Raw genomic sequence first — 53,963 nt, 5'->3', positions numbered from 1 at the left:
CAATCGAACCCGTCGAGGAAGCGGCCGAGCGCCTCGGCCGAGACATGCGTGTAGACCGCCATGGTTCAGGCCGCGACGTCGAGGCCGCGAGGCAGCTTGAACGACACCGTCTCGCGCTTGGTCTCGACCTCGCGTTCGGTGACGGTGAAGCGCTCGGCGAGCCGGTCGACGAGTTCGCGGACCAGCACTTCGGGCGCGGAGGCACCGGCCGTCAGCCCGAGAATGCGAACCTCCTTGAGGAAGTCCCAGTCGAGCTCGGCCGCGCGCTGAATCAGGTGCGCGCGTGTCCCCTCGCGTTCGGCGACTTCGACGAGGCGCACCGAATTGGAAGAATTGGGCGCGCCGATCACCAGCATCGCGTCGCACGTCTGCGCGATCGCCTTGACCGCAGCCTGGCGGTTGGAGGTTGCGTAGCAAATGTCCTCGCCCGGCGGCCCCTGGATCGATGGGAAGCGCGCCTTGAGCACCGCGACGACCGCGGCGGTATCGTCCATCGACAGCGTGGTCTGCGTCAGGAAGGCGAGGGTCGCCGGATCTGCGGGGCTGTAGGCTTCCGCATCGGCGACGGTCTCGACCAGCGTCATCGCGCCCTCGGGCACCTGCCCGAAGGTGCCGATCACCTCGGGGTGGCCGGCATGGCCGATAAATACGATATGCCGCCCGAGCGCGACCATCCGCTCTGCCTGGCGGTGGACCTTGGAGACGAGCGGACAGGTCGCGTCGAGGAAGGCGAGCCCGCGCTCGGTCGCCTTGTCGGGAACCGCCTTGGGGACGCCGTGCGCGGAGAAGACGACGGGCACGCCATCGGGCACCTGATCGAGTTCCTCGACGAACACCGCACCCTTGTCGCGCAGCATGTCGACCACGAAGCGGTTGTGGACGATCTCGTGCCGGACATAGACCGGCGCGCCGAACTTCTGCAGTGCCAGCTCGACGATCTGGATCGCGCGATCGACCCCTGCGCAAAATCCGCGGGGGGCGGCGATGACCAGCTCGAGTGGCGGCTTTTCGACGGGGATACTCATGCTGGCCCAAGCCTACGCGATTGCTTGCGTGCGCGAAAGCCGCTTCCTATGAAGCGGGACGTCCGCGCGCTCTCCTATCGGTTGCGGATTCCTTTTGCATGATAAGGTGCGTGCCCCCGTGACCATCCGGAAATCAGCCATTGCCGCCCTCGCGACCAGCGCGTGCGGTGCGCTTCTGCTCGGCGGGTGCGCCCATACCGGAGAACTCGATGCGTCCGGCGGCATCACCGCGGTGCGCAACGCCTGCCCGAGCGTCGGGGTGCCCGCCGCGACCGGCGACGTCACGCTGTTCGATCCACCCGCAAGCCGCGATGCGACCGCGCTCGACATGACCGCGGTGCTGACCAACGTCCGCTCGACCTGCGACGATTCGGGCAGCGACGTGCTGACCAAGCTGACCTTCTCGGTCGAGGGGCGCCGCGTGCGCACCGATGGGCCACGCGACGTGACGCTGCCGTATTTCGTGACGGTGGTGCAGGGCGGCACCGCGGTCGTCGCGAAGCGTGTCGGGCGCGTGACGCTGCATTTCGATGCGGGGCAGGCGCGCGCGGCGGTGCAGGGCATGGGCGAGGCGACCGTGTCGCGCGCCGCCGCGACTCTGCCCGACGACGTCCGCAAGAAGCTGACCGAGAAGCGCAAGGCGGGCGACGAAGACGCCGCGACCGACCCGCTGACCCGGCCGGAAATCCGCCAGGCGGTGCTCCGCGCGAGCTTCGAGGCGCTGGTCGGCTTCCAGCTGACCGACGAACAGCTCAAATATAACGCGACGCGCTGAGCCTTCTCGTTGACTTGCCTGTTGCGGCGCGGCAAACCGGCCGCGTCGTTGACGGGCAACCGTCAAGGGTACGCGCGGGAGAGCGTCCGGGAGAGCCCGGACCGCCGAAGGAGCAACCGCCCCGGAATCTCTCAGGCAACCGGACCGCGCGGATCGAATCGACACTCTGGAAAGCGCGCTGCCCTGTGGGCGAGCGCCACCGAAGGGGTAAGCGGACCATATGGTTCCGTGAAAGCTCTCAGGTTCCGTGACAGAGGGGGCGGCACATCACGGCGTTCCGGCGCCATGGCGCGCCGTTGACCTCTTGCGGAAGACCAACATGAGCGACCTCGACCCCTACGAGACCGAAGCCGACGAGATTGCGATCGAGCAATTGCCGCTCGATGCGTGGCATCGTGCGCGGGGTGGCCGGATGGTGCCGTTCGCGGGCTGTGAAATGCCCGTCCAATATGAAGGCATCATGGCCGAGCATCTGTGGGTGCGCGAATCGGCCGGGCTGTTCGACGTCAGCCACATGGGCCAGCTGCTGTTCCGATCTGAAGAGGGCGCGGACGTCGTGGCGGCGCTCGAAGCGGTGCTGCCGGCGGATGTCGCCGGGCTGGGGCAGGGCAAGCAGCGCTATTCGTTGTGCTGTCGGAGGATGGCGGCATCCTCGATGACCTGATGGTCACGCATCTGCCGGACGCCAACCCGTTCGACATCCAGGGCTATTACATGGTCGTCAACGGCGCGACCAAGATTGACGATATCGCGCATCTGCTCGAGTATCTGCCCGACGGGATCGCGCTCAACCATATGGAAGACCAGGCGCTGCTCGCGTTGCAGGGGCCGAAGGCGGTCGATGCACTCGCGCGGCTGGTGCCGGGCGTCGAAGCGCTGGTGTTCATGACCGCGGGCGCGTTCGAGTGGAACGGCGTGCCGCTGTGGATCAGCCGCTCGGGCTATACCGGCGAAGACGGGTTCGAGATTTCGGTGCCTGCGGAGAATGTCGAAGCGCTCGCCGATGCGCTGACCGCCGAATCCGAGGTCAAGCCGATCGGCCTTGGCGCGCGTGATTCGCTGCGGCTCGAGGCCGGGCTGCCGCTCTACGGCCATGATCTCGACCCCGAGACGACCCCGGTCCAGGCGGACCTCGGTTTCGCGCTGTCGAAGCGTCGCCGCGAAGCGGGCGACTTCATGGGCGCGCCGCGCATTCTCGCCGAGCGCGAGTCGGGCGCAATCATCAAGCGTGTCGGCCTGCTGGTCGAAGGGCGCCAGCCGGTGCGCGAAGGCGCTGCGGTGCTCGACGATCAGGGCTCGGAAGTCGGCCGCGTCACCTCGGGCGGGTTCGCGCCGAGCGTCGGTGCGCCGATCGCGATGGCCTATGTGCCCACCGCAGTGGCGGTTGCGGGCACCACGATTCAACTCGCGCAGCGCGGCAAGGTCCACCAGGCGACCGTGACCGCGATGCCGTTCATTCCCCACCGCTATGTCCGGCAACCGAAGACTCTGGGAGGCAAGTGATGAGCCGTTATTTTACCGAAGATCATGAATGGGTTGATGTCGATGGCGACGTCGGCATCGTCGGCATTACCGAATATGCGCAGAGCCAGCTTGGCGACATCGTGTTCGTCGACGTGCCCGAAGAAGGCAAGGAATTCGCCAAGGGCGACGAAGCCGCGGTGGTCGAATCGGTCAAGGCCGCGTCCGACGTCTATTCGCCGGTTTCGGGCACGGTGATCGAGGGCAATGCCGCGCTCGGCGACACGCCCGGGCTCGTCAACGAGGATCCCGAAGCCGAGGGCTGGTTCTTCAAGCTGACGCTGAGCGACACCGACGAGCTCAACGCGCTGATGGATGAGATTGCCTATAAGGCGTTCGTCGAGAAGCTGTGATCTGAACTAGCCCCTCCCCTTCAGGGGAGGGGTTGGGGTGGGGCCTCTCCGCGGGCGCTCCACTCGTGGCACGGCCCCACCCCCGGCCCCTCCCCGGAAGGGGAGGGGAGGAGTATAATAGATGCGCTATCTCCCCCTGACCCAGCCTGACCGCGATGCGATGCTCGGCGTGATCGGCGTGGCGACGATCGACGATCTGTTCGTCGACGTGCCCGAAGCCGCGCGGCTCGACGGCCCGATCCACGGCCTGCCGATGCATGCCAGCGAGATGGCGGTCGAACGCCACATGACCGCGCTCGCGCGCAAGAACCTGACCGCGGGGGAAGCGCCGTTCTTCCTCGGCTGCGGCGCGTACAATCATCACGTCCCCGCCTCGGTCGATCATCTGATCCAGCGCGGCGAGTTCCTCACCGCCTATACGCCGTACCAGCCCGAGATCGCGCAGGGCACGCTGCAGATGTTGTTCGAGTTCCAGACGCAGGTCGCACGGCTGCTCGGCACCGATGTCGCGAACGCCTCGATGTACGACGGCTCGACCGCGTGCTGGGAAGCGATCGGCATGGCGCGGCGGATCACCAAGCGCGGCAAGGCGATCCTGTCGTCGGGGCTGCACCCGCATTATGTCTCGGTTGCCAAGACGATGGCCAAGTTCACGGGCGACCTGCTCGAAACCGCTGCGCCGACGCTCAGCGCGGACACGGATCTCGAGTCGCTGATCGCGGCGATCGACAAGGATACGTCGTGCGTCGTCGTGCAATATCCTGACATTCTCGGGCGTATCGCGGACCTGACGCCGCTCGCCGATGCGTGCCATGCCAACAAGGCGCTGCTGATTGCGGTCGTGACCGAGCCGGTCGCACTGGGCGCGATCAAGGCACCGGGCGAGATGGACGCGGATATCGTCGTCGGCGAAGGGCAGTCGCTCGGCGTCGGGTTGCAGTTCGGCGGGCCCTACGTCGGGCTGTTCGGCTGCAAAGACAAATATGTTCGCCAGATGCCGGGTCGCCTGTGCGGCGAGACGCTGGACGCGGATGGCCGGCGCGGGTTCGTGCTGACGCTCTCCACCCGCGAGCAGCATATCCGGCGCGAGAAGGCGACGTCGAACATCTGCACCAACTCCGGGCTGTGTGCGCTCGCCTTCTCGATCCACATGACGTTGCTGGGTGAGAAGGGGCTGCGCACCCTGGCGCAGATCAACCATCGCGGCGCGGTCGCGGCGGCGGAGCGGTTGAGCAAGGTGCCGGGTGTCGAGCTCGTCACGCCCGCCTTCTTCAACGAATTCACGCTCAAGCTACCGGTCGAGGCGCGCCCGGTCGTGCGGACGCTGGCGGATCGCGGGATCCTGGCGGGTGTGTCGCTCGGGCGGTTGTATCCGGGTGAGGGCGATCTCGCCAACGGCCTCGTCGTCGCAGTCACCGAGACGACGTCGGCAGAAGATGTGGAAACGCTGGCGGCAGCGCTCGAGGAGATCCTGGCATGAGCATCAACGCAAGCGGATGGCGCCCCGAAGCGCCCGTTTCCGGGGGCAAGGCGTCCCGGACGGTGACCGGCAACAAGGCGCTGATGCTGGAAGAGAAGCTGATCTTCGAGATTGGTGATGCAGAGACGACCGGGGTGGATTTTGCTGACGCGGATGGGGCCGTAACGGGCGCAGGTCTCGGTGAGACGCCCCCCACCCCCAGCCCCTCCCCTGAAGGGGAGGGGAGCCAAGAACGCCTTGCCGGTCTGTTCCGCGATACGGCCATCGGTCTCCCCGGCCTCTCCGAGCCAGAGACCGTCCGCCACTACACCCGCCTGTCGCGCCAGAATTACGGGATCGATCTCGGCTTCTTCCCGCTTGGTTCGTGCACGATGAAGCACAATCCGCGCCTCAACGAGAAGATGGCGCGGCTCCCCGGTTTCGCGGACATCCATCCGCTCCAGCCGATCGACAGCGTGCAGGGTGCGCTCGGCGTCATCCATGAACTCGCGACCTGGCTGATCACGCTCACCGGCATGCACGGCGTCGCGATGAGCCCCAAGGCGGGCGCGCATGGCGAGCTGTGCGGCGTGCTGGCGATTCGCGCTGCGTTGGAAGCCAAGGGCGAGGGGCATCGCAAGATCATTCTCGTCCCCGAAAGCGCGCACGGCACCAACCCGGCGACCGCAGCCTTCGCGGGCTATCAGGTCGAAGATATCCCCGCGACTGCCGAAGGCCGCGTCGATACCGCGGCGCTGATCGCACGGCTCGGGCCGGACGTGGCGGGGGTGATGATCACCAACCCGAACACCTGCGGCCTGTTCGAGCGTGACATGCGGACGATCTCGGATGCGGTCCATGCGGCGGGCGGGTTCGTCTATTGCGATGGCGCAAACTTCAACGCGATCGTCGGTCGCGTGCGCCCGGGGGATCTTGGCATCGATGCGATGCACATCAACCTGCACAAGACCTTCTCGACCCCGCATGGCGGCGGCGGACCCGGCTCGGGTCCGGTCGTTTTGTCCGAAGCGCTGGCACCGTTCGGCCCGCTGCCGTTCGTTGCAAAGCAGGCGGATGGCCATTTTGCGCTGATCGAGGAAGAGACTGCGGGCGACGATCACCCGCACGCGTTCGGCCGGATGGTCGCGTTTCATGGCCAGATGGGCATGTTCACGCGCGCACTGACGTACATCCTCAGCCACGGCGCGGATGGCCTGCGGCAGGTTGCCGAGGATGCGGTGCTCAACGCCAATTACATCCTGCGTTCGCTCGACAAGACGCTCGATGCGCCGTTCGGGGCGTCGGGGCCATGCATGCATGAAGCACTGTTCTCGGACAACGGCCTCGCCGCCGGTTTCTCGACGATCGATATCGCCAAGGGGCTGATCGACGAGGGGTTCCACCCGATGACGATGTACTTCCCGCTGGTCGTCCACGGCGCGATGCTGATCGAGCCGACCGAGACCGAATCGAAGGCCGCGATCGACCAGTTCGTCATGGCGCTTCGCTCGGTCGCGGAGCGTGCCAAGGCGGGCGACGTCAGCCTTAAGAGCGCGCCGCATTTCGCGCCGCGCAGCCGTCTCGACGAGACGCTCGCCGCGCGCAAGCCGGTGCTCGTCTGGAAGGAGCCGGTCCTGGCGCAGGCCGCCGAGTGACCAAGGCGTGACCACCCCGTGGATCCCGGGCGAGGCAGAGGGGGACACCCGCCGCCACGCGCCGGCCACGCTGCGCAATCGCATGGCGATCGCGGACGTGCTGCGCGAGGTGCTCCCGTTCGCGGGGACAGTGCTCGAAGTGGCAAGCGGATCGGGCGAGCATGTCGCCTATTTCGCGGAAGAATTTCCCGCGATCGAGTGGCAGCCGAGCGACCCCGATCCCGCCGCGCGCGTGTCGATCGCGGCGTGGTGCGACGGGATCGTCAACGTCGCGCCGCCGCTCGATCTCGATGCGAGCGCGGCCCACTGGGCGGTGGACCGGGCGGACGCAGTGCTGTGCATCAACATGGTCCACATCAGCGCGTGGAGCGCGACGCTGGGGCTGCTCGCGGGTGCGGCGCGGGTGCTGGCAGCGGACGCGCCGCTGATCCTGTACGGACCGTTCTTGCAGGCCGACTTCCCGACTGCGCCGAGCAATATTGCGTTCGACGAATCCTTGCGGGCGCGCGACCCGCGCTGGGGATTGCGGCAGGTCGAATCGGTCGAGCAGGTTGCCGTGGGGCATGGTTTCGCGCTGGATCGACTGGTCGAGATGCCTGCGAATAACCTTCTGCTGGTTTTCGGGGCGGGGTAAGTCCGCCGGGCGAGCTACGGGAAGACACCTCGGCTTTTGCCCACTATTGCACCTCTTCCAGCGCCCGGTTGATATGCCGGACCCGTTCGCGCCACAGGATGTATAGCCCGCTTGCGACGATCACCGGCGCGCCGACCCACAACGCCGCGCTCGGCAGCGTGCCGAAGATCAGCCAGCCGAACAGCGTCGCCCACAGCAGCGATGAATAGTCCATCGGCACCACCACCGACACCGGCCCGAGCCCGAGCGCCCCGGTCATCGCAAGCTGCGCCAGTCCGCCGATCAGCCCGACCACCGCAAGCAAGACCCAGACTTCGAGCGGATGGCTCCGCGCCACCACGGCATACACCACGCCGAGCGGCAGCAGTGATAGCGTCGAGAACCAGAACACCGTCGTCAGCGCGGACTCGGTCCGGGTGATCTGCCGGAGCAGGATCGTCACCGACGCGGTTCCGAACGCGCCGAGCAGTCCGGTCGCCGCCCCCCACAGCGGGAAATGCCCGCCGCCCGGCTGCGCAACAATCAGCACGCCTGCGAACCCGGCGATCACCGCGCCCCAGCGGTGCCACCCGGTCGGCTCGCGCAGGATCACGCTCCCGAGGATCGTCGCGAAGATCGGTACGGTAAAACCAAGCGTCGTCGCCTCGGCGAGCGGCAGTGTGACGATCGTCGTGAAGGTAAACGCCATCGCGGTCAGCCCGAGGATCGCGCGCGAAATATGCGTGCCGATCTTCTTCGTTCCGACCGACCGCCAGCCCAGGCCGGACAGTATGATGCCGCTGATCAGGACGGACGCGCCGAGTTGCCGGAAGAACAGGATCTCCCCGAGCGCCGCGCCATGCTGTTCGGACAGTTTGATCACGACGTTCATCATGGCGAACAGGACGACGGACAGAAGCCGCAGACCGATCGCGGCGAGGATGCGGTCGGGCGCGGCTGACGTCATAGAGGTGCAGCCTTATGGGCTCGCCGGGGGGCGCGCCAGTAGGAGACGCCTAAACGCAAGTTAGACTGGTTATGCTGGCCTAAGGCGCTTCCCCGGGGGAGGCCGGGACCCAGTAGCGCAGCGGGCAATTGCGAGGCACCGCACTTCGGTACCTCGGCCCTCTCGACTGGGCCTCGGCCAGCGCCGGGGAAGATAGAAGGGAGGGATTTTGTGCCCTGCGATACGTCCTACGCCAGCGCGTCCCACGCCGCGACGAACGCCGCGCGCTCCGCCGCGCTCAGGTGCAGCCCGATCTTCGAGCGCCGCAACAGCACGTCGTCCGCCGTCCGTGCCCATTCCCGCGTCCGCAGCCAGCGCGCCTCGACTTCGGTGAGGCCTCCGCCAAGCTCTGCCCCGAGATCATCCGCGCTTTTGACGTCGCGCAGCATCTCCGCGAGCATCGAACCATAAGCATGCGCCATCCGCTCCGAGCGCGCCGCGCCGAGGAACGGCCAGGTCGCGCGGACCTGATCGAGGAACTGCCGGAATCCGGTGATCGCCCCGCCCGGAAACACGCGCGCGCGAGTCACCGGATGCGCGGAGAACCCCATTGGTCCCGCGAGCTTGCCGAGCGCCTCCTCCGCCAGATGCCGTGCGGTGGTGATCTTGCCGCCGAAGATCGACAGCAGCGCAGGGCCGTTGGTGTCGAGCTCGAGCACGTAATCGCGCGTCACCGCCTTCGCCTCGCTCGCGCCGTCGTCGTAGAGCGGGCGAACCCCGGACCAGGTCGAGGTGACGTCGCCGGGCGCGATCTGCTGGGCGAAATGCCGGTTCGCCGCCGCGCAGAGATAGGCGATTTCGTCCTCGTCGATCACCGCGTCCTCGGGCGCGTCGACCGGGACGTCGGTCGTGCCGATTTCGGTAAAGCCGCCCTGATAGGGGATGGCGAAGACGATACGGCGGTCGGGCTGCTGGAGGATATAGGCGTGGTCGCCTTCATACAGCCGGGGCACGACGATATGGCTGCCCTTGACCAGTCGCACGCCCGACGCGGCGTTGACGCCCAGCCGCCCGAGCAGTTGCGCCACCCACGGGCCCGCCGCGTTGACCATCGCGCGTGCGCGGACGCTGCTGCCGTCGGACAGATGCGCCTGCCACACCTCACCCTCGCGTCGCGCCGACTCGAGTGCGACCCCGACGCGCACGTCCGCGCCATTTGCGGCGGCATCCATCGCGTTGAGGACGGTGAGGCGTGAATCGTCGACGAACGCGTCCGAATAGACGAAGCCCTTCGACGCTACCTTGAGCGGCGCCGTGAACGCGGCGTCGTTCTTGCGCAGGCCGCGCGATCGCGCGAGCGTCATCTTGCCGCCCAGGAAGTCGTAGAGATACAGCCCGAGCCGCACCATCCACCACGGCCGCACGGCATTCTCGTGCGGGAGCACGAACCGCAGCGGGTGGATGATATGGGGTGCCGCTTTTACCAGCCGCTCGCGTTCACGCAGCGCCTCGGCGACGAGCTTGAACTCGTAATATTCGAGATAGCGCAATCCGCCGTGGATCAACTTGGTCGAAGCCGACGAGGTGTGCGCCGCGAGGTCGTCGCGTTCCACCAGCAGAACCGTGAGGCCGAGCAGGCTTGCTTCGCGCGCGATCGCGCAGCCGTTGATACCGCCGCCGACGATGAGGAGATCATATGTCACCGCTGTCCTGTATCGCACCCGCGCGCCCGAAGCGACCGGCGTTTCTGCACCCCGAGGCCGGCTTGCGCGACTCGTGGCGGAACCCGGATTTCCATTATTGCCCCCATGTGCAAGCCGTCAAAATTGCCATGCACCGCTCAAATCATTCATCTTACAGCAAGAAAGCGTTGCAGAAATGCGACACTTCGGAAGGGCGGACCTTTTTTCGCACCGCAATGCAACATCCGACGACGATCCTTGTTCAGTCGCCGTTGGAGCACCGCTAGAGAGCCGGCGCGCCTTAACAGCCACAACTATAGGTCATCATTTATGCGTACTCTGAAAATCGCCGCCGCTGCCCTGGCGTTCGTCGCCGCTCCCGCATTCGCGCAGGACATGGCACCGGCAGCACCCGCCCCCGTCGACGCAGCAGCGCCGGTCGATGCAGCCGCGCCCGCCGACACCGGCCCGCGCGCACCCGACGGCAGCCGTGCATTCGGCATCGAGCCTTACGTCGGCGTCATGGGCGGCTGGGAGCAGTTCGACAACGAACCGAACCACGGTATCCCGCAGCCGATCAACTCGAACGGCACGCTGCGCAACAACTACCGCCTGTCGGGCGCGCTGGTGCAGGGCGTCGTCGGCTTCAACGTTCCGCTCGGCCCGGTCTTCGTTGGTGCAGAAGGTAACGTCGCAAAGGGCGTTTCCGGCAACATCAACTGGGAATATGGCGCAGCAGGCCGTTTCGGCATCCGCGCTGGTGACAGCGGCATGTTCTACGGCAAGGTCGGCTACCAGTGGATCGACTTCGATCACTATTCGACCTTCGTCAGCGGCAACCGCAACGACAAGAAGCATGACGGCATCACCTACGGGATCGGCACCGAGTTCGGGCCCAAGGACATCGGCCTTCAGGGCATCACCGGCAACGCCGGCTTCCGCATCCGTGCAGAAGTCAACACGTTCGGCGATTTCCACAGCGTCCGTCCGATGCTCGGCGTGATCACGCACTTCTAAGACTCCGGTCGAAGAAAGCACGAAGGGGGCGGGGAGTGGCGACACTCCCCGCCCTTTTTGCAGGCGATCGCAACCGGCGGCACCGTTTCTGCAAGATGCTGCACAACGCGGGAAATGCGCGACTCGGTTGACCCGATCCGCGTCTCGCTGTATGCGCACCTCCGCTCGACCGAAGGTTTTCCTGCGGGACAGTGCTTGAACATTGCTGGATGCATTCCAGGACCCGGGGGGCGAATGTCCCTGACGGTCCTTTTTGTATTCCCGAAATTTGTTCTCGGGGGGCGTGATGGCTCCAGCAAAGTAACCATCGATCCAAGGTGAAGAGATTCAATGCCGACAATCAACCAGCTGGTCCGCAAGGGCCGCGATCCGCAGAAGGCCAAGTCCAAGGTCCCTGCGATGGAAGCAAACCCGCAGAAGCGTGGCGTTTGCACCCGCGTCTACACGACGACCCCGAAGAAGCCGAACTCGGCTCTGCGCAAGGTGGCCAAGGTTCGCCTGACCAACCAGCGCGAAGTCATCAGCTACATCCCGGGTGAGGGCCACAACCTGCAGGAGCACTCGGTCGTGCTGATCCGCGGCGGTCGCGTTCGCGATCTTCCCGGCGTGCGGTACCATGTCCTGCGCGGTGTCCTCGATACACAGGGTGTCAAGGATCGTCGCCAGTCCCGTTCGAAGTACGGCGCCAAGCGTCCGAAGTAAGCCGGTCGGCTCTCATAGCCGACCATCTTATGGCTGAAGTTAGAAAAGGTTTTTGATATGGCACGTCGTCGTCGGCCCGAAAAGCGGGTCATTCTTCCGGATCCCCAGTATGGGGACGAGGTTCTCTCCAAGTTCATGAACAGCGTGATGCTCGACGGCAAGAAGTCGGTCGCAGAGCTGATCGTCTATGGTGCGCTCGCAACCGTCGAGACGCGCGCCAAGAAGGACCCGATCGCGGTTTTTCATGACGCGCTGACCAACGTGAAGCCCGGCATCGAAGTTCGCAGCCGCCGCGTCGGTGGTGCGACCTATCAGGTCCCGGTCGAGGTTCGCCCCGAGCGCGCCCAGGCCCTGGCGATCCGCTGGCTGATCACTGCCGCCCGTGCGCGCAGCGAGAACACCATGTCGGCACGCCTGTCGGGCGAGCTGATGGATGCGGCGAACAATCGCGGCAACGCGGTCAAGAAGCGTGAAGACACGCATCGTATGGCCGAAGCCAACCGCGCCTTCTCGCATTATCGCTGGTAATCGTTCAGACGGCGGCTTTTCGCCGACAGAACTAACACCTATATATTGGGGAGCCGGTTTCGCTGGCTCCCCATATCCTTAAGGAAGCACTGACATGGCCCGCAGCCATCCGCTCGACCGCTATCGCAACATCGGCATCATGGCGCACATCGACGCCGGCAAGACGACGACGACCGAGCGCATCCTCTATTACACCGGCAAGTCCTACAAGATCGGCGAAGTGCATGAAGGCACCGCGACGATGGATTGGATGGAGCAGGAGCAGGAGCGCGGGATCACGATCACGTCCGCCGCTACGACGTGCAAATGGCGCGCCGAAGAAGGCAAGGGCGAAGAGCACCTGATCAACATCATCGATACCCCCGGCCACGTCGACTTCACGATTGAAGTCGAGCGTTCGCTGCGCGTGCTCGACGGTGCGGTCGCCTGTTTCGATGGCGTTGCCGGCGTTGAGCCGCAGTCCGAGACGGTGTGGCGTCAGGCTGAGAAGTACAAGGTTCCGCGGATGTGCTTCGTGAACAAGCTCGACCGGACCGGTGCTGATTTCTATTTCTGCGTTCAGTCGATCATCGATCGCCTGGGTGCACGTCCCGCCGTGCTGTATCTCCCGATCGGCATGGAAGGCGGCTTCAAGGGTCTCGTCGATCTCGTCGAGAACCGCGCGATCATCTGGCTCGAAGAGAGCCTCGGCGCGAAGTTCGAATATGCCGAGATCCCCGAGGATCTCGTCGAGAAGGCAGCGAAGTATCGCAGCGACCTGATCGAGATGGCAGTCGAGCAGGACGACGCGCTCATGGAAGCGTATCTCGAGGGCAACGAGCCGAGCACGGCTGACCTGAAGAAGCTGATCCGCAAGGGCACGCTCAACTTCTCGTTCGTGCCGGTGGTTTGCGGTTCGGCGTTTAAGAACAAGGGCGTCCAGCCCCTGCTCGACGCCGTCGTCGACTATCTCCCTTCGCCGCTCGACGTTCCGGCCATCCAGGGCCTCAAGCTCGACGGTACGACGGTCGACGAGCGTCCTTCGTCGGACGAGGCACCGTTCTCGGCGCTGGCGTTCAAGATCATGAACGATCCGTTCGTGGGAACGCTGACCTTCGCACGTATCTACTCGGGCAAGCTCGAGACCGCGTCGCAGGTCACGAACTCGGTCAAGGACAAGAAGGAAAAGGTCGGTCGCATGCTGCTGATGCATGCGAACGAGCGTGAGGACATCCAGATCGCATATGCGGGCGACATCGTCGCTCTCGCAGGCCTCAAGGACACGACGACGGGCGACACGCTCTGCGCGATGAACGCTCCGATCATCCTCGAGCGGATGGAATTCCCCGAGCCCGTGATCGAGCTCTCGGTCGAGCCCAAGACCAAGGCCGACCAGGAGAAGATGGGCGTCGCGCTCAATCGTCTCGCACGCGAGGATCCATCGTTCCGCGTTTCGTCGGACTCCGAGTCGGGTCAGACCATCATCAAGGGCATGGGCGAGCTCCATCTCGAGATCCTGGTCGATCGCATGAAGCGTGAGTTCAAGGTCGAGGCGAACGTCGGCGCGCCGCAGGTTGCTTACCGTGAATATCTCGGCAAGCCGGTCGATGTGGATTACACCCACAAGAAGCAGTCGGGTGGTACCGGCCAGTTCGGTCGCGTGAAGGTCAAGGTCACGCCGGGCGAGCGCGGTTCGGGCATCATCTTCAAGGACGAGATCAAGGGCGGTAATATTCCGAAGGAATATATCCCGGCGATCGAAAAGGGCTTCCGTGAGACGGCTGCTACTGGTTCGCTGGTCGGCTTCCCGATCATCGACTTCGAGATCCTCGTCTATGACGGTGCCTACCATGACGTCGACTCGTCGGCGCTGGCGTTCGAAATCTGTGCTCGCGGTGCAATGCGTGAAGTCGCGCAGAAGGCCGGGATCAAGCTGCTCGAGCCGATCATGAAGGTCGAGGTCGTGACGCCCGAGGATTATCTCGGTGACGTAATCGGCGACATGAACAGCCGCCGTGGCCAGATCCAGGGCACCGATACGCGCGGCAACGCGCAGTCGGTGGACGCGATGGTCCCGCTGGCGAACATGTTCGGCTATGTGAACGCGCTGCGCTCGTTCACGCAGGGTCGTGCGAACTACTCGATGCAGTTCTCGCATTACGAGGAAGTTCCGGCGAACGTTGCCGACGAAGTGAAGGCGAAGCTGGCCTAAGGCGACAAACCTGGCGCCCTCGATGGGCGTCAGGGCTGGCGTTACCCAAAAACTCTCGCTATGGGGCGCGCTTCGCGTAGCGCTCCGGGCGAACCGAAAACGATCAATAAGGTAGGAAATCATGGCGAAAGCAAAGTTCGAGCGGAACAAGCCGCATCTCAACATCGGCACGATCGGCCATGTCGATCATGGCAAGACGTCGCTCACGGCTGCGATCACCAAGGTGCTCGCCGAGACCGGTGGCGCCACGTTCACCAGCTATGCCAACATCGACAAGGCTCCCGAGGAGCGCGAGCGCGGCATCACGATCTCGACCGCACACGTCGAGTATGAGACGACCGCACGTCACTACGCGCACGTCGATTGCCCGGGTCACGCCGATTATGTGAAGAACATGATCACCGGTGCGGCACAGATGGACGGCGCAATCCTCGTCGTTTCGGCAACCGACGGCCCGATGCCGCAGACCCGCGAGCACATCCTGCTCGCACGCCAGGTCGGCGTGCCGACGATGGTCGTCTTCATGAACAAGGTCGATCTGGTCGACGACGAGGAAATCCTCGAGCTGGTCGAGATGGAAATCCGCGAGCTGCTCTCGAAGTATGACTTCGATGGCGACAATATCCCGGTCATCCGTGGTTCGGCTGTTGCAGCCCTCAACGACACCACGCCTGAGATCGGCCATGACGCCGTCCTCAAGCTGATGGAAGCGGTCGACACGTTCCTGCCGCAGCCCGAGCGTCCGCTCGACAAGCCGTTCATGATGCCGATCGAGGACGTGTTCTCGATCTCGGGTCGTGGCACGGTCGTCACCGGCCGCGTCGAGACCGGTGTCGTCAAGGTTGGCGAGGAAGTCGAGATCGTCGGTATTCACCCGGCAGTCCGCAAGACCACCGTCACGGGCGTCGAAATGTTCCGCAAGCTGCTCGACTCGGGCCAGGCTGGCGACAACATCGGCGCGCTGATCCGCGGCGTTGGCCGTGAAGAAGTCGAGCGTGGCCAGGTTCTCTGCAAGCCCGGCTCGATCAAGCCTCACACCGACTTCTCGTCGGAAGTGTACGTGCTGTCGAAGGACGAGGGTGGCCGTCACACGCCGTTCTTCGCCAACTATCGTCCGCAGTTCTACTTCCGGACCACGGACGTCACCGGCACGGTCGAGCTGCCTGAGGGCACCGAGATGGTCATGCCCGGCGACAACGTTGCCCTCGGCGTCAAGCTGATCGCACCGATCGCCATGGACCTTGGCCAGCGCTTCACGATCCGTGAAGGCGGCCGTACGGTCGGCTCGGGCATCGTCAGCGCGATCGCCAAGTAAGACCTAACCGTCTTTTAAAAAAAGCTGCCGCCCGCGCCTCAAATCGAGGCGCGGGCGGTTGCCTTTTTGTGGAGGGCCGTGTAGTGGCCCGCCTCCGGTTTTTAAAAAGAACTAACTAGCGCCCGGTAACGGGCCCGCTCTTTCGCATTGGTAGGGACTATGGACAGCAATATCCGCATCCGTCTGAAGGCGTTCGATCACCGTGTGCTCGATCAGGCGACCGGCGACATCGCCGACACTGCGCGCCGCACTGGCGCTCTCATCCGTGGCCCCATTCCTTTGCCGACGCGCATCGAGAAGTTCACGGTCAACCGCGGTCCGCACATCGACAAGAAGTCGCGTGAGCAGTTCGAAGTCCGCACCTACAAGCGCATGCTCGACATCGTTCAGCCGACCCCGCAGACGGTCGATGCGCTGATGAAGCTCGACCTCGCCGCAGGCGTTGACGTCGAGATCAAGCTCGCCTAATAGCGGCGCTTCGCAAGAGATTCGGTCCGCTAAAACGGACCTGATAGGGATACCGCCAGCTTCGGCTGGGTCTGCGTCCCCCGACACGTTTCCCGCCATGGCGGGGGCACCAGCCCGGGTCGGGGCAGCAGTATAAAAGAATTTGGGCTGAACCGGTTCCGATCGAGGCGATATGCCTTGGTCGGGGCCAGCACGCATGTTTCGGAATGGTCCGGGATGTGCCTCTGCACTGATTGGAGCATTGGTCATGCGCACTGGCGTGATCGCGAAAAAGTTGGGGATGACCCGCTTGTTCCAGGACGATGGGCGCCACGTGCCCGTCACCGTCCTGGCACTGGAAAATCTGCAGGTGGTGGCCGTTCGCGAGGCCGACCGTGATGGATATGTCGCTGTGCAGCTTGGTGCCGGCGTTGCGAAGGCGAAGAATGTCGCCAAGCCGCAGCGTGGCCACTTCGGCAAGGCCGAAGTCGAGCCCAAGGCGAAGCTCGCCGAATTCCGCGTCGCCGAGGATGCTGTCCTCGAAGTCGGCGCGACCATCTCGGCAGATCACTATGTTTCCGGCCAGATCGTTGATATCCAGGGCGTGACCCAGGGTAAGGGCTTTCAGGGCGGCATGAAGCGTTGGGGCTTCGGCGGTCTTCGGGCAACTCACGGCGTTTCGGTTTCGCACCGTTCGCTCGGTTCGACCGGTCAGCGCCAGGATCCGGGCAAGGTCTTCAAGAACAAGAAGATGGCCGGGCAGATGGGCAACAAGAACCGCACCCAGCAGAGCCTCGAAATCGTATCGACCGACGTCGAGCGCGGCCTCATCTTCGTCAAGGGTTCGGTCCCGGGCTCGAAGGGTGGCTGGTTGCTCGTCAAGGATTCGGTCAAGGTCACGCGTCACGCCGACGCGCCGTACCCCGCCGGTCTCCGCCAGGTCGCCAATAACAACGACACCGCTCCCGCCGAGACGCCTTCCGACGTCGCGACCGTGGATGCGACCGACGGCCAGGAGGGCTGATCATGAAGGTTACCTCTCAGTCTTTCGACGGCGCAGCCGGCACGGAAGTCGAGCTCAACGACGAGGTCTTCGGCCTCGATCCGCGCGCCGACATCCTGCACCGCGTCGTCACCTGGCAGCTCGAGAAGCGTCGTGCGACCGCAAGCGGCACGCGCGAGCGTTCCGACGTTGCTCGCACCGGCAAGAAGTTCGGTCGCCAGAAGGGCGGCGGTACGGCGCGTCACGGCGATCGCCGCGCGCCGATCTTCGTCGGTGGTGGTAAGGCGCACGGTCAGCGGACCCGCGACTTCAACCCGGGCCTGAACAAGAAGGTTCGTGCGCTCGGTCTGAAGATGGCGCTTTCGAGCCATGCGCAGGCTGGCACGCTGGTCGTCATGGACAGCCTCGCTGTCGAGGCGAACAAGACCAAGACGCTCATCGGCAGCTGGTCGAACATCGGTGCCGGCAAGACCGCACTCGTGATCGACGGCGACATGGTCGACACGAGCTTCGCACTGGCCGCGGGCAACCTGCACACGATCAACGTGATGCCGGCCGCCGGCGCCAATGTGTACGACATCCTGAAGCACGACACGCTGGTCCTGACCCGCGCTGCCGTCGAGAAGCTGGAGGCGCGCTTCAATGGCTAAGCAGAAAGCAGCGATCGACGCGCGTCATTATGACGTGATCGTCGCACCGCACATCACCGAGAAGGCCACGTTGCTCAGCGAGCATAACGCGGTCGTGTTCAAGGTCACCAACGAAGCCACGAAGCCGCAGATCAAGGCTGCGATCGAGGCATTGTTCGACGTGACCGTTCTGGGGGTCAACACGATCGTCCAGAAGGGCAAGACCAAGAAGTGGAAGGGTGCTCCTTACAAGCGCTCCGACATCAAGAAGGCGATCGTGACGTTGAAGGACGGTCAGTCCATCGACGTGACGACGGGGATCTGATCCGATGGCACTGAAGCATTATAATCCGACCAGCCCCGGCCAACGCGGGCTCATCCTCGTCGACCGTTCGGCGTTGCACAAGGGCGGCCCCGTCAAGGCGCTGACCGAAGGCAAGCGCAAGACCGGTGGGCGCAACAACAAGGGCCATGTGACCTCGCGTGGCATCGCCGGCGGTCACAAGCAGCGCTACCGCATCATCGACTTCAAGCGCCGTAACTGGGGCGTCGATGGCGTGGTCGAGCGGATCGAGTATGATCCCAACCGGACTGCGTTCATCGCGCTGATCAATTATGGTCAGACCGCCGATGGCAAGGAAAACGTTGCGTACATCATCGCGCCGCAGCGCCTTGCGGTTGGTGACAAGGTCATCGCCGACAAGAAGACCGACGTTAAGCCGGGCAACGCGATGGAACTGGGCCAGATGCCGGTTGGCACGATCGTCCACAACGTCGAGATGAAGCCGGGCAAGGGCGGTCAGCTCGCACGGTCGGCAGGCACGTACGTGCAGGTCGTCGGTCGCGACAAGGGCATGGTCATGGTCCGCCTCAACTCGGGCGAGCAGCGCTACCTCCACGCCAATTGCATGGCGACGGTCGGTGCGGTGTCGAACCCGGACAACGGCAACACCAATCTGGCGAAGGCCGGTCGTAACCGCTGGTTGGGCATCCGCCCGCTGACGCGTGGTGTCGCCAAGAACCCGGTCGACCATCCGCACGGCGGTGGTGAAGGCCGCACCTCGGGTGGCCGTCATCCGGTCACCCCTTGGGGCAAGCCGACGAAGGGTGCGCGCACCCGTCATAACAAGTCGACGGATAAGATGATCATCCGTTCGCGTCATTCGACGAAGAGGAAGGGCTAAGATGGCTCGCTCAGTCTGGAAGGGTCCCTTCGTGGATCTCCATCTGCTGAAGAAGGCAGAAACCGCGCAGGAAACCAACGCGCGTGGTGCGATCAAGACCTGGTCGCGCCGCTCGACGATCCTGCCGCAGTTCGTCGGCCTCACGTTCAGCGTCTATAACGGCCGCAAGTTCGTGCCGGTTTCGGTCAACGAGGACATGGTGGGCATGAAGCTCGGCGAGTTCGCGCCCACCCGCTATTTCCCCGGCCATGCCGCGGACAAGAAGGGCAAGCGCTGATGTCTAAGGCAAAAGCTCCCCGCCGCGTGGCGGACAACGAGGCGCTGTCGGTCGGCACGCAGATTCGTGGTTCGGCGCAGAAGCTCGGTCTGGTTGCAGCGCTCATCCGCGGCAAGAAGGTCGGCGATGCGATGAACATCCTGCAGTTCTCGACCAAGGGTATGGCCGTCGACGCGCGCAAGGTGCTCGCTTCGGCCATCGCCAACGCCGAGAACAACCATAACCTCGACGTCGACGCACTCGTCGTCGCAGAGGCTTCGGTCGGCAAGTCGATCGTGATGAAGCGTTTCGCGACCCGCGGTCGCGGCAAGTCGACGCGCATCCTCAAGCCGTTCAGCCGTCTGCGCATCGTCGTGCGCGAGCAGGAAGAAGCATAATGGGTCAGAAATCGAACCCGATCGGTCTGCGCCTGCAGATCAACCGCACCTGGGACAGCCGTTGGTACGCCGAAGGCGCCGACTACGGTCGTCTTCTCCTCGAAGACCTCAAGATGCGCACTTACATCATGAAGACGCTGCCCCAGGCCGCGATCTCCAAGGTGGTGATCGACCGTCCGGCCAAGCTGTGCCGCGTTTCGATCTTTGCCGCACGCCCCGGCGTGATCATCGGCAAGAAGGGTGCGGACATCGAGAAGCTGCGTCGTACCCTCGGTGCGATGACCTCTTCGGATGTCAGCCTGAACATCGTCGAGATCCGCAAGCCGGAAGTCGACAGCAAGCTCGTCGCCCAGGGCATTGCCGATCAGCTCGAGCGTCGTATCGCTTTCCGTCGCGCTATGAAGCGTGCGGTTCAGTCGGCGATGCGGCTCGGTGCCGAAGGCATCCGGATCAACTGCGGGGGCCGTCTTGGCGGCGCCGAGATCGCACGGTCGGAATGGTATCGCGAAGGTCGCGTTCCGCTCCACACGCTGCGCGCAAACGTTGATTACGCCGAAGCGCAGGCACACACCGCATATGGCGTGTGCGGCGTGAAGGTCTGGATCTTCAAGGGCGAAATCCTGGGTCATGACCCGATGGCGACCGACCGGCTGATGATGGAAGCGCAGACTTCCGGCGTCCGGCCTGATCCGCGCCGCTAAGGAATAGATCATGCTGCAACCGAAAAAGACCAAGTTCCGCAAGGCCTTCAAGGGCCGCATCCATGGTGACGCCAAGGGTGGCACCACGCTCAACTTCGGGTCGTATGGCCTGAAGGCGATGGAGCCGGATCGTCTCACCGCACGCCAGATCGAGGCGGCTCGCCGTGCGATCACGCGTCACATCAAGCGCCAGGGCCGTTTGTGGATCCGCGTTTTCCCTGACGTTCCCGTCTCGGGCAAGCCTGCCGAAGTCCGCATGGGTAAGGGCAAGGGTTCGCCGGAATATTGGGCAGCCCGCGTCAAGCCAGGCCGCATCCTGTTCGAACTGGATGGCGTTCCGGGTGACATTGCCGCTATGGCGTTCAGCCGCGCAGCGATGAAGCTGCCGATCAAGGTGAAGGTCGTTGCCCGTCTCGGCGACACCTCGCATCTGGGAGTTGCATAAGATGGCCCGCATCGACGACCTCAAGGCGAAGTCCGAGGACCAGCTGGGTGAAGAACTCGGCAACCTGAAGCGCGAGGCGTTCAACCTCCGCTTCCAGGCCGCGACCAATCAGCTCGAAAAGCCGAGCCGGGTTCGTGAAGTCCGTCGCGACATTGCTCGCATCAAGACCCTGCAGACCGCGCGTTCGCGCGACACTGCGGCAAAGTAAGGATTTAGACATGCCAAAGCGCGTGCTGACGGGGCTGATCGTCTCCGACAAGGGCGACAAGACGGTGGTCGTGAACGTGGAGCGCAAGGTCAAGCATGCGCTCTACGGCAAGATCATTCGTCGGACCAAAAAGTACCACGCCCATGACGAGGGCAACGAGTTCAAGCTTGGCGAGATCGTGCGGATCGAAGAGACCGCGCCGATTTCCAAGTTGAAGACGTGGAAGGTGATCGAGCGGGTCAACGCCCATGCGACGCCGCAACGAGTTGACGTCGACGCGTAAGCGTCAACGTTTATTGAGGCGGGGACCGGTCGGTATCGGCCCCAGATGAGAAGGAAGCGGATCCAATGATCCAGATGCAATCCAATCTCGAGGTCGCTGACAACAGCGGCGCGAAGCGGGTTATGTGCATCAAGGTGCTTGGGGGTTCCAAGCGTCGTGTTGCAGGCGTTGGCGACATCATCGTCGTCAGCGTGAAGGAGGCCGCACCGCGCGGCCGCGTGAAGAAGGGCGACGTGCACCGTGCCGTCATCGTGCGTACGGCGAAGGACATTCGCCGCGCCGATGGCACCGTGATCCGCTTCGATTCGAATGCGGCTGTGCTGGTCAACAAGAACGAGGAGCCGATCGGCACCCGTATCTTCGGCCCAGTCGTGCGTGAGCTTCGCGGCAAGAAGCACATGAAGATCATCAGCCTTGCGCCGGAGGTGCTGTAATGGCCACTGCACGTATCAAGAAAGGCGACCGCGTCATCGTCCTGTCCGGCAAGGACAAGGGCAAGACCGGTGACGTCACGATGGCAATGCCGAAGGACGGCAAGGTCGTCGTGTCCGGCGTGAACATCGCCGTTCGCCACACCAAGCCGAGCCAGGGTGACCCGCAGGGCGGCCTGATGCGAAGCGAAGCGCCGATGCACGTTTCGAAGGTCGCGCACGTGACCGCCGACGGCAAGCCGACGCGCGTTCGTTTCGAGACCCAGGACGGCAAGAAGGTTCGTGTTGCGGTCAAGACCGGAGACAAGATCGATGGCTGATGCAGCTACCAAGCCCCGCATGAAGGGCATTTACGACGACAAGGTCATCGCAGCGATGACCGAGAAGTTCGGCTACAAGAACGCGATGGAAGTCCCGCGCATCGAGAAGATCACGCTCAACATGGGCGTTGGCGAGGCGACGCAGGACAAGAAGAAGGTCGACCAGGCTTTCGGCGAAATGGAATTGATCGCAGGGCAGCGTCCCGTCGTGACCAAGGCCAAGAAGTCGATCGCGCAGTTCAAGCTGCGTGAGGGCATGCCGATCGGCGTCAAGGTCACGCTTCGCCGTGAGCGGATGTACGAATTCCTCGACCGCTTCATCACGATCGCGCTCCCGCGCGTTCGCGATTTTCGCGGGCTCAACCCCAAGTCGTTCGACGGACGCGGCAACTATGCCTGCGGCCTGAAGGAGCAGCTGGTTTTCCCGGAAATCAGCTACGACAAGATCGACAAGGTCCGCGGTCTCGACGTGATCGTCACGACCAGCGCGAAGACCGACGACGAGGCGCGCGAGTTGCTCCGTCTGTTCGGCTTCCCGTTCCCGCCAGAAGTGACTGGCTCAGAGTCTGCTGACGACCAGAAGAAGGCGGCATAAGATGGCCAAGGTAAGTTCGGTGAACAAGAACGAGCGTCGCAAGATGCTCGTCAAGAAGTACGCGCCCAAGTACGCCGCGCTGAAGGCAATCGCTGCCGACAGCACGCTGAGCGACGGCGAGCGGATCGAAGCCCGCCTGAAGATGGCCGAGATTCCCCGCAACGGGAACCCGACGCGCATCCGCAACCGCTGCGAGCTGACGGGTCGTCCGCGCGCATATTATCGTAAGTTCCGCCTCTGCCGTATTCAGCTGCGCGATCTGGCCAACAAGGGCCTGATCCCGGGCGTTACGAAGTCGAGCTGGTAAGGATCACGAGATGGCATTGACCGATCCCCTGGGTGATATGCTCACCCGCATCCGTAACGGCCAGCGCGCGCGCAAGGACTCCGTCCTGACGCCGGGCTCCAAGCTGCGGACCCGCGTTCTCGACGTGCTCCAGCGCGAAGGCTACATCCGTGGCTATAGCGAAGAGCAGATGGGCCCCGCGGCCGGCATCCGCATCGAGCTGAAGTATTTCGAGGGCCAGCCCGCGATCAAGCACGTTGCCCGTGTGTCCAAGCCCGGTCGTCGCGTCTATTCGGGTTCGACCGAATTGCCGCGCATCATGAACGGCCTCGGCATCACGATCGTTTCCACCCCCAAGGGTGTTCTGTCCGACGCGGAAGCGCGTGAGCAGAACGTCGGCGGCGAAGTCCTCGCGGAGGTGTTCTGATGAGCCGCATCGGTAAAAAGCCGATCACCGTTCCCGCCGGCGTCTCTGCGACGATCGACGGCGGGCAGATCAGCGTGAAGGGCCCCAAGGGCACCCTGGCGATGCCGCTGCGCGACGAGATCAGCTACACGCTCGAGGACGGCGGCATTTCCGTCGTCCCGGCGAACGAGACCAAGCGCGCTCGTGCCTTCTGGGGCATGCAGCGTACCATGGTTCAGAACCTGATCACCGGCGTGTCGGACGGCTTCACCAAGAAGCTGCTGATCAACGGCGTTGGTTATCGTGCCGCGGCCCAGGGTCGCAATCTGAACCTGAAGCTCGGCTACAGCCACGACGTCAACATCAACGTGCCGGAGGGGATCGAGGTCAAGACCCCCGACAACACGACGATCGAGATCTCGGGCACGGACAAGCAGAAGGTCGGCCAGCTGGCCGCGGAAATTCGCCAGTGGCGTAAGCCCGAGCCGTACAAGGGCAAGGGCATCAAGTACGACGGCGAGTTCATCTTCCGCAAGGAAGGGAAAAAGAAGTAATGTCGACCAAGGGTATGTCTCTCTTCGAGAAGCGGCGCCGCCGCAATCGCACCGCGCTCCGTGCGCGTGGAACGGGCCGTCCGCGGCTGTCGATCCACCGTTCGGGTCGTCACATCTATGCGCAGATCATCGACGACGCCAAGGGCGTGACCGTTGCCGCTGCCTCGACGCTGGAAAAGGACGTGCGCGACACGACCGGGGCCAATGTCGATGCAGCGATCGGTGTCGCACGCGTGTCGCCGAGGCAGCCAAGGCAGCCGGCGTGACGCAGGTCGTCTTCGACCGTGGCGGCTTCCTGTTCCACGGCCGCGTCAAGGCGCTGGCGCAAGCCGCGCGCGAAGCCGGATTGGAGTTCTAAGACATGGCGGATGAGATCAACACCGGCGAGATCGCCGCACCGGCAACGACGCCGAACGATGCACCGCAGGGCCGCGGGCCCCGTGGTGGTCGTGGTCGCACCGGTCCTGGCGGCGGTGGCCCCAACCGGGGTGGCCGTGACAGTCGCGGCGGTCGCGACAATCGCGGCGGTCGTCCGGGTTCGGACGATGGTGGCGAAGAGCTGATCGAGAAGCTGGTTCACATCAACCGCGTCTCGAAGACGGTCAAGGGCGGTAAGCGCTTCGGCTTCGCAGCGCTGGTCGTCGTAGGCGACGGCAAGGGGCGTGTCGGCTTCGGTCATGGCAAGGCACGCGAAGTGCCGGAAGCCATCTCCAAGGCGACGGCTGCCGCCAAGAAGGCGATGGTTCGCGTTCCGCTCAAGGAAGGTCGTACGCTGCATCATGACGGTCGCGGTCACTTCGGTGCCGGCCTCGTCACGCTGCGCTCGGCGCCTCCCGGCACCGGCATCATCGCGGGCGGCCCGATGCGCGCCGTGTTCGAGGCGCTCGGCGTCGCGGACGTGGTGACCAAGTCGGTCGGCACGTCGAACCCCTACAACATGATCCGCGCGACCTTCGAGTCGCTGACCGCACAGGTCAGCCCGAAGGCGGTTGCGCAGCGTCGCGGCAAGAAGATTGCGGACCTGCTCGGCCGTGGTGGCGCGGACAAGGACGTCGCAGAGGCCCAGGCCGAAGCGATCGCGGAGTAATATCGATGGCGACCATCAAGATCACGCAGACCGGTTCGCCGATCCGCCGCGAAGCCGACCAGCGCGCAACGCTGATCGGCCTCGGCCTCAACAAGATGCACAAGACGCGCGAGCTCGAGGATACCCCGGAAGTCCGGGGGATGATCCGCAAGGTCGCGCATATGGTGAAGATCGAGGCGTAAGGCTTGCAGCGTCTGTGAAAGCAGGCGCTGTGGCATCCGTCACGACAACAGGTATCTCTGGGCAGCCGCTTTTGCAGCTTGCCTAGTGACAAATGCGGGGAAGGGGGCTAACGGCCCCCTTCTTCTTTTTATCAGCGCGACAAAAGCGAAAGCGAGTGCAACTCATGAAACTCAATGAAATCCGCGACAATCAGGGCGCGCGTAAATCCAAGATGCGTGTCGGCCGTGGTATCGGTTCGGGCAAGGGCAAGACCGCAGGCCGCGGCCAGAAGGGCCAGAAGAGCCGTGAAGGCGTTTCGATCGCCGGCTTCGAAGGCGGCCAGATGCCGCTTCACATGCGTCTGCCTAAGCGCGGCTTCAACAACATCTTCGCCAAGGATTATGCCGAGGTAAACCTCGGTGCGATCCAGATGGCGGTCGACGCGGGCAAGATCGAGGCTGGCGCTTCGATCGACCACGAAGCGCTCAAGGCGGCTGGCCTCGCACGCGGTGGCAAGGACGGCGTCCGTTTGCTCGGCAAGGGCGAGCTGACCACGGTCCTCAAGTTCACGGTTGCCGGCGCGTCGAAGGGCGCGATCGAAGCGGTCGAGAAGGCTGGCGGTTCGGTCGACGTGATCTACGTCATGCCGGCAAACGAGAAGGCCGCTGCCAAGAAGGGCGTGAAGTACAAGGAGCGCCAGGCGCACAAGGCGTCGTTCAAGGCGTAACTCGCTCGCGTTTTCCATCAACGCTTCCCCGGCGAAGGCCGGGGCCCAAGCGTGGTGATGGAGGTAATGGAGGGTGCGCCCGAACTTCGATCGGTCCGCTACTGGGCCCCGGCCTTCGCCGGGGAAGCGGTAGCGGACTGCAACGGCTAGGCAAGCGCGCCTCCATGACTATATGAAGCGGCGGGGCGGTAAAACGTTTCCCGCCGTTTTTGTTTCCGCCGATATCGATTCCAGGACGATCAACCGCATGGCATCCGCAGCCGATAAAATGGCCTCAAGCATCAGCCTGTCGAAGTTCGCGCAGGCGACCGACCTCAAGAAGCGGCTGTGGTTCACCATCGGCGCGCTGATCGTGTTCCGCCTGCTCAGCTACGTCCCGCTGCCGGGGATCGACCCGACCGCGCTCGCTGCGCTGGCGAGCCGCACCAATGGCGGCGTGCTCGACTTCTTCAACGCTTTCTCGGGCGGTTCGCTCAAGCGTGCCAGTCTGATCGCGCTGGGGGTTACCCCGTATATCACCGCCTCGATCGTGGTGCAGCTCGCGACCTCGCTGTCGCCGACGCTTGCCGCGATCAAGAAGGAAGGCGAGAGCGGGCGCAAGCGGCTGAACCAGTACACGCGCTTCGGGACCGTCGCGCTGACCGTCATCCAGGGCTATTTCCTCAGCCTCGGCTTCCAGAGCCAGGGCGTGGTGGTCGATCCCGGCATGCTGTTCATCATCGGATCGGTCATCGCCTGGTCGGCGGTACGATGTTCCTGATGTGGATCGGCGAGCAGATCACCAGCCGCGGCATCGGCAACGGCATGTCGCTGATCATCATGGCGGGTATCGTCGCGAACCTGCCGACGACGCTGTTCAATCTCGCGCAGACCGCACGGACCGGGGGCGGGAACGTCACCGGCTTCACGCTGGTCGCGATCATCGTCGCGGTGGCGGGGCTCATCCTGTTCATCTGCTTCATGGAGCGCGCGCAGCGCCGCATCCTCATCCAGTACCCCAAGCGCCAGACCCAGCGCGGGATGCAGTCGGACCGCAGCCATCTGCCGCTCAAGATCAACACCGCGGGCGTCATCCCGCCGATCTTCGCATCGTCGTTGCTGCTGATGCCGCTGACGATCACGCAGTTCGCGGGTAAGAACGTGTCGGGCGATACGTGGTGGGGCTCGGTCGTGATCACGCTCAACCAGTATCTGCAGCATGGCAGCGTCGCCTACATGCTGCTGTACGGTGCGGGGATCATCTTCTTCTCGTTCTTCTACACCGCCGTCGTATTCAACCCGGAAGAGACCGCGGACAATCTGAAGCGGCATGGCGGGTTCATCCCGGGCATCCGTCCGGGCAAGAACACCGAGACCTATTTCGATTATGTGCTGACGCGCATCACCGTGATCGGGGCGGGCTATCTCGCGATCATCTGCCTACTGCCCGAGTATCTGGTTTCGGCGCTGTCGATCCCCTTCTACCTCGGCGGGACGAGCCTGCTGATCGTCGTCAACGTGACGATGGACACGGTGACGCAGATCCAGAGCCACTTGCTTGCGCACCAATATGGTGACCTGATCAAGAAGGCGAAGCTGAAGGGCGGACGTCTGCGCTAAGCGCGGCGACGGTAAACGGGAGAGTCGCGTGAACATCATTTTGTTGGGCCCCCCGGGCGCGGGCAAGGGCACCCAGGCGGCGCGCCTCGAAAGCGACCGCGGCATGGTGCAGCTCTCGACGGGCGACATGCTGCGCGCCGCGGTCAAGTCGGGAAGCCCGGTCGGGCTTCAGGCGAAGGCGGTGATGGAATCGGGGCAGCTCGTTTCGGACGAGATCGTGTCGGGTATCATCGGCGAGCGGCTCGACATGGGCGACACCGACAAGGGTGTGATCTTCGACGGCTATCCGCGCACTGCGGCGCAGGCCGAGCAGCTCGACGCGATCCTCGCTGCACGCGGGCGGACGCTCGACAAGGTAATCGAGCTGACGGTCGATGAGGATGCGCTGGTCGAGCGGATCGTCGGGCGGTTCACCTGCGGCAATTGTGGTGCTGGCTATCACGACCACTTCAAGCAACCCAAGGTTGCGGGGACGTGCGACGTGTGCGGGCACCACGAGTTCAAGCGCCGTCCGGACGATAACGAAGACACCGTGCGCACGCGCATGGCGGAGTATCGCGCGAAGACCGAGCCGATCATCCCGATCTACGAAGCGCGCGGGCTGCTCGCGCGAGTCGATGGGATGGCGGACATGGACAGCGTGTCGAAGGCGATCGAGCGTATTCTCGACGCGATTTGAAGTGAGGCGGGCGGGGGGCTTGGCTTGCGCTCATTCTCGCTTGCGCTGGACGCTTGACGCCATACGCCTCGCACGCCCGTCATCCTGAACTTGTTTCAGGATCCAGCCCACCACGAGTCAAGACAGTCCCGGTTGCGCGGTGGATGCTGAAACGAGTTCAGCATGACGGTGGAAGAGTGGCTGGTGGTGGTGCGTTCCCCCGCAATTCGCGCGGCGTCCAGATACCTCAATGACATTTTCGTCACCTCAATGTCACCGGATCGCGCAGGCAATCCGGTGCAAACATCCCGGCATGGCCGATGCACGCGGCCGGAAATGATCACCGAGATCGGCACTCGCACTCCCGGGAGTGCCGTTGGCCGGCGGAAGGCTCGCTTTCCGTCGGCCTCATTTCATTCTAGGCATGAGGAAACCGCCCGGAATGCCGCCTGTGACCCGCAAGATCCTGATTGTTGAAGACGATAGCTCGACCGCCGCCTATCTGGCGAAGGGGTTGGCAGAGACCGGCTATGCGGTCGAGACCTGTGCCGATGGCCGCGACGGCCTGTTCCTCGCAAGCGAGGGAATCTTCGACCTGATCATCGCCGATCGCATGCTCCCGGGCCTCAACGGCCTTGCGATGCTGGGCGCGATCCGCGCGGCCGGCGTCAGCACGCCAACGCTGGTGCTGTCAGCGCTGGGGACGGTCGACGACCGGATCGACGGTCTCAACGCGGGTGCGGACGATTATCTCGTCAAACCCTTCTCCTTTGCCGAACTCACTGCGCGGATCGACGCGATCTTCCGGCGGGTCGATCGCGGCGCGACCGAGGGGCAACCCACACGCCTGTCGGTCGGCGACCTCGAGATCGACCTGCTCGCGCGCACCGTCGCGCGGCAGGGCAAGCCGATCTCGCTCGGCGCACGCGAGTTCAACCTGCTTGAATATCTTGCTCGGCATGCGGGGCAGGTGGTGACCCGGACGATGATGCTCGAGAAGATCTGGAATTACCATTTCGACCCGGGTTCGAACGTGGTCGACGTCCATATCGGCCGGTTGCGCCGCAAGCTCGAGGACGGGTTCCCCGCACCGATCCTGCATACGGTGCGTGGCGCGGGGTATCGGCTGTCGGTCGAGCCTTGATCCGCCTGTCGGTCACGGCACGGATCGCGTTGCTGTCGATCCTGCTCGCACTCGTCTCCAATCTCGTGCTCGTCGCCTTCGTGTGGAAGGTGGTCCGCGACGATGCGATCGACGAACTTCGCCGCGACACGATCGAGCAATCCGATGCCTTGATCGCGGTCTATCGCAGCGGCGGGCTTCCGGCACTCGGGCGCACGATCCGCGAAGCGCGGGCACCTGGCGACCTGTCCCGGATCGTGGCGGTGATCGCGCGTGATGGCCGGTTGATCGCGGGTGTCGGCCCCGAACTCGATGGTTTCGCCCGCTGGCCTAACCTCGGCTTCCGGATCCGCGCGATTGGCCCCCCCTGGTCTGAGCGCGAGGCCGGCTATGCGGTGCGCCAGATCGGGCCGTATCGCCTGGTCAGCGGCCGCGTTCTTGACGACTGGAACGCCGAGCAACGCGGGATCGAACGTGCGCTTGCCGCCGCCATGCTGCTGTCGCTCGCGCTCGGGGTCGGCGGGGGGCTGGTCGTCACGCGCTATGTCGGGCGCCGGCTCGATCGCGTCGCCGACGTGATCGAAGGCGTCGCTGCGGGTGATCTCTCGCGGCGGGTCGTCAACGCCGCGAGCGGGGACGCATTTGACCGGCTCGCGACTCGGCTGAATGCAATGCTCGACAAGACCGAACGGCTGATGAGCGAACTGCGGATCGTCACCGACGGCCTCGCGCATGACCTGCGCTCGCCGCTCGCGCGGTTGCGCGCCAAGGCGGAGGCGGCCGTGCTTCAGGCCGATCCCGCGCAGCGCGAGGCGGCGATGGGTGGGCTGCTGATCGAGACCGATCTCGTGATGCGAATGCTGTCGACGATGATCGAGATCACGCGCGCCGAGAGCGTCTCGCGCGACCGGCTCGCGCGGATCGACCCGGCGACGCTGGTCGAGGAGATCGCCGATCTGTACGCGCCGGTGGTCGAGGACGCCGGAATGCGGTTCGAAGCGATTGTCGCGACCGGGCTTCCGCCCATCGTGCTCCACCGCGAGTTGATGACTCAGGCGATCGCCAATCTGATCGACAACGCGCTACGCCACGCCGGGGTCGGCGGTGAGATCGTTCTGCGCCTGGCGATGGCGGGGAATGCCGCGCGCTTCCAGGTCGAGGATCGCGGCCCCGGCATCGCGGAGGCGGATCGGGCAGAAGCGTTGCGTCGCTTCGGTCGGCTCGATCGCGCGCGCAGCCTGCCCGGGGCGGGGCTGGGGATGGCGCTGGTCGAGGCGGTCGCACGGTTGCATGAGGGACGGGTCGAACTGCAGGACAATGCGCCTGGGTTGATCGCCGCAATCGTGGTTCCCATCTCGCGCTAGGCAAACCGGTCACGCGTGCTTGACAGGCGGCGAGTCGATCTTTACCAGCCCGGCATTCCGAACCACCGGTCTCCGGCGGCGCTTGTTTGCGCTCGCCGGTGTGTTGCGTTTTTTGACAAGGCGCGGGGTTCGGTTGCGCAACGCGATGAGATGGGATGTGCAGCCATGCATGTCCCGTGGAGCAGGAGAAACAAGTTCATGGCACGTATCGCCGGGGTCAACATCCCGACCAACAAGCGCGTAGTAATCGCGCTCACCTACATCCACGGCATTGGAGACACCAAGGCCAAGGAAATCGTCACCAAGCTGGGCATTCCGATGACCGCGCGCGTGCAGGACCTGACCGACCAGGAAGTCCTCCACATCCGTGAGACCATCGATGCCGATTACACGGTCGAGGGTGATCTTCGTCGCACCGTTGCGATGAACATCAAGCGCCTGATGGATCTGGCCTGCTATCGCGGCCTGCGCCATCGCAAGGGCCTCCCCGTTCGCGGCCAGCGCACGCATACCAATGCGCGCACCCGCAAGGGCAAGGCAAAGCCGATCGCCGGTAAGAAGAAGTGAGCTTGAGCCGCGGGTGACCGCGGCTCGCTCCTGCAGTAGGGTTAGGACAAGACAATGGCACGTGAACCGCAACGCATTAAGCGGCGTGAGCGCAAGAACATCACCTCTGGTGTTGCGCATGTGAACGCAAGCTTCAACAACACCATGATCACGATCACCGATGCCCAGGGCAACGCGATCTCGTGGTCGTCGGCCGGCGCAATGGGCTTCAAGGGCTCGCGCAAGTCGACCCCGTATGCGGCACAGGTCGCAGCGGAAGACGCGGGCAAGAAGGCAGCCGAGCACGGCGTCCGTACGCTCGAAGTCGAAGTGAAGGGCCCGGGTTCGGGCCGTGAGTCGGCGCTTCGCGCGCTGCAGGCGGTCGGTTTCCAGATCACCTCGATCCGTGACGTTACCTCGATCCCGCACAACGGCGTGCGTCCTTCGAAGCGTCGCCGCGTCTGATTTCGTCTCGGCCGTGCGCGGTTGATCGCGCTGCACGGTCCGATTCCCACTTGGTCGGCATCGCCCGTGCCGGCCCAAAATCAAGGGATAGCCTATGTCCGTCAATGCAAAGAACTGGCAGGAGCTCAAGAAGCCGTCCGGTCTCGAAAAGAAGCCCGGCGGAGACGGCAAGCGCAAGGCGACCTTTATCGCCGAGCCGCTGGAGCGTGGTTTCGGCCTGACGCTCGGCAACGCGCTGCGGCGCGTTTTGTTGTCTTCGCTGCAGGGCGCGGCGGTGACGTCGATCAAGATCGAGAACGTGCTGCACGAATTCTCGTCGCTGGCGGGCGTTCGCGAGGACGTGACCGACATCGTGCTCAACGTGAAGCAGATCGCTTTGCGCATGCAGGGTGAAGGGCCGAAGCGGCTCCAGCTGTCGGCAACGGGCCCGGGTCCGGTCAAGGCGGGCGACATCGCGGTTTCGGGCGACATCGAAGTGATGAACCCGCAGCTCGTGCTGTGCCATCTTGATGATGGCGCGACGCTGAACATGGAACTGACCGCGGACGTCGGCAAGGGCTATGTCCCCGCCGTGTCCAACCGTCCGGCCGATGCGCCGATCGGCCTGATCCCGGTCGATGCTTTGTATTCGCCGGTTAAGCAGGTCAGCTACAAGGTTGAGAACACCCGCGTCGGGCAGGAACTCGATTACGACAAGCTGACGCTGACGATCGAGACCGACGGTACGGTTTCGCCCGAGGAAGCCGTCGGTTATGCCGGTCGCATCCTGCAGGACCAGCTTGCGCTGTTCGTCGGCTTCGACGATTCGAGCGTCACGCGTCAGGCACCGATCGGCCAGGCTGCGCCTGCCGCTGGTGGTACCGAGGTTTCGGGCGATACGCAGCAGATCAACCGTTATCTGCTCAAGAAGGTCGACGAACTCGAGCTTTCGGTTCGCAGCGCCAACTGCCTCAAGAACGACAACATCATCTACATCGGCGATCTGGTCCAGAAGACCGAAGCCGAGATGCTGCGCACGCCGAACTTCGGCCGCAAGTCGCTCAACGAGATCAAGGAAGTGCTGTCGAGCATGGGTCTCCGCCTGGGCATGGAAATCCCCGGCTGGCCGCCTGAGAACATCGAAGAGATGGCGAAGAAGCTCGAGCAGGAAATCATGGGCTGAGCCGCACGGGATTAGCGTGAGCTAATCCCGAGACGGCGAAAGCCCGGCCGGCGGACCTCGGTCCGACCGACGACGCGGCTTCGCCGCCACGTATCCGGCATCAGTTAGGGTCCCCGCCTTCGCGGGAATGACGGAACATCGGGTGGGCCACCGTCCCCACCGGCTCTGGGGTACCTCACACGGCCCCTTATCGAACGAAGGACATACCATGCGTCATCGCGTAGGCGGCCGTAAGCTTCAGCGGACCTCGGCCCACCGCATTGCCCTGTTCCGCAACATGAGCGCCGCGCTCATCAAGCATGAGCAGATCACCACGACCGTCGCCAAGGCGAAGGAACTGCGCCCGTACATCGAGAAGATGATCACGCTCGCGAAGAAGGGTGGCCTGTCCAACCGTCGTCTCGCACACGCGCGGTTGCTCGACGATGCGCAGCTGACCAAGCTGTTCGACGTTCTGGCCGAGCGGTATGCCGGTCGCAACGGCGGCTACACCCGCATCATCAAGGCGGGTATCCGCCTGTCGGACGCATCGCCGATGGCGGTGATCGAGTTCGTCGACCGCGACGTCAGCGCAAAGGGCCAGGATTCGGGCCCGGTGATGACCGGCGAAGAGTATGACGACGCGGCGTAAGCCGTCCGTCCCGCGGGATTGAGAAAGGAGCTGCACTCGTCCAGAGTGTGGCTCCTTTCTTCGTTTCTGGGGTTTGCATGCGTCCTTTTCCGATCCTCGCGGTTCTCCTCGCTTCCCCCGCCCTCGCGCAGACACAGGCTCCCCACATGCAATATCCCGAAACCCGACGCACCGCGCAGGTCGACGAACAGTTCGGCGTCAAGGTCGCCGATCCGTATCGCTGGCTCGAGAACGACGTCCGGACCGACCGTGAGGTCGCCAAGTGGGTGGTCGACCAGAATGCCGTCACCAACGCCTATCTTGCGACGCTGCCCGGGCGGGACATCTTTGCGGCGCGACTGAAGCAGTTGCTCGATTACGAGCGGTTTGGCGTGCCGGTGAAGAAAGGCGGGCGCTATTTCTACAGCCGCAACGCGGGCCTTCAGAACCAGGCGGTCCTGTACGTCCGCGACAGCGTGGGCGGCGAGGGGCGGGTGCTGATTGACCCCAATGGCTGGTCGAAGGACGGCGCGACCGCGCTCGCCGAATGGAGCGCGTCGGAGGACGGCAAGAAGCTGGCCTATGCCGTGCAGGACGGCGGGACCGACTGGCGCACCGTCAAGGTGCTCGACGTCGCGTCCGGCGCGGTGTCGGATACGGTCGAATGGGTCAAGTTCTCCGGCCTGTCGTGGGCGAAGGACGGCTCGGGCTTCTTTTACTCCCGGTTCGCCGCGCCGGCGGATGGGTCCAAGTTCCAGGCGCTCAACGAGAACCAGCAGGTCTATTTCCACAAGCTCGGCACGCCGCAATCGGCGGATGGCCTGATCTACGCGACCCCCGACCAGCCGAAGCTCGGGCACACTGCGCAGGTGACGGATGACGGCAAGTGGCTCGTCATCACCACGCATGAGGGGACCGACAACCGCTACCAGATCACCGTGATCGACCTGACCGCGCCCAAGCCTGCGCCCCGGACAATCGTCAAGGGGCTCGAGAATGAGTGGACGCTGGCGGGCAATGTCGGCGGCAATTTCTACTGGGTGACCAACAAGGGCGCGCCCCGTGGCCGGATCGTGGCGACCAATCTCTATGCGCGCTCGGCCGAAGTGCCCGAAACCGAGATCGTCGCGCAGGGCAAGGACGTGATCGACGGAGCGAACCTGGTGGGCGGGCGGCTGCTCGTGTCGTATCTGGCGGACGTGAAGAGCGAGGTCCGTCGGTTCACGCTCGACGGCAAGGCGGACGGCACGGTCGCGCTGCCCGGAATCGGCGATGTCGGTGGCTTTGGCGGGGACGCGGACGACACCGAGACCTTCTACGCGTTTACCAGCTTCGCCACGCCCACGACGATCTACCGCTATGATGTCAGCACCGGCAAGGCGACCCCCTGGGCCAGCCCCAAGGTCGCGTTCGATCCGGCGCGCTATCAGGTCGACCAGCGCTTCTACACGTCGAAGGACGGCACCCGCGTCCCGATGTTCGTCGTCCGGCGCAAGGACGTGACCGGCCCCGCACCGACGCTGCTCTACGCTTATGGCGGGTTCAACATTTCGGTCACGCCGACCTTCTCCGCGACGCGGCTCGCGTGGCTCGAGCAGGGCGGCGTGCTCGCGGTCGCCAACATCCGTGGGGGCGGGGAGTATGGCAAGGCGTGGCACGACGGCGGACGCCTCGCGCAGAAGCAGAATGTGTTCGACGATTTCATCGCGGCGGGCGAATATCTGAAGCGCAGAAGATCACCGGGAAGGACCAGCTCGTCATCCAGGGCGGGTCGAACGGCGGTTTGCTCGTGGGGGCCGTCACCAACCAGCGACCCGACCTGTTCGCCGCGGCGATCCCCGCAGTCGGCGTGATGGACATGCTGCGGTTCGACCGTTTCACCGCGGGGCGCTATTGGGTCGACGATTACGGCTATCCGTCCAAGGAGGCCGATTTCAAGACGCTTTACGCCTATTCGCCGTACCACAACATCCGTGCGGGCAAGGCGTATCCGGCGATCCTCGCGGAGACGGCGGATACCGATGACCGGGTCGTGCCGGGGCATACGTTCAAATATACCGCAATGCTCCAGTCGCTCGACCTCGGGCCGAAGCCTCGGCTGGTGCGGATCGAGACGCGCGCGGGTCATGGCTCGGGCAAGCCGACCGACAAGGTGATTGCCGAGACTGCCGACGCCTGGGCGTTTGCGGCGAAGTGGACCGGTCTGGCGGTCAAGCCGGTCCAGTAGCGCGTCCGTCAGTCGTTCTTGCCCCGACCGTCCGGTCGGGGAAGAATGACGCGGACACCGTCCAGCATCGCGACGCGGTCGGCCGACACCTTTGGCAGCTTTGCCTGCGGGAGGAGGACATACAGCCGATGCGGATCGAGATCGCCGCGATCGAACGCCTGTTGCTCTCGCTTCAACCGCGCCTTGGTCACTTCATTGCTGCGGGAGGCATAGACCAGCCGGATCGGGTGCCCGGCATCGACCGCGCGCCATGCGACCTCCTGAAACAGATCGAGCTGTTCCACCGCGTTGGGTGGCATGATGGTGACGTCGTGCGCTGCCGAAATCGCCATTGCCCAGCGTGGATCGCGGGTACGGATCCATTTGGACGGGTCTCGCGCACCGCTGGCCGTCGCCCGCGTGAAATGGGCCAGGCCGCCAAGGTCGAGGACCTGGACCGCGAGCGCGACCGCGAGCAGCAACTGTCCCCTTGCGGGTGGCAGGCGGTAGGCCGCCGTGATCGCCGCGAACACGAGTCCATAGGCGACCGGCCAGAACAGCCGCGCCGATGCCCGGATCGGGTCGAGCGCCGCAACCATTTTAGCGGACAGCGGAATGTGCACCAGCGTCACACCGGCATAATCCATGCGATGCGTGATCGCCAACATCGTCAAGACGGTCCCCGCCGGGATCAGCCAGCAGAGCCGCCGGTGTAGCGAGCCGTTCGTGGCGATGGTCTCGCGCCCGGTTGCAAGACTGAACGGCATTGCTGCGATGAGCAGTAACAAACCAGCGCCGAGATACTGGAATGCCTCCATCTGGCGATCCGGCGCTTGTGCGTAGGCGGGCAGGAAGCGCGCCAGGCCCCCAATCGCCGGGTTCCAGGGCGCATCGATGGGCATGCCGAACTGTCCGAACGAGTGCGTGGGAACGAGCCCGCCGCGATCGACGAGGAGGAAGACGCAGGTCGCTGCGGCAATCGCGACGCCAGCCGCGCCGAGCAGGAGGTTGCGCCGGCCAGCCCAGCCTTTCTCCAGGCCTATCCACCGTTCGAGCATGGCGCTGCCCCAGATGGCGGCAACCATCAGCAGCAGGTAGCTGTGGACCAGCGCGGCGCACACGACCACGGCCAACCACCAGCGCCCGTCGGCCGCGCGGCGCGGATCGATGAAGATCTACAAGGCCCACAACAGCAACCAGTGCGCGCAAAGGTTCACGTGAACTTGCCGGAGAAAAAGCGACGGCAGCAAGGCCAGCAAGATCACCCCGATCCACAGCATGACCCGGCTGGGCGCATAGGGGCTCAGCAGCGCCCTCGCCAAGCTGAGCTGCAGGATCAGGCAGGCCAGCAGCCATGGCCCGACGACTTGCAGGTCTCCGCCCGCGAGCCGCGCCAGCGGCGCGACGAGCAGCGCGAGCAGGGGATTGCTGTCGGTGAACAGCAGCGTCACGCCGTCCGGCGCGTTGAGCAAATAGGTCCGGAAAAGAGTGGCATGGGGATCGTTGAGCCAAGCGTGCAGCCCCAGCGCATTCTCGCCGCTGTCGCTCCCGCGCAGAAGCCAGCCGATGTTCCGTGGTGCCAGCATCGCCACGTCGAAGAAGGCGACGAACAGAAGGAGCGAAAGAGGACGATCACGGCCAGATCAGCCGGCGAACGGAGAAGGCTACGCATCAGCCCTGTGTGGCAGCGCGCCCTCTATAACGGGTTAATCCGGCGTTTGGCTTTCGCGGGCGTTGCGCCCGCCAATTCGTCCCCGCCCTCTGGCATCGCGGCGCACTTCTGCTATCTGGCCGCATGACCCATCCCAGCGACTCCATCCTCATCGTCGATTTCGGCAGCCAGGTTACGCAGCTGATCGCACGCCGCGTGCGCGAAGCGGGGGTCTATAGCGAGATCGCCCCGTTCACGACCGCCGCCGATGCGTTCGCGCGGATGCAGCCCAAGGGCGTGATCCTGTCGGGCAGCCCCGCCTCGGTGCTCGACGAGAACAGCCCGCGCATTCCTCAGGCTATTCTGGACAGCGGCGTGCCGATCCTGGGAATCTGCTACGGCCAGCAGGTGCTGATGCACCAGCTTGGCGGAACGGTGACGCTCGGCGATAGCGGCGAATTCGGCCATGCGGTGATCGAGATCGGCGATGCCTGCGCGTTGTTCGACGGCGTGTGGACGCCGGGCGAGGCGCATCAGGTGTGGATGAGCCACGGCGACAAGGTCACTGCGCTCGCCCCTGGTTTCCGCCCCGTCGCGGCGAGCCCGGGTGCACCGTTCGCGGTGATCGCGGACGACGACCGGCATTATTACGCGATGCAGTTCCACCCCGAGGTGGTCCACACGCCGGATGGCGCCAAGCTGATCGCAACCTTCGCGCGGCACGTCTGCGGGTTGACCGGCGACTGGACGATGGCGGAGTTCCGCGCGACCAAGATCGCCGAGATCCGTGCGCAGGTCGGCAGTGGCAAGGTCATCTGCGGGCTGTCCGGCGGGGTCGATTCGGCGGTCGCGGCAGTGCTGATCCACGAGGCGATCGGCGAGCATCTGACCTGCGTGTTCGTCGACCACGGGCTGATGCGCAGCGGCGAGGCGGATCAGGTCGTCACGCTGTTCCGTAACCACTATAACATCCCGCTGGTCCATTTGGACGCAGAGGAAACGTTCATGGCCGGGCTCGCGGGCGTCACCGACCCCGAGGCGAAGCGCAAGTTCATCGGCGGCGCGTTCATCGACATCTTCGAGGCGGAAGCCAGGAAGATCGGCGGCGCGGACTTCCTTGCGCAGGGGACGCTCTACCCTGATGTGATCGAGAGCGTCAGCTTCACCGGCGGGCCGTCGGTGACAATCAAGAGCCACCACAATGTCGGCGGTCTCCCCGCGCGGATGAAGATGCAGCTGGTCGAGCCGCTGCGCGAACTGTTCAAGGACGAAGTCCGTGCGCTGGGCCGCGAGCTTGGCCTGCCCGAGATCTTCGTCGGGCGGCATCCGTTCCCGGGGCCGGGTCTCGCGATCCGCATCCCGGGCGAAGTGACCAAGGAACGCTGCGATATCCTGCGCAAGGCGGACTCGGTCTATCTCGAGGAAATCCGACGTGCGGGGCTGTACGACGCGATCTGGCAGGCGTTCGCGGTGCTGCTGCCGGTGCGCAGCGTCGGCGTGATGGGCGACGGGCGGACGTATGACAACGTGCTGGCACTCCGCGCGGTCACCTCGACCGACGGGATGACCGCGCAGGCGTTCCAGTTCCCGGGCGATTTCCTCCCGCGCGTCGCGACACGGATCGTCAACGAAGTGCGCGGCGTCAACCGCGTGACCTACGACTATACGAGCAAGCCGCCCGGCACGATCGAGTGGGAATGACGTTTGCTTGGCCAAGGGGTGATCGAGCTGCCCCATGGCGCGGCAGACCTACCTGATTCCGCCGACACGCCGACGGGAAACCAACAAGCGCTAATTGAGGGCACGACGGACGTCTGCTTCGCGCGCGGTGGTATCAGGGTAGGGGCAGGGATACAGGCGCGGCGCCATGCCGCAGACCGCATGCACGATGGCGGGCGCCCGGGATCGATCGGCACGATGTCGTCATCCGCCAGTCTGGTCAGTTGGCGGTCTCGTTGACGGTAAAGGCGTGATCCAGCCACGGCCGTCAGCAAGATCCACAGTGATTTCCCAGTGCCGAAGCACCTCTCGGCCAAGGTTGCCGTCGAGGATGAGGTCCTTGACCATCACCGGGCCCGAAATGTGCAGCCCGTCCGCCGGGGTGACATCCCAGCGCTGAACCGCCGTGTCGGACGGGTTCAAACCGAACAGGCCGGCAATCGTGCGATCGACCATCGACGCGCCGTAGTTGCCGGTGTCGAGTTCCATCCATGCGGTTCCCGAGGATGTCGGAACCCCGATGTCGACGGTGAGCGCCGCACCCTCCGCCACGCGCACGAGCCGGATCGGCACCTCCACCGCGGTCTTGCGGATTGCGGCGAGACTGGCTGCGTCCTCGAGGACCAGCCGGTGATGCGCGACGTCCAGCGTCACCGTCTGCCCCACGAAGGCATCGAGGCCAATTGCCCCGCTGAGTCCGGCCGAGGCCGGCCCCATGAACCTAGCCAGATCGAAGACCGACAGTTGCGGCACGGTCGTTTGATACGCGCCGATCTTACCGTGCTGCTGTTGCAGCGGGGGACTTCGACGCGCTCGCCGATCGCGCGAAAGCCGGTCACCTTCCCCCAGGGTTTGCATCCGATCGCAGCGGCCACCGCGGGTGTGACGCCGGAGGTCCCGATACCGCTGTCGAACAGATACGTACCGACCCGGCCGCCGACCGTAGCCTGCACCGTCTCGATGCCAGCGGAATTCGCAGACAGCGGCACGAAATCGCGGGCCATAGTCGGAGACGGGGACAAAGACACCCCGACGCCGCACAGGACCAGGCATGCAGAGCGGAATTCCATGGGAGTGCACCTGACCGTGTTCCATTACATGGAGGCGATCTTGCACTCACAACCAGGGGGGCAAAAGCGCTAAGTCTATCATGCGGTGCCAAAGTCTGTTCCTGAGCCCCGTCTGACCTTCCCGCCCGCGCGGGCGGAGCTGGATACGGCGCGCAAAACGCTCCTCAATGACGCAGAGGGAACGGCAGATTTAATCCGTCTTCCGCGACGAACTGACCGGCGACCACGCGGACATACTCTAAATGTCTGCCTTTCGCCGGATGCCGCCCTGAAACCTGTAACCTGGGGTCGGACCAATCCGAATGGACGATATGGCGCGGATCAGCCGTCCCGCCCTTGCCGTGTTCAGGAAGCAGGATGGGTCGATGAAAGAGGGGCTTCCGAGCGACGAGGTCACTGGCCGCACGTCGCCGCCGCTGCGCAGGGCGGTGCTGCAGGCCGGGTTAGGCCTGGGTACCCTCGGCTACGCGTCGGCCAAGGCAGCGGCGCACCTGTCGATCGCAGGTTCCATCGGGGTCGATTTGCCACCCGCCACGGAGGCTGTGCGAGCTTTCCGTGTCGCCATCGCGTCGGCCGTGATCGAGGATCTCAGGCGACGGCTCGCAACGACACGCTGGCCCGAACGGGAAACCGTCGCCGACGGGTCGCAAGGCGTCCAGCTGGAACGCGCTCAAGCTCTCGTCGACTATTGGCGAGATGGGTATGACATGGGGCGGCTTGAGCGCCGGCTCAACGCGTTTCCACAATTTCGCACGGCGCTCGACGGTCTGGGAATTCACTTTCTGCATGTGCGTTCCAAGCACGCAAATGCCTTGCCGATCCTCCTCACGCACGGCTGGCCGGGGTCGGTCGTCGAGTTTCTCGACGTGATCGGTCCGCTGACCGATCCGGAGGCGCACGGTGGGCGCGCCGAGGATGCGTTCCACGTCGTCATTCCCTCGCTGCCGGGCTACGGCTTTTCGGACAAGCCGGAACGCACGGGGTGGGACGTGCCGAGGATCGCCACCGCCTGGAGCACGCTGATGAAACGGCTCGGTTATCACCGCTGGGTCGCTCAGGGCGGAGACTGGGGCGCGCATGTCACCACATGGCTCGGCGTGCAGAAGCCGGAAGGGCTGGCGGCGATTCACCTCAACCTGCCGACCCTTTCGCCGCCGCCGCTCGAAGGCGCGCCGGGCGATGAAGAAAAGGCCGCCATCGCCGAGCTCAAGGCGCTCTTCCGCACGATGACCGGCTATGGGAGCATCCAGGAAACCCGACCGCAAACGCTCGGCTACGGCCTCGTCGATTCCCCGGTGGGGCAAGCCATGTGGATCTACGAGAAGTTCACGGACTGGACGGATAGCAACCGGAACCCGGAATCGGTCATTTCGCGCGACGCGATGCTCGACGACATCATGCTGTACTGGATCACGGCGACTGCCGCCTCATCGGCCCGGCTCTATGCTAAAGACGCGGGGAACAGACGTCGCGACACGTGGTGGAGATCCCGGTCGGCGTCAGTATCTTCCCGGGAGAAATCTACCGACCGCCACGGATCTGGGGCGAACGGACCTATTCCAAGCTGTTCTACTGGAACCGGGTGTCGAAAGGCGGACACTTCGCCGCGTTCGAACAACCTGCGCTGTTCACTGCGGAGCTGCGAGCGTGTTTTGCCAGCATCCGGACCTAAAGGGGCACGCTTGTGCAGGACGCTCGATGCAACGGGCCGGTCGCGTCCGCATGGCGCTGAACCGGCCACGGCACCCTCATTGCATCGACCAAGCCGTCTTTTACAGCGGACTGGCCGGGTCCCACCCAGGCGCATCGGATCCCGCGAGGCAGGACTCCCGCATCGCATCGATAAAGGCCCGAACCCGCGCCGGCACGTGCGAGCGGCTCGGGAAAACGGCCCATATCCCCACCTCCCGCGGCTCGACGTCGGTGAGGTAGATGCGCTGCAACTCTCCGCGTTCGATCTGCTTGTGGACGTCCCAGTACGTCAGCATCGCGATGCCCACGCCGGCGATGCAGGCTGCGCGCACCGCGTCGACGGTATTGGCTGACAAAGGGCCCCTTATCCGAACGCGGTGTGCCTCACCGCCCCTTGTGAACGGCCATGTCTCCATCGCGTGAAGCCGGATACAGGCGTGATCCATCAGCTCTTCCGCCGTAGCGGGTTTCCCCAGGCGCGCGACGTAGCCCGGCGATGCGATGAGCGTGAAGGGGTTGTCGGCGACCCTCGTCGCGATCATGCCCGATGGCTTCATCTCCGCCACGCGTACAGCCACATCCAGACCTGCCGTGGCAATGTCGATGACCCCGTCGCTCAAGGTCAGATCGACGCGTAGCGCGGGATTGTCGGCAATCAACCGCGCCGCGACAGGGACGACGACGGTGTGCCCGATGACGTTGGGTGCCGTAATCTTCAACACACCTGACAGGCCGGCACCGCCTGACCGGCCGGAGCTGCCGGACGAGACCGAAGCCATCGCCGAATCCCGGGCTTCCAGGAGGGTGACGGCATGCGGTAGAAACGCTTCTCCCTCTTGGGTCAGGGAGAGGGCCCGCGTCGTGCGGTGGAACAGACGTGCGTTCAACTCGGCCTCGAGGCCTGCCAATCTGCGACTGACCAACATCGGCGACGTGCCCGTCTGGCGCGCCGCCGCCGACAGGCTGCCGACGGATGCGATCGCGCGAAACAGGGCAACATCTTCAAGATCCATAATATAACGATGATCGATATAGTGCTTATCGTCAAACTCATCTTCTGCGACCCCGTCGACCAGACTAGATCCAGCGGCGACGATCGGATCGCCCTTCGCTTTTAAAGGGAAGGTGTCCGACGTATTCATGCAGAGGTATGACCGATGGACACTGATACTACAGCCCTTTTTGCGCCGAGCATCATAAACGGCCATACCGCGAAGAACCGCTTGTCGGTCGCGCCGATGACGCGCATCTCGGCGACCGAGGACGGTCGGGCGACCGAACGGATGACCCGCTATTACGAGCGTTTCGCCCGGGGCGGCTTCGGGACGGTCATCACCGAGGGCATTTATACCGATCAGGCCTTCGCGCAGGGTTACGTCCACCAGCCGGGCATGACCGATGAGGTCCAGGCAAACTCCTGGAAGCCGGTCGTCAGCGCCCTCAAGGCGCATGGTACGCTCGCCATCGCGCAGTTGATGCATGCCGGCGCGATCAGCCAGGGCAATCGGTTTCGCGACGGCACCGTCGGGCCGTCCTCCATCCAGCCGAAGGGAGAACAGATGGCGTTCTACCACGGCAAGGACCGCTATGGTTTGCCGAGCGCGATGACGGAGGCGCAGATCGCAGACGCGATCAGCGGTTTTGCCGAGTCAGCGGGGCGTGCGACAGAAATCGCCGGGTTCGACGCGATCGAGATCCATGGCGCCAATGGATATCTTCTCGACCAGTTTCTGACCGATTATGCCAACACCAGAACCGATCACTGGGGCGGCACTACGGAGAACCGCGTGCGGCTGATCGTCGAGACGCTGAAGGCGGTGCGTGCGCGGGTGGGGGCACGGGTGCCGGTCGGCGTCCGGCTATCGCAAGGCAAGGTGAACGACTATCATCACAAGTGGGCGGCCGCAGAGCGCGATGCCGAGATCATCTTCGGCAGCCTGGCGGACGCGGGCGTCGATTTCATCCATGTCACCGAGTTCGAGGCCTGGCGGCCTGCGTTCGTCGCGGACGGTCCTTCCCTGATGCGTCTCGCCAAACAGCATGCACCCAGGGCGGCGATCCTCGCCAACGGCAGTCTGCACGACATTGCGCGCGCGACGGCTGCGCTGAACGACGGTGCCGATATCGTCACCATCGGTCGGGGCGCGCTGGCGAACCCCGATTTGCCAAGGCGCCTGGCCGATTGCGCTGCCCTCGACACGTTCGATCCGGCGATCCTCGGACCGATCGCCGACGTCAAGGAAACCGAGCTCGCGATGTAAAGCGAAGTTGGTGCGGCAGGCGACTGCATGCATTCCAGCGTAAGGAAGTAAGATATGTCTGGGTTTGCAGTACTGGTCGAGATGACGGCCAAACCTGGAAAAGAAGCCGAGATCGAGGCGTTTCTCGCGAGAGAAGCGCTTTTGGTTAAGGACCGGCCCGGAACCCTGACGTGGCATGCCGCGAGGGTTGAAGGGGAAACGGGGGCCTATCGGGTGTTCGACACGTTCGTCGACGAAGCCGCCCGCGAAGCCCGGTTACGTGGGGATCCCGCACCGAGCAACGTCTTCACCGCTCCGCACGAGCGGTCGGCGGTGGAGGCGTTCGCGGTCGGGGTCATCAACGCTCTGCTGAAGCCGGTTACCCTTGATCGGCTGCGCCACGCGCTTGAGCGGGTACACGGCCGTCAGGGCGCGCCCTTGCTCGCGAAGACCACGTCTCGATCCGAGTTCTGGGTACGGGACGGCGGCGACACTGTTCGCATCGACGTCGATCGGATCGACTACGTCTCGGCGGAAGGCGACTATATGCGACTGCATCTGGGGAGTTGCTCCTATCTGCTCCATTCCACGCTTTCCCAGCTCGAACGGGACTTGGACGCCGCAGCCTTCCTCCGCGTTCACCGTTCGGCCCTTGTGGCAAAGCGAAGCATCGTGGCGATCGGCCGCAGTCGCTCCGGAAAGTGGGTCGTTCGCCTGCGCTCCGGGGGCGAGGTCTGCATCGGCGAGAGCTACATGGCACGCGTCCGAGCATTCGTGAAAGGCTGACGCTGCGGCGCAGCGAAGCGCGCCGTCGGCCGGGTCGGGTTCACCGAAAAGATCGAGGGGTTCGGCGAAAAGCGATCGTCCGCACGTCACCGCTCCTTCAAGCGTCCAGCGCCCGATGACCCCATCCGAGGACGGACGTAAATGAACATTGTCGTGATCTTCTGGCTGCAACTTGTCGCCAGCCTCTTCGTCGCGGGCGTAGTGGCGTTCTGGTATGTCGCGCCCCGCCTGATGAAGATGCCAATGGGGTCCGCGCTTACTCTGCTCCTGTTCGTGCATGTGCCTCGGTACGTCGGAATGACTTTACTGGTTCCGACCATGGTCGATCCCAAGGTTCCCGCTCAGTTTCTCTTCAACGCTGCTTACGGCGATCTGGTGGAAGCCGTACTGGCATTCGCCTGTATCATGGTCCTGCGCGTGAATGGACAATTCGCGATCCCTCTTGTGTGGATTGCCAATATCTGGGGGTTCCTGGATCTTCTGAACGGAGTCCGCGGTGTTGTGGTGCTCGACATCCCGCGGTTCGACATCGCACGTTCTGGTACGTCTACACCTTTTACGCCCCGCTCGTCGGCGTTTCACATGTCATGATCTTCTGGGCGTTGACGAAGGCCAAGTCATGGCCGGCGTAATCTCAGGTCTCTGAGCAATATTCGAAAACAGAAAGGGGGATTCGATGCGAGGCGACATGGTTCCGGGGGCTTCCCTCCCCGACTACGAACTCTCCGATCACAGCGCGAAGCGGCGAAAACTTTCGGTCTTGCAGGGCGGGGATCCGATGGTGCTCGTGCTCAGTCGCGGGGGCTACTGCCCGAAGGACCGCCGGCAGCACCAGCGGCTTCTCGAACTGCACGCCGAGATGGAGGTCGGCTATTGTCGGCTCGTCACCATCAGCACCGACAGCATCACCGAGACAAACGAATATCGCAGCGGTGTGGGCGCGCATTGGCCCTTCCTCTCGGATAGCCGGCGGATCGTTCAAAAGGATCTCGATATCGCCGAATATACCGATCCGGCGCACGATCCCATGATCCCGCACGTCCTCGTCCTCGAGCCCGGTCTGATTATCCACAGTGTCTACAACGGCTACTGGTATTTCGGCCGCCCGAGCATGGACGAGCTCCGCCAGGACCTGCGGGCCGTGAGCCGGAAATGCCGCTCCGATTGGGACATCACGAGGCCGGAACTCAAAGCCGCGTGGCAGCAGAACCGCAAGGACGCCTTTTATCCCTACGGCAAGAGCTATGCCCAGAGCATCGGCGACCAAGACCAGGAGGACCCGAGATGAGCACCCTACGTTTCAACGAAGATCACGAATGGGTCCGGCTGGACGGCGACGAGGCGGTCGTCGGCATCACCGATTACGGCCAGGCGCAGCTCGGTGAGGTGGTCCATGTCGATCTCCCGGACGTCGGCGCCCGGATCGACAAGGGGCAGGAGGTCGCCGCCGTGGAATCGGTAAAGGTCTCGAACGGTCTCGACGCGCCCATCTCGGGCGAGGTTACGGCGATCAATGTCGGCGTCACCGATGACCCGACCCTGGTCAATGCCGATCCGATGGGCGCGGGCTGGTTCTACACAGTCCGCGTGGCCGATCGCAAAGAGATCGATGCCCTCATGGATGAGGCGGCGTACACGTCGTTCGTCGAAGAACTTACAGCGTAGAAACGCGCGCGGACATGCGCGCGAAGGCCGAGCCCCGCCGCGCTATCCGTATGTACGCCAAGGAACTGAGCTGGCGATGTGCAGCCAGCTTAGTACTGCGCACGCGACCGCGTGTGCAGGTCAACAAAGGGAATGAAGCAATGGCTAAGGTCGCATTACTGATCGAGATGAACGCCAAGCCCGGCAAAGAGGCGGAAGTCGAGGCATTCCTCGCAAAGGAAGCTTCGCTGGTCGCGGGCGAGCCTGGAACCCTCACGTGGCACGCGGCGAAGATCGAAGGCGAAACGGGCGTCTATCGGGTTTTCGACACGTTCGTCGACGAAGCAGCCCGCGACGCCCATCTGAACGGCCCGGCGGGGCAGGAGTTCTTCGACAAGGCGGGCGAGTTGTTCTCCGAGTCCAAGATGAGCCGCCTCCAGGTAGTCGCGCACAAGTGATGCCCGACGGCGGCGCGTGATTGCGCGGTTCTGAACGAACCAGGGCGGCTGGGCGCAACGAACATCCCAGCCGCCCGTCTTCGGGCGCAAGACGCCGCGGAAGGCCGTCAGCGGGTCCAGCTCGACCAAACCTTCGACTGTGCCTGCGCCCGTGGTGGCGGCATGGCTGGCGGCATGGCCGGTCGAAGGTAAACTGGTTTGGACGTTGGGGCGATCGACGTCTTTCCCAATCCCCTGCTGCGCCTGGCGCGCGGGGCCTGGCGAACCGCCGTTGGGCAAGCCTCTTCTCAACGGCACTCGGTGCTACGTCTTCGAAAAGATCTCCTCGAACCAGCTGACGAACGCGCGCGCCTTCGCCGTCGGCAGTCGGCCGGAGGGGAACAGGGCCCATAAGTCGGCATGGGGAAGCTTCCAGTCGGTCAGCACCGGGACCACGCGCCCGTCGTCAAGCTCCGGCTGCATCACCCACCGCGAGCTGATCGCGAGGCCGAGGCCGGCAATGACCGCCTCCCGCACGCCTTCGGCCGCACTGAAGGACAGCCGCGTGGGGACGCACACGGATGTATTCCCACTTTCGCGACGAAAACGCCATTCCTCCGCGATCAGGCCTTGGGTGTAGACCAGCGCGGTATGCTCGAGCAGGTCCCCCGGCGTCGACGGAGTGCCCATCCGCGCGAGATACGCAGGGCTCGCAACGACCAGTCGCTCGCACGTGGCAAGCTTACGCGCGGTCAGGCTCGAATCCGACAGCTCTCCCCCACGCAGCGCGACGTCCACGTTCTCGCCCATCAAATCGACGAAGCGATCGTCCAGGACGAAATCGACCCGAAGATTGGGATGCGCGTCCAAGAAACCGCCGATCCTTGGAATGACATGCAGTCGCGCGAAGGTGACGGGCGCGCTAACGCGCAGCCGACCGTCGAGCCCTTTGCCCAGGCCGCGCGCGGCGGTCTCCGCCTCGTCGGCTTCCGCGAGGGTGCGGCGTGCCCGCTCGTAGAAGGCCAGGCCCGCCTCGGTCGGGTGGAGCTGTCGTGTCGAACGGATGAGCAGCCGCACCTGGAGGTGCTCCTCCAACGCCGCGATCAATTTCGACACGTTGGGCTGGCCTATTTGCAAGTCGCGCGCGGCGGCCGAAAAAGAACCGGACTCAACGACGCGGACGAATACTTCCATCGCATGCAATCGATCCATCGAACACGTCGCCTATTCTGAATTTGAATAAGTCATATTGCTCGGGCGGTTCTACTGCAATGCCGCATAATAGAGCATTTGGGTGCCACGGCAGCGATGGTGCTGAGCCGCCAAGGAGAAGCTCGATGAATTTCCAGGAAACTTTCGCTCATATCTTGCAGTCTGATTTGCCGCTGCAAGGCAAGCTCGATGCCTTCAAGGTCGAATTCGATACGCGACTTGCCCCCCCGGCGGCGGTCGAAGCGCTGCATCGCTCGGTCGACGAACTGATCGCTTCGGGCGCACCGGCCCGCGCCCTGAAGGTCGGCGACATCGCACCGGCGTTCACGCTCCCCGATCCTGACGGCAACCCGGTCTCGTCCGCAGCGCTGCTCGCCAAAGGGCCACTCGTTGCCACCTTCTATCGCGGTGTTTGGTGTCCCTATTGCAACTACGAGCTGACCGCGCTTGAAGCCGCCCGTCCGGAGATCGAGGCACGTGGCGCGAGTTTGGTTGCGGTCTCCCAGCAATTGGCGCCCAACAGCCGCAAGTCGCAGCGCCAGAACGGCCTTGGCTTCCCGATCCTGGGCGACCATGGCGGCGACGTCGCCGCGCAGTTCAACCTGCGCTGGACGCTGCCGGAGTATCTGCGGGTGGCCCACCGGATGCTCGGCGCCGACCTGCCGCAGTTCAACGGCGAGGATAGCTGGACGCTGCCGATGAGCGCCCGCTACGTCATCGCGCAGGACGGAACGATCGTCTACGCCGAAGTGAATGGCGACTACACCCGCCGCCCCGAGCCGTCGCTGATGTTCCCGGTCCTGGACCAGCTCGCGCGGCAGCACGCCGCCTGACGTCTTACCCCTGTCGTTCAACCCAACCTCCGGCGCGTCGAAGCGCTTGAGGTAGGGGCGGACGACGGACGGTCTCTTTTGCGGACCACACTGCCGGACCCCCGACCGATACGGCGAAAATCGGATCCGTACGCAGGCGGCGAGCAAACTCTCTCAACCGCGTAAATCGATATTTACGTCACGGAACTGAGCTGGCGATGTGCAGCCAGCCTAGTACTGCGCGCGCGATCGCGCGCGCATGTCAACAGAAGGAACAATGACATGGCTAAGTTCGCATTCCTGATCGAGATGAAGGCCAAGCCAGGCAAGGAAGCAGAAGTTGAGGCGTTTCTTGCAAGTGAAGCTTTGCTGGTGAAGGACGAGCCGGGTAACCTGACGTGGCACGGCTCCAAGGTCGAAGGTGAGACCGGTTTATATCGGGTATTCGACACGTTCGTCGACGAAGCTGCCGGCGAAGCCCATATGGCCGGCCCGGCAGGACAGGAGTTTGTCCAGCGTGCAGACGATCTGTTCGTCGAGACGAAGGTCCTTCGTCTGCACGTGGTCGCATCCAAGTAAGACCGCACATTGGCGTTTGAATGCCAATACTGATGCGAAGGTGGGCGGCTCGGCGCAGAGAAGGTGCCGGCCGCCCGTTTTCAACCGAAACTTCCCGAAAGGACAGCCAGTGCATACCGGATCCGCTAAACCAACGATCGTGCTCGTGCACGGTGCCGTCGAAGACTCGTCGCTTTGGACTCATGGCGTGATCCAGGGGCTTACGCGCGAGGGATATCCGTTCAAGGTCTTCTCGAATCCGCTCCGGGGCGTGGCGCACGACACGGCCTACCTGCGCAGCTTGCTGGACACGATCGAGGGGCCCGTGATCCTCGTTTCCCATGCCTATGGTGGGGCGGTCATTGGTCAGGCAGGGGACGACCCTAAGGTCAAGGGGCTGATCTACGCGGGCTCGCCCATGCCCGGGGCGGGAGAGTCGACCAATGATTGTCTCGAACGGTTTCCCGGCGGAGACTTCGGCACTTCGGTCGATCTGGTCCCATACACCTTGCCCCACGGAACCAGCGGCACCAATCTCGTCGTCAAGCCCGACAAATACGCCTACCTCCTTGCTGCCGACGTGCCTGAGGACAAACTCGCGCTGATGATCGCCATCCAGCGCCCGATTTCCCTTGCAGCGCTCAACGAGAAGCTGACGTCCGCTGCCTGGACGACCAAGCCGAGCTGGCAGATCCGCCCGCTGCTGGATCCCGTCATCCCCCAGGCAGAGTTTCAGTTCGAGGCCGAGCGTGCCGGCTCCCAGGTCATCGAACTGAACTCCTCGCACGCCATTCCCATCACGTTCCCCGAAGTCGTGATCGACGTGATCGGGCAGGCTGCCCGCGCAGTCGCGTCCTGACGGCGACGGCGCGTCGGCCACGGAGTCACTCCCGCGAGACGCATTCTTGACTTGGCACCGAACAGACAAAGGGACGGACATGAACAGCACATTTGAGCTCTACGGTGCACCGACCGGCAATTGCCTCAGAGCCGCGATTGCGCTCGAGGAAGCCGATCTTTCCTACACGCCCAAGCTCGTGGACCTTGCGAGTTTCGAGCATCAGGGCGCCGACCATCTCGCCTTGAACCCGCTGGGAAAGGTCCCGGTCCTTGTCGAGCGGGAAGACGGCCGAGAACCGTTCGTTCTGACGCAATCGACCGCGATCATGCTTTACGCAGCGGGAAAGGGAGCGGGGCGGTTGCTGCCCGATGACGAGCCTGACCGGGCGATCGTCCTCGAGCGCTTGTTCTTCTTTGTGACCGACGTCATCGCCGTCAATCACGCGGCCTTCTCGCTGCGCGATTCAAACGCCCAGGAGGCGCAGAAAATCCTGATGGATCGCATGCTTGCCACGCTCGAGACGGCGGAGAGGTATGTCGCGCGGGACGAATTCATCGCCGGGGCAGCGTTCAGCCTCGCCGACATCGCGGCCTATACGATCACCAGATCGGTGATGTCGGACCTTCCGTGGTCGAAGCTCCCCAATCTGCGGAGATGGGTCGAGGCGATCGATCGTCGCCCGGCCGTGCGCCGCGGGCTGGAGGTGTTCGAACGAATCTACGATCCGGAGGTCGTTTCCCGGTTGGCGATGTAGCGCGCCGGTCTGCCCGCTGGTCATCGGAATCCTTCGGACAAGATCGAGTTGCGATCCTTGCTTCAGGACATCCAACGACCAACGACCGCAATGGACCTGCAGGCGCTGGAACGTGTCCATCGACAGCCGTCATGGAACGCGATGCGGCGCTCCCGTTCACCACGGCGGGCGGCGCTAGCGATTTCCGGCGCAAGGGATTGAGTACGTCCGCGTCGATGCGTTTAGGTATAGCCAGTGAAGAACTCGGCGGCGATTTTCCATCGACCGTCTAGCTTGATCAACTCCAAGGTCTTCCAACCCCAGCTCTTTTCGGTTGCCGTCGTGTCCTCGAATACCAGCGAGACTTGAGCCAGGGGACCGTCCTGTTTGACGTGGATGTCCCTGAAGGTCTGCGTGAAGGGCTCTCCTTCAAACACCCCCTTGCGAAATTCCTCGTAATGCGAAGTATTTACCGCAAGATCCTGACCCTTCCGCGAAAGTGGGACGCCCGTGAAGGGAACGCCCTTGTCGAGCAGAAGGGTTTCAAACAAGGTCTGGTTCCTGGTCGAAACCGCCTTGGTGTACGTGTCGAGAAGCGTTGCAATCGCCTGTCGATCCGCGCCGCGGCTTTCGAAAGTCGCAGGAACAGGTGTGCGGTAGGGTGCCGCAAAGGCTGGCGCGGCCGACACCGCAAGGACTGCGCCAAAAAGAATGATCTTCATCGTCGTCTTCCTGCTTCTCAAAGATGGGTTTCGCGGTTCGCCACGTCGGGTCGAACATAGATTACGGCGCCCGCAAGGTCCGGCCGTCCGACCGGCTGTGATATATCCACCCAAGCGGTGCCCTGGTCTATCAACGTCATCCGTCCTTCGCCCTCGGGATTCCCGTTATTGACGACGTGGTAAAGCAGAACGCGCGGGCCTTCGGCGGTGACGGACAAGGTCAGGGCGGTTGGCTTGAGACGCCGAATGCTCATGGGCTGCCCGTCGACCCGGCCCTCCACCACTTCGTGCAGGGAGGGGATTTCCCAGCGGATGCGACCGTCCGGCTGCAGGTGAAAGCGATAGCCTCGCGCCGCGGCCGCCTTGATGTCCGCGGTATTGCGCGTCGGGCTTTGGACCCAGTCGCCATTCCAGGGGCTCTCGGTCAACACCGGGACCGGTGGCAAGTCCTGCGCCACGGCCCCGCCTGCGGTTGCCGCGAGCAAGGTCGCGGAGAGGAAAAGACGAGAAATCATAACGGTCCTTCGCTGCTACGTGGGGTTTTCCTGTATGTTTCGGTCACGATCGCACAGCCGCTCATTTCCGGACCTTGCTGAATTCGAGCGTGAACCAGTCCCCTTCGCGGTATCAATACAGGCCGTAGAGGCCCTTGACCGAGCGCAGAAGCCTGGCCGGGTCGAACCCGATCCCATCGCGGAAGACGAGCTGGACGTTTTCGATATCGCGAATACGCTGACTCGGGTCGCCCTGCACGATCATCAGGTCGGCGCGCTTGCCAACGGTCACGCTGCCGATTTCACGGGCCTGGCCGAGATATGTCGCCCCGTTCAGGGTTCCGATCCTGATCGCCTCGAGTGGCGAAAAACCGGCGTCGACCAGGAGTTCGATCTCCCGCTGGTCGGCAAAACCCGGGATGATATGCCCGTCACCGGTCGGGTCGCACCCGGCCATCAGGGTTCCACCGGCCAGGGCAAAGTTCCGTTCGAACGCTTCCAGCCGTTTCAGGCTGGCATAGCGGCGCGCCTTCCGGGCGGTGTTGGCGGTACTTTGCGCGTTGCGCGCGTCGAGATACGCCTCCCTGGCCTGCGGCGTCAGCAGGTCAAGCTCCGCCTGTCGCAAGGGTGGGACCCCCGTCTCTTCCACGTCCACGACCGGCAAGGTGCTCGTGATGGCGACGTGTCTGGCGATCAGCAGTGCGTAGAGCGCCTTTGCCTCGGGACCATCCGGATCCATCGCGGTCTCGGTCGCAGACCCCTGCGAGTCCGAACAGAGGTCGGCCTTTTTGTCCGGGTCGAGCTGGGTGTTGTCGGAGAAGCCGTGCTCGATATTGTCGATCCCGAGTTCCGCCGCCTCGGGATAGGTTATGGAGCAAAGGTGGCCTGTGATCTTGAGTCCATGGCGATGCGCCGCATCGATCGCGGCTTTCAGCTCGGCCCGGGTGATGTTCTGGTACGCCTTGAAGCTGGTCACACCCTGACCAGCCCAATAGTTGACGGTGTCGCGTGCATCCTCGGGGCCAAGCAGGGTATGCATCTGCAGGAAGATGTTTCCGGCACCCTGCAGATAGGGCCCGGTGACGTCCATATGCGGCCCTGGCAACTGATTGCTCTCGATGGCCTGCTTGAGGTTCAGGTCCGCATAGGGCTCCATCGAGCCCGTCGTTCTGATCGTGGTGACGCCGCCAGCGAGATAGAGCCGCGGGGAGGTGTACGTCATCTGCGGGAGGAGCAGCGGAATCCTCTGGGCGTGCTCGAAGTCTGCGCCGGGACGCGCGACGTAGAACAGGTGATCGTGCATTCCCACCAGGCCCGGCAGGAGGGTTCGGCCTGTCATGTCGAGGGTTTGGATGCCGTCGGCCGGAGCAGACGCGCTGGACGGCGCGATTTCGGCGATGCGACCGTTTTTGATCGTCACCGTGCGATCTTCGAGTGGCGGCGCACCGGTGCCGTCGATCACGCGAATGTGGATGAGCCTCAACGTGCCATGGGACGCGTCGAAGGACACGAACTCCCGGACTTCGTCCGCCATCGCGGGCGCGCCGGGAATGGGTGGGGATTGAAAGAGGACCTGGGCGGACGCTGCGCCCGCTCCCGCGAGCACTGCTGCTGCGCGGATTGCCATGCCGATGGCACAGCGTTTGAGGCGCGACACGGCAGGACGCGAGAGATGCCCGGAGGCGGGGAGCGAGCGGCGTATGTTCATGGGAGGA

At 64.1% G+C, this 53,963-nt stretch carries 61 protein-coding genes, 5 pseudogenes and 1 riboswitch (1 of these 67 cut by a window edge); of the genes and pseudogenes, 54 read left to right on the top strand and 12 right to left on the bottom strand.

Features of this window, described 5'->3' with window-relative positions:
- Together thrB and ispH are read right to left on the bottom strand one after the other, a co-directional pair.
- A protein-coding gene (thrB, locus tag RI03_RS12675; protein WP_010217814.1) for a homoserine kinase crosses the window boundary here: on the bottom strand, positions 1–62 show its start. 898 nt of this gene lie to the left of the window's left edge; only the first 62 of its 960 coding nucleotides appear in the window; it begins with the start codon at positions 60–62; the stop codon falls past the left edge of the window.
- 3 nt (positions 63–65) lie between these two features.
- Positions 66–1,025, bottom strand: coding sequence for a 4-hydroxy-3-methylbut-2-enyl diphosphate reductase (gene ispH / locus RI03_RS12670; RefSeq protein WP_010217813.1), 960 nt, complete (start codon positions 1,023–1,025; stop codon positions 66–68).
- 118 nt (positions 1,026–1,143) lie between these two features.
- On the opposite strand from ispH, the gene RI03_RS12665 reads away from it, so the two are divergent.
- The 6 genes and pseudogenes from RI03_RS12665 (at position 1,144) to RI03_RS12640 (ending at position 7,422) form a co-directional block, all read left to right on the top strand.
- Positions 1,144–1,800: a hypothetical protein gene (locus tag RI03_RS12665; protein WP_010164605.1), complete on the top strand. Its 657-nt coding sequence runs from the start codon at positions 1,144–1,146 to the stop codon at positions 1,798–1,800.
- Between the two features lie 65 nt (positions 1,801–1,865).
- Positions 1,866–1,957, top strand: a riboswitch (glycine riboswitch).
- A 162-nt stretch (positions 1,958–2,119) separates the two neighbouring features.
- Positions 2,120–3,303: pseudogene (gcvT, locus tag RI03_RS12660) on the top strand (glycine cleavage system aminomethyltransferase GcvT).
- A complete protein-coding gene (gcvH, locus tag RI03_RS12655) occupies positions 3,303–3,674 on the top strand; it encodes a glycine cleavage system protein GcvH (RefSeq protein ID WP_010217811.1) in 372 nt (123 codons plus the stop codon). The pseudogene gcvT and the gene gcvH (RI03_RS12655) overlap by 1 nt, the downstream one beginning before the upstream one ends.
- A gap of 121 nt (positions 3,675–3,795) precedes the next feature.
- Complete coding sequence (gene gcvPA / locus RI03_RS12650; RefSeq protein WP_010217810.1) at positions 3,796–5,154, top strand: aminomethyl-transferring glycine dehydrogenase subunit GcvPA; 1,359 nt, start codon at positions 3,796–3,798, stop codon at positions 5,152–5,154.
- A complete protein-coding gene (gene gcvPB / locus RI03_RS12645; protein ID WP_010217809.1) occupies positions 5,151–6,788 on the top strand; it encodes an aminomethyl-transferring glycine dehydrogenase subunit GcvPB in 1,638 nt (545 codons plus the stop codon). Before gcvPA ends, gcvPB begins: the two co-directional genes overlap by 4 nt.
- A gap of 7 nt (positions 6,789–6,795) precedes the next feature.
- Positions 6,796–7,422 carry a DUF938 domain-containing protein gene (locus RI03_RS12640; protein WP_010217808.1) on the top strand — a complete coding sequence of 209 codons (627 nt, stop codon included), beginning with the start codon at positions 6,796–6,798 and terminating at the stop codon, positions 7,420–7,422.
- Positions 7,423–7,465: 43 nt separating this feature from the next.
- On the opposite strand, the gene RI03_RS12635 is transcribed toward RI03_RS12640, so the two are convergent.
- The gene (locus tag RI03_RS12635) at positions 7,466–8,368 is read right to left on the bottom strand and encodes a DMT family transporter (RefSeq protein ID WP_010217807.1); all 903 of its coding nucleotides are present in this window, start codon (positions 8,366–8,368) and stop codon (positions 7,466–7,468) included.
- 227 nt (positions 8,369–8,595) lie between these two features.
- Positions 8,596–10,050, bottom strand: a complete 1,455-nt coding sequence (gene glpD, locus RI03_RS12630; protein WP_010217806.1) for a glycerol-3-phosphate dehydrogenase — start codon at positions 10,048–10,050, stop codon at positions 8,596–8,598.
- On the opposite strand from glpD, the gene RI03_RS23570 reads away from it, so the two are divergent.
- From RI03_RS23570 to RI03_RS12455, 36 genes and pseudogenes are all read left to right on the top strand, one after another.
- Entirely contained in the window at positions 10,044–10,316 is a 273-nt protein-coding gene (locus tag RI03_RS23570) for a hypothetical protein (protein ID WP_138995660.1), read from the top strand. The two genes, glpD and RI03_RS23570, sit on opposite strands and share 7 nt — an antisense overlap.
- Before the next feature lie 43 nt (positions 10,317–10,359).
- Entirely contained in the window at positions 10,360–11,046 is a 687-nt protein-coding gene (locus RI03_RS12625) for an outer membrane protein (RefSeq protein ID WP_010217805.1), read from the top strand.
- Positions 11,047–11,376: 330 nt separating this feature from the next.
- The gene (gene rpsL, locus RI03_RS12620; protein ID WP_010164594.1) at positions 11,377–11,748 is read left to right on the top strand and encodes a 30S ribosomal protein S12; all 372 of its coding nucleotides are present in this window, start codon (positions 11,377–11,379) and stop codon (positions 11,746–11,748) included.
- A gap of 57 nt (positions 11,749–11,805) precedes the next feature.
- Positions 11,806–12,276, top strand: a complete 471-nt coding sequence (gene rpsG / locus RI03_RS12615; RefSeq protein WP_010164592.1) for a 30S ribosomal protein S7 — start codon at positions 11,806–11,808, stop codon at positions 12,274–12,276.
- 94 nt (positions 12,277–12,370) lie between these two features.
- Positions 12,371–14,467: an elongation factor G gene (gene fusA, locus RI03_RS12610; RefSeq protein ID WP_010164591.1), complete on the top strand. Its 2,097-nt coding sequence runs from the start codon at positions 12,371–12,373 to the stop codon at positions 14,465–14,467.
- Between the two features lie 121 nt (positions 14,468–14,588).
- A complete protein-coding gene (gene tuf / locus RI03_RS12605) occupies positions 14,589–15,782 on the top strand; it encodes an elongation factor Tu (protein ID WP_010217804.1) in 1,194 nt (397 codons plus the stop codon).
- 159 nt (positions 15,783–15,941) lie between these two features.
- Entirely contained in the window at positions 15,942–16,250 is a 309-nt protein-coding gene (gene rpsJ, locus RI03_RS12600) for a 30S ribosomal protein S10 (protein ID WP_007406109.1), read from the top strand.
- 247 nt (positions 16,251–16,497) lie between these two features.
- Complete coding sequence (gene rplC / locus RI03_RS12595; protein WP_010217803.1) at positions 16,498–17,253, top strand: 50S ribosomal protein L3; 756 nt, start codon at positions 16,498–16,500, stop codon at positions 17,251–17,253.
- A gap of 2 nt (positions 17,254–17,255) precedes the next feature.
- Positions 17,256–17,882, top strand: a complete 627-nt coding sequence (gene rplD / locus RI03_RS12590; RefSeq protein WP_010164586.1) for a 50S ribosomal protein L4 — start codon at positions 17,256–17,258, stop codon at positions 17,880–17,882.
- Positions 17,875–18,186 (top strand): 50S ribosomal protein L23, encoded by a 312-nt coding sequence (locus RI03_RS12585; RefSeq protein ID WP_010164584.1) that lies wholly within the window; start codon positions 17,875–17,877, stop codon positions 18,184–18,186. The genes rplD and RI03_RS12585 overlap by 8 nt, the downstream gene beginning before the upstream one ends.
- Positions 18,187–18,190: 4 nt before the next feature.
- The gene (gene rplB, locus RI03_RS12580) at positions 18,191–19,045 is read left to right on the top strand and encodes a 50S ribosomal protein L2 (RefSeq protein ID WP_010164583.1); all 855 of its coding nucleotides are present in this window, start codon (positions 18,191–18,193) and stop codon (positions 19,043–19,045) included.
- A gap of 1 nt (position 19,046) precedes the next feature.
- The gene (rpsS, locus tag RI03_RS12575) at positions 19,047–19,322 is read left to right on the top strand and encodes a 30S ribosomal protein S19 (protein WP_010164582.1); all 276 of its coding nucleotides are present in this window, start codon (positions 19,047–19,049) and stop codon (positions 19,320–19,322) included.
- On the top strand, positions 19,322–19,699 hold the full coding sequence (gene rplV / locus RI03_RS12570) for a 50S ribosomal protein L22 (RefSeq protein ID WP_010164581.1): 378 nt from the start codon (positions 19,322–19,324) through the stop codon (positions 19,697–19,699). Before rpsS ends, rplV begins: the two co-directional genes overlap by 1 nt.
- Positions 19,699–20,400, top strand: coding sequence for a 30S ribosomal protein S3 (rpsC, locus tag RI03_RS12565; RefSeq protein ID WP_010164580.1), 702 nt, complete (start codon positions 19,699–19,701; stop codon positions 20,398–20,400). The genes rplV and rpsC overlap by 1 nt, the downstream gene beginning before the upstream one ends.
- A gap of 10 nt (positions 20,401–20,410) precedes the next feature.
- Entirely contained in the window at positions 20,411–20,845 is a 435-nt protein-coding gene (gene rplP / locus RI03_RS12560; protein WP_010164579.1) for a 50S ribosomal protein L16, read from the top strand.
- Between the two features lies 1 nt (position 20,846).
- Complete coding sequence (gene rpmC, locus RI03_RS12555; RefSeq protein WP_010164578.1) at positions 20,847–21,053, top strand: 50S ribosomal protein L29; 207 nt, start codon at positions 20,847–20,849, stop codon at positions 21,051–21,053.
- Between the two features lie 10 nt (positions 21,054–21,063).
- Positions 21,064–21,336, top strand: coding sequence for a 30S ribosomal protein S17 (gene rpsQ, locus RI03_RS12550; protein ID WP_010164576.1), 273 nt, complete (start codon positions 21,064–21,066; stop codon positions 21,334–21,336).
- Between the two features lie 65 nt (positions 21,337–21,401).
- On the top strand, positions 21,402–21,770 hold the full coding sequence (gene rplN, locus RI03_RS12545) for a 50S ribosomal protein L14 (RefSeq protein WP_010164574.1): 369 nt from the start codon (positions 21,402–21,404) through the stop codon (positions 21,768–21,770).
- Complete coding sequence (rplX, locus tag RI03_RS12540; protein WP_010164573.1) at positions 21,770–22,087, top strand: 50S ribosomal protein L24; 318 nt, start codon at positions 21,770–21,772, stop codon at positions 22,085–22,087. The genes rplN and rplX overlap by 1 nt, the downstream gene beginning before the upstream one ends.
- Positions 22,080–22,682, top strand: a complete 603-nt coding sequence (gene rplE, locus RI03_RS12535) for a 50S ribosomal protein L5 (RefSeq protein WP_026046697.1) — start codon at positions 22,080–22,082, stop codon at positions 22,680–22,682. Before rplX ends, rplE begins: the two co-directional genes overlap by 8 nt.
- Before the next feature lies 1 nt (position 22,683).
- On the top strand, positions 22,684–22,989 hold the full coding sequence (gene rpsN, locus RI03_RS12530; protein ID WP_010164571.1) for a 30S ribosomal protein S14: 306 nt from the start codon (positions 22,684–22,686) through the stop codon (positions 22,987–22,989).
- A 10-nt stretch (positions 22,990–22,999) separates the two neighbouring features.
- Positions 23,000–23,395, top strand: a complete 396-nt coding sequence (gene rpsH / locus RI03_RS12525; protein ID WP_010164570.1) for a 30S ribosomal protein S8 — start codon at positions 23,000–23,002, stop codon at positions 23,393–23,395.
- Positions 23,395–23,928: a 50S ribosomal protein L6 gene (gene rplF, locus RI03_RS12520; RefSeq protein WP_010164569.1), complete on the top strand. Its 534-nt coding sequence runs from the start codon at positions 23,395–23,397 to the stop codon at positions 23,926–23,928. Before rpsH ends, rplF begins: the two co-directional genes overlap by 1 nt.
- Positions 23,928–24,286: pseudogene (rplR, locus tag RI03_RS12515) on the top strand (50S ribosomal protein L18). Before rplF ends, rplR begins: the two are co-directional and overlap by 1 nt.
- A gap of 3 nt (positions 24,287–24,289) precedes the next feature.
- On the top strand, positions 24,290–25,015 hold the full coding sequence (gene rpsE, locus RI03_RS12510; protein WP_010164566.1) for a 30S ribosomal protein S5: 726 nt from the start codon (positions 24,290–24,292) through the stop codon (positions 25,013–25,015).
- A gap of 5 nt (positions 25,016–25,020) precedes the next feature.
- Positions 25,021–25,197 (top strand): 50S ribosomal protein L30, encoded by a 177-nt coding sequence (rpmD, locus tag RI03_RS12505; protein WP_010164564.1) that lies wholly within the window; start codon positions 25,021–25,023, stop codon positions 25,195–25,197.
- Positions 25,198–25,361: 164 nt separating this feature from the next.
- Positions 25,362–25,904: a 50S ribosomal protein L15 gene (rplO, locus tag RI03_RS12500; protein WP_010217800.1), complete on the top strand. Its 543-nt coding sequence runs from the start codon at positions 25,362–25,364 to the stop codon at positions 25,902–25,904.
- A 247-nt stretch (positions 25,905–26,151) separates the two neighbouring features.
- Positions 26,152–27,503 (top strand): annotated as a pseudogene (gene secY / locus RI03_RS12495) (preprotein translocase subunit SecY).
- 28 nt (positions 27,504–27,531) lie between these two features.
- Complete coding sequence (locus tag RI03_RS12490) at positions 27,532–28,182, top strand: adenylate kinase (protein ID WP_010217799.1); 651 nt, start codon at positions 27,532–27,534, stop codon at positions 28,180–28,182.
- A gap of 430 nt (positions 28,183–28,612) precedes the next feature.
- Positions 28,613–29,305, top strand: coding sequence for a response regulator transcription factor (locus RI03_RS12485; protein ID WP_010164560.1), 693 nt, complete (start codon positions 28,613–28,615; stop codon positions 29,303–29,305).
- Positions 29,302–30,648 (top strand): HAMP domain-containing sensor histidine kinase, encoded by a 1,347-nt coding sequence (locus RI03_RS12480; RefSeq protein ID WP_010217798.1) that lies wholly within the window; start codon positions 29,302–29,304, stop codon positions 30,646–30,648. Before RI03_RS12485 ends, RI03_RS12480 begins: the two co-directional genes overlap by 4 nt.
- Positions 30,649–30,846: 198 nt before the next feature.
- Positions 30,847–31,215, top strand: coding sequence for a 30S ribosomal protein S13 (rpsM, locus tag RI03_RS12475; protein ID WP_010164558.1), 369 nt, complete (start codon positions 30,847–30,849; stop codon positions 31,213–31,215).
- A 54-nt stretch (positions 31,216–31,269) separates the two neighbouring features.
- A complete protein-coding gene (gene rpsK, locus RI03_RS12470; protein WP_010164557.1) occupies positions 31,270–31,659 on the top strand; it encodes a 30S ribosomal protein S11 in 390 nt (129 codons plus the stop codon).
- Positions 31,660–31,753: 94 nt separating this feature from the next.
- Entirely contained in the window at positions 31,754–32,821 is a 1,068-nt protein-coding gene (locus RI03_RS12465; protein WP_010164554.1) for a DNA-directed RNA polymerase subunit alpha, read from the top strand.
- Between the two features lie 208 nt (positions 32,822–33,029).
- A complete protein-coding gene (gene rplQ, locus RI03_RS12460; RefSeq protein WP_010164552.1) occupies positions 33,030–33,452 on the top strand; it encodes a 50S ribosomal protein L17 in 423 nt (140 codons plus the stop codon).
- Positions 33,453–33,529: 77 nt separating this feature from the next.
- Positions 33,530–35,658: pseudogene (locus tag RI03_RS12455) on the top strand (prolyl oligopeptidase family serine peptidase).
- An 8-nt stretch (positions 35,659–35,666) separates the two neighbouring features.
- Here RI03_RS12455 and RI03_RS12450 read toward each other — a convergent pair.
- A complete protein-coding gene (locus tag RI03_RS12450; protein WP_026046695.1) occupies positions 35,667–36,770 on the bottom strand; it encodes a hypothetical protein in 1,104 nt (367 codons plus the stop codon).
- Between the two features lie 42 nt (positions 36,771–36,812).
- Complete coding sequence (locus RI03_RS12445) at positions 36,813–37,223, bottom strand: DUF6311 domain-containing protein (RefSeq protein WP_170318376.1); 411 nt, start codon at positions 37,221–37,223, stop codon at positions 36,813–36,815.
- Positions 37,224–37,432: 209 nt separating this feature from the next.
- Here RI03_RS12445 and guaA point away from each other — a divergent pair, with 209 nt between their 5' ends.
- On the top strand, positions 37,433–38,989 hold the full coding sequence (gene guaA, locus RI03_RS12440; protein ID WP_010217797.1) for a glutamine-hydrolyzing GMP synthase: 1,557 nt from the start codon (positions 37,433–37,435) through the stop codon (positions 38,987–38,989).
- A gap of 222 nt (positions 38,990–39,211) precedes the next feature.
- Here guaA and RI03_RS12435 read toward each other — a convergent pair whose 3' ends face one another.
- On the bottom strand, positions 39,212–39,760 hold the full coding sequence (locus tag RI03_RS12435) for a hypothetical protein (RefSeq protein ID WP_138995659.1): 549 nt from the start codon (positions 39,758–39,760) through the stop codon (positions 39,212–39,214).
- A 619-nt stretch (positions 39,761–40,379) separates the two neighbouring features.
- On the opposite strand from RI03_RS12435, the pseudogene RI03_RS25360 reads away from it, so the two are divergent.
- Positions 40,380–41,749, top strand: a pseudogene (locus RI03_RS25360) (epoxide hydrolase family protein).
- A gap of 100 nt (positions 41,750–41,849) precedes the next feature.
- On the opposite strand, the gene RI03_RS12420 reads toward RI03_RS25360, so the two are convergent.
- A complete protein-coding gene (locus tag RI03_RS12420; protein ID WP_202949367.1) occupies positions 41,850–42,911 on the bottom strand; it encodes a LysR family transcriptional regulator in 1,062 nt (353 codons plus the stop codon).
- Positions 42,912–42,926: 15 nt separating this feature from the next.
- On the opposite strand from RI03_RS12420, the gene RI03_RS12415 reads away from it, so the two are divergent.
- The 6 genes from RI03_RS12415 to RI03_RS12390 all read left to right on the top strand — a co-directional run bounded on the left by RI03_RS12415 (position 42,927) and on the right by RI03_RS12390 (position 46,897).
- Positions 42,927–44,030 carry an NADH:flavin oxidoreductase gene (locus RI03_RS12415; RefSeq protein WP_010217788.1) on the top strand — a complete coding sequence of 368 codons (1,104 nt, stop codon included), beginning with the start codon at positions 42,927–42,929 and terminating at the stop codon, positions 44,028–44,030.
- A gap of 54 nt (positions 44,031–44,084) precedes the next feature.
- The gene (locus RI03_RS12410; RefSeq protein ID WP_010217785.1) at positions 44,085–44,795 is read left to right on the top strand and encodes a LytTR family transcriptional regulator DNA-binding domain-containing protein; all 711 of its coding nucleotides are present in this window, start codon (positions 44,085–44,087) and stop codon (positions 44,793–44,795) included.
- A gap of 141 nt (positions 44,796–44,936) precedes the next feature.
- Positions 44,937–45,386 carry a hypothetical protein gene (locus RI03_RS12405; protein ID WP_010217783.1) on the top strand — a complete coding sequence of 150 codons (450 nt, stop codon included), beginning with the start codon at positions 44,937–44,939 and terminating at the stop codon, positions 45,384–45,386.
- Positions 45,387–45,471: 85 nt separating this feature from the next.
- A complete protein-coding gene (locus RI03_RS12400; protein WP_026046690.1) occupies positions 45,472–46,083 on the top strand; it encodes a redoxin domain-containing protein in 612 nt (203 codons plus the stop codon).
- Positions 46,080–46,460, top strand: coding sequence for a glycine cleavage system protein GcvH (gene gcvH / locus RI03_RS12395; protein ID WP_010164536.1), 381 nt, complete (start codon positions 46,080–46,082; stop codon positions 46,458–46,460). The genes RI03_RS12400 and gcvH (RI03_RS12395) overlap by 4 nt, the downstream gene beginning before the upstream one ends.
- Before the next feature lie 14 nt (positions 46,461–46,474).
- Positions 46,475–46,897: a putative quinol monooxygenase gene (locus RI03_RS12390; RefSeq protein WP_238542356.1), complete on the top strand. Its 423-nt coding sequence runs from the start codon at positions 46,475–46,477 to the stop codon at positions 46,895–46,897.
- A 303-nt stretch (positions 46,898–47,200) separates the two neighbouring features.
- Here the strand turns inward: RI03_RS12390 and RI03_RS12385 are convergent, their stop codons facing one another.
- Positions 47,201–48,088 (bottom strand): LysR family transcriptional regulator, encoded by an 888-nt coding sequence (locus RI03_RS12385; protein WP_026046689.1) that lies wholly within the window; start codon positions 48,086–48,088, stop codon positions 47,201–47,203.
- A gap of 125 nt (positions 48,089–48,213) precedes the next feature.
- Here RI03_RS12385 and RI03_RS12380 point away from each other — a divergent pair, with 125 nt between their 5' ends.
- The 4 genes from RI03_RS12380 (at position 48,214) to RI03_RS12365 (ending at position 51,053) form a co-directional block, all read left to right on the top strand.
- Complete coding sequence (locus RI03_RS12380) at positions 48,214–48,921, top strand: peroxiredoxin-like family protein (protein WP_010217771.1); 708 nt, start codon at positions 48,214–48,216, stop codon at positions 48,919–48,921.
- A gap of 261 nt (positions 48,922–49,182) precedes the next feature.
- On the top strand, positions 49,183–49,479 hold the full coding sequence (locus RI03_RS12375; RefSeq protein WP_010217769.1) for a putative quinol monooxygenase: 297 nt from the start codon (positions 49,183–49,185) through the stop codon (positions 49,477–49,479).
- A gap of 109 nt (positions 49,480–49,588) precedes the next feature.
- Positions 49,589–50,317 carry an alpha/beta hydrolase gene (locus RI03_RS12370; protein WP_037515244.1) on the top strand — a complete coding sequence of 243 codons (729 nt, stop codon included), beginning with the start codon at positions 49,589–49,591 and terminating at the stop codon, positions 50,315–50,317.
- A 79-nt stretch (positions 50,318–50,396) separates the two neighbouring features.
- Positions 50,397–51,053 carry a glutathione S-transferase family protein gene (locus RI03_RS12365; protein WP_010217757.1) on the top strand — a complete coding sequence of 219 codons (657 nt, stop codon included), beginning with the start codon at positions 50,397–50,399 and terminating at the stop codon, positions 51,051–51,053.
- A gap of 221 nt (positions 51,054–51,274) precedes the next feature.
- On the opposite strand, the gene RI03_RS12360 is transcribed toward RI03_RS12365, so the two are convergent.
- The 3 genes from RI03_RS12360 to RI03_RS12350 all read right to left on the bottom strand — a co-directional run bounded on the left by RI03_RS12360 (position 51,275) and on the right by RI03_RS12350 (position 53,956).
- Positions 51,275–51,754, bottom strand: a complete 480-nt coding sequence (locus RI03_RS12360; RefSeq protein ID WP_010217753.1) for a hypothetical protein — start codon at positions 51,752–51,754, stop codon at positions 51,275–51,277.
- A gap of 17 nt (positions 51,755–51,771) precedes the next feature.
- Positions 51,772–52,269 (bottom strand): hypothetical protein, encoded by a 498-nt coding sequence (locus RI03_RS12355; protein WP_010217750.1) that lies wholly within the window; start codon positions 52,267–52,269, stop codon positions 51,772–51,774.
- Positions 52,270–52,381: 112 nt separating this feature from the next.
- Positions 52,382–53,956, bottom strand: a complete 1,575-nt coding sequence (locus RI03_RS12350; RefSeq protein ID WP_238542355.1) for an amidohydrolase family protein — start codon at positions 53,954–53,956, stop codon at positions 52,382–52,384.
- Positions 53,957–53,963 lie beyond the last annotated feature (7 nt).

It is taken from the genome of Sphingomonas sp. PAMC 26621 (genome assembly GCF_000251145.1).
GTDB lineage: Bacteria > Pseudomonadota > Alphaproteobacteria > Sphingomonadales > Sphingomonadaceae > Sphingomonas.
Note: the sequence above shows the minus strand (reverse complement) of the source record. Positions and strands in the feature narration are given on the sequence as shown.

What these genes read in the sequence shown, in the direction of transcription:
- ispH (WP_010217813.1), bottom strand. Translation starts at nt 1,025, where the DNA reads ATGAGTATCCCCGTCGAAAAGCCGCCACTCGAGCTGGTCATCGCCGCC.
- gcvH (WP_010217811.1), top strand. Translation starts at nt 3,303, where the DNA reads ATGAGCCGTTATTTTACCGAAGATCATGAATGGGTTGATGTCGATGGC.
- gcvPA (WP_010217810.1), top strand. Translation starts at nt 3,796, where the DNA reads ATGCGCTATCTCCCCCTGACCCAGCCTGACCGCGATGCGATGCTCGGC.
- gcvPB (WP_010217809.1), top strand. Translation starts at nt 5,151, where the DNA reads ATGAGCATCAACGCAAGCGGATGGCGCCCCGAAGCGCCCGTTTCCGGG.
- RI03_RS12635 (WP_010217807.1), bottom strand. Translation starts at nt 8,368, where the DNA reads ATGACGTCAGCCGCGCCCGACCGCATCCTCGCCGCGATCGGTCTGCGG.
- RI03_RS23570 (WP_138995660.1), top strand. Translation starts at nt 10,044, where the DNA reads ATGTCACCGCTGTCCTGTATCGCACCCGCGCGCCCGAAGCGACCGGCG.
- RI03_RS12625 (WP_010217805.1), top strand. Translation starts at nt 10,360, where the DNA reads ATGCGTACTCTGAAAATCGCCGCCGCTGCCCTGGCGTTCGTCGCCGCT.
- rpsL (WP_010164594.1), top strand. Translation starts at nt 11,377, where the DNA reads ATGCCGACAATCAACCAGCTGGTCCGCAAGGGCCGCGATCCGCAGAAG.
- rpsG (WP_010164592.1), top strand. Translation starts at nt 11,806, where the DNA reads ATGGCACGTCGTCGTCGGCCCGAAAAGCGGGTCATTCTTCCGGATCCC.
- fusA (WP_010164591.1), top strand. Translation starts at nt 12,371, where the DNA reads ATGGCCCGCAGCCATCCGCTCGACCGCTATCGCAACATCGGCATCATG.
- tuf (WP_010217804.1), top strand. Translation starts at nt 14,589, where the DNA reads ATGGCGAAAGCAAAGTTCGAGCGGAACAAGCCGCATCTCAACATCGGC.
- rpsJ (WP_007406109.1), top strand. Translation starts at nt 15,942, where the DNA reads ATGGACAGCAATATCCGCATCCGTCTGAAGGCGTTCGATCACCGTGTG.
- rplC (WP_010217803.1), top strand. Translation starts at nt 16,498, where the DNA reads ATGCGCACTGGCGTGATCGCGAAAAAGTTGGGGATGACCCGCTTGTTC.
- rplD (WP_010164586.1), top strand. Translation starts at nt 17,256, where the DNA reads ATGAAGGTTACCTCTCAGTCTTTCGACGGCGCAGCCGGCACGGAAGTC.
- RI03_RS12585 (WP_010164584.1), top strand. Translation starts at nt 17,875, where the DNA reads ATGGCTAAGCAGAAAGCAGCGATCGACGCGCGTCATTATGACGTGATC.
- rplB (WP_010164583.1), top strand. Translation starts at nt 18,191, where the DNA reads ATGGCACTGAAGCATTATAATCCGACCAGCCCCGGCCAACGCGGGCTC.
- rpsS (WP_010164582.1), top strand. Translation starts at nt 19,047, where the DNA reads ATGGCTCGCTCAGTCTGGAAGGGTCCCTTCGTGGATCTCCATCTGCTG.
- rplV (WP_010164581.1), top strand. Translation starts at nt 19,322, where the DNA reads ATGTCTAAGGCAAAAGCTCCCCGCCGCGTGGCGGACAACGAGGCGCTG.
- rpsC (WP_010164580.1), top strand. Translation starts at nt 19,699, where the DNA reads ATGGGTCAGAAATCGAACCCGATCGGTCTGCGCCTGCAGATCAACCGC.
- rplP (WP_010164579.1), top strand. Translation starts at nt 20,411, where the DNA reads ATGCTGCAACCGAAAAAGACCAAGTTCCGCAAGGCCTTCAAGGGCCGC.
- rpmC (WP_010164578.1), top strand. Translation starts at nt 20,847, where the DNA reads ATGGCCCGCATCGACGACCTCAAGGCGAAGTCCGAGGACCAGCTGGGT.
- rpsQ (WP_010164576.1), top strand. Translation starts at nt 21,064, where the DNA reads ATGCCAAAGCGCGTGCTGACGGGGCTGATCGTCTCCGACAAGGGCGAC.
- rplN (WP_010164574.1), top strand. Translation starts at nt 21,402, where the DNA reads ATGATCCAGATGCAATCCAATCTCGAGGTCGCTGACAACAGCGGCGCG.
- rplX (WP_010164573.1), top strand. Translation starts at nt 21,770, where the DNA reads ATGGCCACTGCACGTATCAAGAAAGGCGACCGCGTCATCGTCCTGTCC.
- rplE (WP_026046697.1), top strand. Translation starts at nt 22,080, where the DNA reads ATGGCTGATGCAGCTACCAAGCCCCGCATGAAGGGCATTTACGACGAC.
- rpsN (WP_010164571.1), top strand. Translation starts at nt 22,684, where the DNA reads ATGGCCAAGGTAAGTTCGGTGAACAAGAACGAGCGTCGCAAGATGCTC.
- rpsH (WP_010164570.1), top strand. Translation starts at nt 23,000, where the DNA reads ATGGCATTGACCGATCCCCTGGGTGATATGCTCACCCGCATCCGTAAC.
- rplF (WP_010164569.1), top strand. Translation starts at nt 23,395, where the DNA reads ATGAGCCGCATCGGTAAAAAGCCGATCACCGTTCCCGCCGGCGTCTCT.
- rpsE (WP_010164566.1), top strand. Translation starts at nt 24,290, where the DNA reads ATGGCGGATGAGATCAACACCGGCGAGATCGCCGCACCGGCAACGACG.
- rpmD (WP_010164564.1), top strand. Translation starts at nt 25,021, where the DNA reads ATGGCGACCATCAAGATCACGCAGACCGGTTCGCCGATCCGCCGCGAA.
- rplO (WP_010217800.1), top strand. Translation starts at nt 25,362, where the DNA reads ATGAAACTCAATGAAATCCGCGACAATCAGGGCGCGCGTAAATCCAAG.
- rpsM (WP_010164558.1), top strand. Translation starts at nt 30,847, where the DNA reads ATGGCACGTATCGCCGGGGTCAACATCCCGACCAACAAGCGCGTAGTA.
- rpsK (WP_010164557.1), top strand. Translation starts at nt 31,270, where the DNA reads ATGGCACGTGAACCGCAACGCATTAAGCGGCGTGAGCGCAAGAACATC.
- RI03_RS12465 (WP_010164554.1), top strand. Translation starts at nt 31,754, where the DNA reads ATGTCCGTCAATGCAAAGAACTGGCAGGAGCTCAAGAAGCCGTCCGGT.
- rplQ (WP_010164552.1), top strand. Translation starts at nt 33,030, where the DNA reads ATGCGTCATCGCGTAGGCGGCCGTAAGCTTCAGCGGACCTCGGCCCAC.
- RI03_RS12445 (WP_170318376.1), bottom strand. Translation starts at nt 37,223, where the DNA reads ATGCTGGCACCACGGAACATCGGCTGGCTTCTGCGCGGGAGCGACAGC.
- guaA (WP_010217797.1), top strand. Translation starts at nt 37,433, where the DNA reads ATGACCCATCCCAGCGACTCCATCCTCATCGTCGATTTCGGCAGCCAG.
- RI03_RS12420 (WP_202949367.1), bottom strand. Translation starts at nt 42,911, where the DNA reads ATGAATACGTCGGACACCTTCCCTTTAAAAGCGAAGGGCGATCCGATC.
- RI03_RS12415 (WP_010217788.1), top strand. Translation starts at nt 42,927, where the DNA reads ATGGACACTGATACTACAGCCCTTTTTGCGCCGAGCATCATAAACGGC.
- RI03_RS12410 (WP_010217785.1), top strand. Translation starts at nt 44,085, where the DNA reads ATGTCTGGGTTTGCAGTACTGGTCGAGATGACGGCCAAACCTGGAAAA.
- RI03_RS12405 (WP_010217783.1), top strand. Translation starts at nt 44,937, where the DNA reads ATGAACATTGTCGTGATCTTCTGGCTGCAACTTGTCGCCAGCCTCTTC.
- RI03_RS12400 (WP_026046690.1), top strand. Translation starts at nt 45,472, where the DNA reads ATGCGAGGCGACATGGTTCCGGGGGCTTCCCTCCCCGACTACGAACTC.
- gcvH (WP_010164536.1), top strand. Translation starts at nt 46,080, where the DNA reads ATGAGCACCCTACGTTTCAACGAAGATCACGAATGGGTCCGGCTGGAC.
- RI03_RS12390 (WP_238542356.1), top strand. Translation starts at nt 46,475, where the DNA reads ATGCGCGCGAAGGCCGAGCCCCGCCGCGCTATCCGTATGTACGCCAAG.
- RI03_RS12385 (WP_026046689.1), bottom strand. Translation starts at nt 48,088, where the DNA reads ATGGATCGATTGCATGCGATGGAAGTATTCGTCCGCGTCGTTGAGTCC.
- RI03_RS12380 (WP_010217771.1), top strand. Translation starts at nt 48,214, where the DNA reads ATGAATTTCCAGGAAACTTTCGCTCATATCTTGCAGTCTGATTTGCCG.
- RI03_RS12375 (WP_010217769.1), top strand. Translation starts at nt 49,183, where the DNA reads ATGGCTAAGTTCGCATTCCTGATCGAGATGAAGGCCAAGCCAGGCAAG.
- RI03_RS12365 (WP_010217757.1), top strand. Translation starts at nt 50,397, where the DNA reads ATGAACAGCACATTTGAGCTCTACGGTGCACCGACCGGCAATTGCCTC.
- RI03_RS12360 (WP_010217753.1), bottom strand. Translation starts at nt 51,754, where the DNA reads ATGAAGATCATTCTTTTTGGCGCAGTCCTTGCGGTGTCGGCCGCGCCA.
- RI03_RS12355 (WP_010217750.1), bottom strand. Translation starts at nt 52,269, where the DNA reads ATGATTTCTCGTCTTTTCCTCTCCGCGACCTTGCTCGCGGCAACCGCA.
- RI03_RS12350 (WP_238542355.1), bottom strand. Translation starts at nt 53,956, where the DNA reads ATGAACATACGCCGCTCGCTCCCCGCCTCCGGGCATCTCTCGCGTCCT.